The following is a 57,548-nucleotide window of genomic DNA, read 5'->3' as shown; positions in this document are numbered from 1 at the left end:
TGGCGTTCACCGCCCTGATCGCGCTCGGCCAGTGCGCCGGGCCCGCGCTGCCCGGCGACCGCGAACCCGCGCCGGTGGCCACCGCCGTCGCCCTCGCGTACGCGCTGCTCGGGCCGCTGCACGGACTGCCCACCGGGCACGGGGTGTCGCAGACCGCCGCCGTCACCGCGGTCGGCACCGCTGCGGGCCTCGCCGCGCAGCTCGCGGGCCGGGCCGCGCTGGCCGCCGTCCGCCGCCGGCCGCGCGGCCCGCTGGGCGGACTGGACGCCGCCGCCCGCCGGGTGGTCACTGTCTCCTTCGCGGCGCTGCTGTTCCAGCCGCTGTACGAGTCCGGCGCCACCGACCGGCTGCCCGGCCCCGCGTACGGGGCGCTGCTGGCGGCCGTCGCCGCGCTGGCCGCGCTCGGCGACGCGGTGCTGGCCGCCGGGCAGCAGCGGGCCCGCACCGGGCTGCGGTACAGCGCCGCGCTCGACGACCAGCTGCACGCGCTGCTCGGCATCGGTTCCGCGCAGGTCGCCACCGGGCTGCTGCTCAGCCTGCTGGCGGGCGAGGCCGGGCTGTGGGCGCTGCCGGTATTCTGCGTGCCGCTGCTGCTCGCGCAGGCCTCGTTCCGGCGGGCCGTCGAGGTGCGGGCCACCACCGGGCAGACCATCGAGACGCTCGCCCGGGCCACCGAGATCGCCGGCTACACCACCCCCGGGCACGCCCGCCGGGTGGCCGACACCGCGTGCGCGCTGGGGCGCGAACTGGGGCTCGGGAGCCGCGAGTTGACACTGCTGGAATATGCCGCGCTGATGCACGACATTGGTCAGCTGTCGCTGGTCGAGCCGGTGCCCGGCGGGGCGACCGCGCTGCTGGCCGACGACGAGCAGCAGCGGATCGCCCGGCTCGGCAGCGAGGTGATCCGGCGCACCGGCGTGCCCAAGCAGGTGTGGCAGCAGGTCGCCCGGCTCGCCGACCCGTGCCGGCTCGACGACGGCCGGCACGACCCCACCCTGCCGCTGGCCTCCCGGATCATCCGGGTCGCCAACGCGCACGACGACCTGCGCACCGCCGCCGGCGACCGCCCCCGGGCCGGCGTCCTCGATCCGCTCGAGCACCTGAGGCTGGACGGCGGCCGCGGCTACGACCCGGTGGTGCTGGACGCGCTCGCCCGGCTCGGCCGCCGCGGCCACCGCGCGGCCCGCTGCCGGTTCGCGGCCTGAATGGCCGCGCGGGGCGCGCCGCCCACGGCGGGCGTGGTTGGATGCGGTCGTGGCGGGAAGACCCGGAGGCGGGGCGACCCGGTGACGACCGACGGCAAGGGACCAACGTGAGGATCTTCCACCGCGCACGGCACCGTCCGTCGGCGACCTGGCGGCAGACCACCGACCGTGCGTTCACGCTGATCGGCGACGGCCGGTACGAGGACGCCGGGGCGCTGCTGGTGATGGCGGCCGACCTGGAGCCGTCGCTCTCCGACTCCTGGTTCAACCTGGCCCTGCTGCACAAGTTCCGCCGCGACTGGGAGCAGGCCCGCAGCGCCGGCCTGCGCGCGGTCGCGCTGCTGGACCGCCAGCACGGCGCCCCGGACTGGTGGAACCTCGGCATCACCGCCACCGCCCTGCAGGACTGGCCGCTGGCCCGTCGCGCCTGGCAGGCGTACGGGCTGCGGCTGCCCGGCGGGCCGGGCACGGACGGGCCGATCGAGCTCGACCTCGGCACCACGCCGGTGCGGCTGTCCCCGGACGGCGAGTCGGAGGTGGTGTGGGGCCGCCGGCTCGACCCGGCGCGGATCGAGGTGCTGTCCATCCCGCTGCCGTCCTCCGGCCGCCGCTGGGGCGAGGTGGTGCTGCACGACGGCTCCCCGCACGGCGAGCGGGTCGCCGACGGCGTCGCCTACCCGGTGTTCGACGAGATCGAGCTGTGGGCGCCGTCCCCGGTGCCGACCTGGGTGGTGCTGCTGCAGGCCGCCACCGCCGCCGACCGGGACGCGCTGGAGAAGACCGTCGCCGACGCCGGGTACGCCGCCGAGGACTGGACGTCCTCGGTGCGACTGCTGTGCCGTACCTGCTCAGAGTCCCGGATGGCCATCGACGACGGCCACACCGCGCACCACGACCCGCACGACGACGGCGACCCGCTGCACCCCGGCCACCTCAGCCACCTCAGCCAGGGTTCGGCCGGCGGCCCCTGGCAGATCGAACGCGAATGCGGCATCGCCGCGCCCGCCGGGCTGGTCCGCACCCTGCTGGAGCGCTGGGCCGCCGCCTCCCCGGCCACCCGCGCCTACCGGGACCTCGAAGAGGTGTGCTGATCCGCTGCTGACCGCCCCCAGCCCCAAGGGGGGCTGGGAGGTACCCCCACGCGCCACCGCGCCCCGTACTCTGGACCGGTACACCAGCCGGACGCGGACGGAGCGGAAGCAAGCGATGGCCGAGCACCACGACCACGAGCACGACGACGAGCAGCAGGAGACCGAGGTCCGGCTGGTCGGCGAGCTGCCCGACCCGAACAAGGGCACCGCCCGCCCGATCACCGTGGTCGGCAACCCGGTGCTGCACCGCGAGACGCAGACCGTCACCGCCTTCGACGACGACCTCGCCGCGCTCATCGACGACATGTTCCAGTCGATGTACGCCGCCGAGGGCGTCGGCCTGGCCGCCAACCAGATCGGCGTCGACCTGAAGGTCTTCGTCTACGACTGCCCCGACGACGAGGGTGTCCGCCACATCGGACACGTCGTCAACCCGGTGCTGGAGGAGCTCCCGGCCGGCCGCCGCAGCCTCGACGACGGCCAGGAGGGCTGCCTGTCGGTGCCCACCGCGTACCAGGAGCTCGCCCGCCCCGGCTACGCCGCCGTCAACGGCCAGGACAAGCACGGCAACCCGGTCCGGGTCGAGGGCACCGGCTTCTTCGCCCGCTGCCTCCAGCACGAGACCGACCACCTGTACGGCTACCTGTACATCGACCGGCTCTCCAAGCGCGACCGCAAGGACGCCCTGCGGCAGATGGCCGAGGGCACCCCCAAGTACGCCACCGTGCCGAACGCCTGACGTACTCCCGCCTCCGGAAGGGGGGTCGCGCCCACCGGCGCGGCCCCCCTTCCGGTATGTCCGGGTTCGGGCAGGTGTGTCGGGCCGGAGTGGCGCGGAAGCGGCGGCTAGTGTCCGCGACCAGACGCGACGGAACTCGGACGAGAGGCTGGCCGATGGGCAGGCTGCGGCGGACGGCGGCACACGCCGGAATGGTCTTACTGGTGGTGGCGGGGACCGGCGGGGGCTGGTCGGCCGGGGCCGGTCAGCAGAAACGTTTTGCCTATGAGGGAGTACCGGTCCGGCCACCCGCCGACCGGCCCCCGCCGCTGCTGGACCTGGCACCCGCCCCCCATGGCTGCCTGCGCCAGGACGTCAGCGCGGTCGACCCGGCGGCGCCGGACGGGGACCAGGACTGCCGCACACCACCGGTGCCGGGCCCGGCCCACGGGCTGCTGACCGAACCCGCCCGCCCCGCGCCCGTCCCCCCGTCCCCGCCGCGGCCGGCGCAGGACGCCGTCGCCCCCCATCAGGCCCCCGCGGCGACCGACAGCCAGAACGGCGCCCCGGACAACGCCCGCGACGGCGACGAGGACGACGGCCCGCGCACCGACGTCGTCGGCTACGCCTTCGACCGCTGCTCCGCACCACCGGACAGCGCGATGCAGACCTGGGCGGAGTCCTCCCCCTACCGCGCCGTCGGGGTGTACATCGGCGGGCCCTCGCAGGCCTGCGCCTCACCCGACCGCGACTGGGTGGACGCCCGGGCCACCGAAGGCTGGGGCTTCCTGCCGATCTACGTCGGCCACCAGGCCGCCCGCGGCCGCCTGCTGGTCGACGCCGACCAGGAAACCGCCCGCCAACAGGGCTCCGACGCCGCCGACGACGCCGTGCAGAAGGCCGAAGGACTGGGCTTCCAGCCCGGCGCGGTCCTCTACAGCGACATGGAGAACTACGAGTCCTCCGTCTACCGCGACCGCGTCCTCGCCTACCTGGCCGGCTGGACCGACCAGCTGCACGCCCACGGCTACCGCTCCGGCGTCTACACCGGCGCCGCCAGCGGCGTGCGGGACCTCGCCGGACGCTGGGACGACGACTCCTACCCGGAGCCCGACGTCCTCTGGGCCGCCGCCTGGAACTCCCACCACGACGTCACCGACGACGGCATGGGCCTGCCCGACGAAGGCCGGTTCACCGGCGGCCGGCGCGCCCACCAGTACCTGGGCGACACCACCGAGGAGTACGGCGGCGTCAGCATGGGCATCGACGCCAGCTACCTGGACGTCACCTCACCCGCCGGCGACGACGGCCGGCTGCGCCCCGGCGAGCGGCTCGCCGCCGGACGCAGCGCCGGCAACGACGAGGTGGAACTGACCATGCAGGACGACGGCGACCTCACCGTCCGGATGCGCGGCGACGGCCGGCTGCTGTGGTCGGCCGGCACCGGCGGCCACCCGGGCGCGTACGCCGTGCAGCAGGACGACGGCAACCTGGTGCTCTACGCCCCCGACGGCGGCCCCGGGGTGGGCGGCGCGCTGTGGGCCACCGGCACCTGGAACTGCCCGGGGGCATTCGCGACGCTGCAGGACGACGGCAACTTCGTGCTGTACCGGCGCGGAGGCGGCCCGGAGACCGGAGGCGCCGTGTGGGCCACCGCCACCTGGGGATTCTCCCCGCACTGAGCAGGGCCGCCCGCCCGAGGGCGGACAAAGGGCCTGGACGAGTGGTCACCTCCATCCACTACAGTCCCTGACGTCACATCAGGTCGGATACGACTCAGGGGTGGGAACCACATGAAGCGTCGTACAGCAGCACGGGCCGCGGCCGTCGTGCTCGCCGTCTCGGGACTGGCCACGGCCGTCCCCAACGCGTGGGCTGCGGACACGGCGGGCGCGGGGGCGGGCACCGGCGGGCAGGCCACCAAGCGGATCGACTACCAGGGTTTCCACGCCCAGGTGCCCGCCGACTGGCCGGTCGTCGACCTCGCCGCCGCGCCCGGCACCTGCGTCCGGCTCGACGTCAGCGCCGTCTACCTGGGCACCCCGAGCGGGGACCAGAACTGCCCGGCGCACCTCGCGCCCGGCCACGCCGACGGCCTGCTGATCCAGCCGGTGGAGAGCGGACGCGTCCAGGGCACCGTGGTGCCCGGGCAGCCGGTCGCGGCGGGCGTGCTGAAGGAGGCCGAGGCCGGCCACCAGATCCAGGCCAAGCTCGGCACCAGCGGGCTGCAGGTGACGGCCAGTTACGCCACCTCGGCCGACCGGGTCCGGCAGATCCTGGAGACCGCGAGCGTCGACGCCGGGGCCCGCGCGACCGCCGCGCCGTCCACCGCCAAGCCCGCCCTGGCCGGCACCGCCCCGCGCACCGACGTCGCCGGGTACGCCTTCGACCGCTGCGCCGCGCCGTCCGACACCACCATGTCGACCTGGGCCGCGAACTCCCCGTACCGGGCCGTCGGCGTGTACATCGGCGGGCCCTCGCAGGCCTGCGCCTCGCCGGTGAAGAGCTGGGTGGACGCCCGGAACGCCGAGGGCTGGGGCTTCCTGCCGATCTACGTCGGCCGCCAGGCCGCCCGCGGCAACCTGCTCGTCGACCCCGATGTGGCCGTCGCCCGCCAGCAGGGCTCCGACGCCGCCGACGACGCGATCGCCAAGGCCAACGGCCTCGGCTTCCAGCCCGGCGCGGTGCTCTACAACGACATGGAGAACTACGACTCCAGCGTCTACCGCGACCGGGTGGTCTCCTTCCTGGCCGGCTGGACGGCGCAGCTGCACAACAAGGGCTACCGCTCCGGCGTCTACGCCAGCGCCTCCAGCGGCGTCAAGGACCTCGCCGCCCGCTACACCGACAGCTCCTACCCGGAGCCCGACGTGCTGTGGGCCGCCGCCTGGAACTCGCACCACGACGTGACCGACGCCGGCATGGGCCTGACCACCCCCGGCCAGTGGATGCCCGGCCGCCGCGCCCACCAGTACGCCGGCGACGTCACCGAGACGTACGGCGGCATCGCCTTGGGCATCGACGCCAACTACCTGGACGTCACCTCGCCCGCCTCCGGCAACTCCCTGCAGCCCGGCCAGCGCCTCGCCCCCGGCCAGAGCATCAGCAGCAACGCGGTCACCCTGACCATGCAGACCGACGGCAACCTGGTCGCCAACCTGAACGTCGGCGGCGGCCGCCCGCTGTGGAGCAGCAACACCTACAGCAACGCCGGCGCGTACGCCGTCATGCAGGACGACGGCAACCTGGTCGTCTACCGCAGCAACGGCGGCCCCGGCAACGACGGCGCCCTGTGGGCCACCGGCACCTCGAGCGCTGGCGCGTACGCCACCGTGCAGGACGACGGCAACGTGGTGGTCTACCGCCGCGGCGGCGGTTCGGGCGCCGGCGGCGCGCTGTGGGCCACCGGCACCTCGGCGTTCGCGCCGAAGATCGGCTCCGGGCAGCGCCTGTACAGCAACCAGTGGACCCAGTCGGCGACCGTCCGGCTGGTCATGCAGGACGACGGCAACCTGGTGATGTACCGCCGCAGCGACAACGCCGCGATCTGGTCCACCAACACCTGGGGCAACGCCGGCGCGTACCTCTCCATGCAGCCCGACGGCAACATGGTGATCTACAAGGCGGGCAGCACCACCGCCGCCCTGTGGAGCACCAACTCCTACGGCAACACCGGGGCGTACGCCCTGCTCCAGGACGACGCCAACTTCGTGGTCTACACCCAGAACGGCAGCCCGAGCGCCGGCGGCGCGGTCTGGGCCAGCGGCACCTCGGGCCGCGGCTGACCCGCCGAGGTTTCTGAGAACGGCCGAGGGCCGCACCCCGTGGAAACGGGGTGCGGCCCTCGGCCGTGTACGGGGTGCGGCCCGGTTCCGGCCTAGAAGTCGTCGTCGAAGGAGACCGAGCCCTCGACGGCGACCTGGTACGCGGAGACCCGGCGCTCGAAGAAGTTGGTCAGCTCCTGGACGTTCTGCAGCTCCATGAACCCGAACGGGTTGGTCGAGCCGTAGCGGATCGGCAGGCCGAGGCGGGCCAGGCGCTGGTCGGCGACGGCCTCCAGGTACTGGCGCATCGAGGCGGTGTTCATGCCGGGCAGGCCGTCACCGCACAGGTCCTGGGCGAACTGGAGCTCGGCCTCGACGGCCTCCTCCAGCATCTCGGTGACCTGCTTGGCCATCTCGTCGTCGAAGAGGTCGGGCTCCTCCTCGCGGACGGTGTCGACCACCGAGAACGCGAAGTCCATGTGCATCGACTCGTCGCGGAACACCCAGTTGGTGCCGGTCGCCAGGCCGTGCAGCAGGCCGCGGCTGCGGAACCAGTACACGTAGGCGAACGCGCCGTAGAAGAACAGGCCCTCGACGCACGCCGCGAAGCAGATCAGGTTCAGCAGGAAGGCCCGCCGGTCGTCCTTGCTCTGCAGCGAGTCGATGTGGTCGACCGCGTTCATGTACTTGAAGCAGAACTGCGCCTTCTGCGCGATGGAGGGGATGTTCTCCACCGCGGCGAAGGCCGCGTTGCGGTCCTCCGGGTCGGGCAGGTAGGTGTCCAGCAGCGTCAAGTAGAACTGGACGTGCACGGCCTCCTCGAACAGCTGCCGCGACAGGTAGAGCCGCGCCTCCGGCGAGTTGATGTGCTTGTAGAGGCTCAGCACCACGTTGTTCGAGACGATCGAGTCACCGGTGGCGAAGAACGCGACCAGCCGGCCGATCATGTGCCGCTCGCCCTCGGAGAGCTTGGCGAGGTCGGCGACGTCGGAGTGCAGGTCCACCTCCTCGACGGTCCAGGTGTTCTTGATCGCGTCCCGGTACCGGTCGTAGAACGACGGGTAGCGCATCGGACGCAGCGTCAGCTCGAAGCCCGGGTCGAGCAGCATCTTCTTCTGGTCTTCGGAGCTCATTACTGGCACGCCTCGCAGGACTCGGGGTTCTCCAGGGAGCAGGCGATGGCGTCCTGCTCGGCCTGGCTGAGGGTCGGGGTCTGCACCGGCACGGGCGCGGCGGTGCGGGCGGCGCCCGACGCGGCCTGGGCGATCCGGGTCGCGGGGCGGGAGCGCAGGTAGTAGGTGGTCTTCAGACCGACCTTCCAGGCGTACGCGTACATCGAGGACAGCTTGCCGATGGTCGGCGCCGCCATGAACAGGTTCAGCGACTGGCTCTGGTCGATGTACGGCTGCCGGGCGGCGGCCAGGTCGATCAGCGCGCGCTGCGGCAGCTCCCACGCGGTGCGGTACAGCGAACGGACGTTCTCCGGCAGCCACTTGAAGTCCTGCACGGAGCCGTTGGCCTCGCGCAGCTCGTCCCGGGTCTGCTGGTCCCAGACGCCGAGCTCCTTCAGTTCGCGCACCAGGTACGGGTTGACCTGGAGGAACTCGCCGGACAGCGTCTCGCGCTTGAACAGGTTGGACACCTGCGGCTCGATGCACTCGTAGACGCCGGCGATGGACGCGATGGTCGCGGTCGGGGCGATCGCCAGCAGCAGCGAGTTGCGCAGACCGGTCTCGGCGATCCGGGCGCGCAGCGCGTCCCAGCGCTCGGTCCACTGCGGGGTGGCACCACCGCTGTGCTGGTCTTTAAAGAAATGGTCGATGTGCAGCTGGCCGCGGGCCGCGCGGGTCTCGCCGTACGCCTCGTGGCGGCCGAACTGCTCGGCCAGGTCCGCGGAGCGCTCGTACGCGGTGAGCATGATGCGCTCGGAGATCAGCGTGGAGAGCGCCTTCGCCTCGGCGGAGTCGAAGTCCAGCCGGAGCTTGAAGAAGACGTCCTGCAGGCCCATCACGCCCAGGCCGACCGGGCGCCAGCGGGAGTTGGACGTCCCGGCCTCGGTGGTCGGGTAGAAGTTGATGTCGATCACGCGGTCGAGGAAGGTGACCGCGGTGCGCACGGTGGCGTCCAGGCGGTCCCAGTCCATCGCGTTGATCAGGTCGTCCGCCGAGGCGCCTGGGGCGACGTGCGCGCCCAGGTTGACCGAGCCCAGGTTGCAGACTGCGGTCTCGGAGTCGTCGGTGACCTCCAGGATCTCGGTGCACAGGTTCGAGGAGTGCACCGTGCGGCCCGGCAGCGCGGTCTGGTTGGCGGCGCGGTTGGAGGCGTCCTTGAAGGTCATCCAGCCGTTGCCGGTCTGCGCCAGGGTGCGCATCATCCGGGCGTACAGGGTCTGCGCCGGGATGGTGCGGACGGCCTTGCCGGCCAGCTCGGCCTTGCGGTAGGCCTCGTCGAAGTCGGCGCCCCACAGGTCGACCAGCTCGGGGACGTCCGCCGGGGAGAACAGCGACCAGTCCTCGTTGGCGTTCACGCGGCGCATGAACTCGTCCGGGATCCAGTGCGCCAGGTTCAGGTTGTGGGTGCGGCGGGCCTCTTCGCCGGTGTTGTCGCGGAGCTCCAGGAACTCCTCGATGTCGGCGTGCCAGGTCTCCAGGTACACGCAGGCCGCGCCCTTGCGCCGTCCGCCCTGGTTGACCGCCGCCACGGAGGAGTCCAGGGTGCGCAGGAACGGGACGATGCCGTTCGACTTGCCGTTGGTGCCGCGGATCAGCGAGCCGCGGGAGCGGATCCGGGAGTAGGACAGGCCGATGCCGCCGGCGTGCTTGGACAGCCGGGCGATCTGCGCGTAGCGGTTGTAGATCGAGTCCAGGTTGTCCAGCGGCGAGTCCAGCAGGTAGCAGGAGGACATCTGCGGGTGCCGGGTGCCGGAGTTGAACAGCGTCGGGGAGCTGGTCAGGTACTCCAGGCGGCTCATCAGCTTGTAGAGCTCGGCCACCTCCAGCACCGACTGCTCGGAGTTGCCGACCGCCAGGCCCGCCGCCACGCGCAGCAGGAAGTGCTGCGGGGTCTCGACCACCTTGCGGGTGATCGGGTGGCGCAGCAGGTAGCGGGACTGCACGGTGCGCAGGCCGAAGTACTCGAAGCGGTCGTCGCCGGCGGCGTCGATCAGCGAGTCGAACAGCGCGGTGTGGGCGGCGACGAACTCGGCGGTCGCGTCGCCGATCAGGCCCTCGGCGTGGCCGACGGCGATCGAGGCGGAGAACGAGGTGACGCCCTGGGTGGCGGCCTCGTCGGCGATCTCCATCGCCAGCAGGCGGGCGGCCAGCTTCGAGTACTGCGGGTCCTCGGCGATCATCGACGCGGCGGCCTCCACGGCCAGCCCGCGCAGCTCGGCGAAGTCCGAGCCGGCGTGGCGGCCGCGCAGCGCGGCGGCGGCGACGTGGCCGGGGTCCACCTGGGGGAGGTCGGTGCTGCGGTCGGTGAGCAGCCGAAGCAGTGCCGCACCGGGGTCGGTGAAGGCGTCGGCGGAAGCCTGGGACGGCAGGGTGACTGAGGCGGCGACGGTCAAGGCGCACTCTCTCCTGTGGCGGCGGCGGACGTGGCTCAAGGTGTCCGGTGGCGCGCGTGCGGCAGGGGAGGACGGCACGCCGAAAACGCTCGATCGGCGCGCGAAAGACCCACCCCCGGCCCGCCCGCGAGGCCGGACGGCAAAACAGTGCTGCATGGCGTCTGCGGGGATGCCGTGTCGCACACCGTCGGTCAGGTCCTCGGACTGCGCGGGCGTTGCTACAGCCCGCTCACCGTTGCGGGGCAGTCCCGGATTCGCACCGGGTTCCCCTGCTTCGACAGCGAGGTCGAGCATACATGTTGTGGCGGCTGGAGCTGGCGGCACCAGATGTAGTAGCGCGTGTCGCGTTGGAGGTGCCGCGCGTAGACAACGGAAACCGCGCCGGAGCCGCCTCGGAACGGCCGCAGAACCGCCGCAGAACCGCCTCAGAACCGCATCGTGTAGACCATCAGGTCCACGCCCGGGGCCGCCTCCCAGTCCCGTCCGGGGGTGCGGAGGAAGCCCAGAGCATCGTAGATCCGGTGCGCCGCGGTCATCTCCGGCCGGGTGGAGAACGCCATCCCGGCCAGTCCGAGTTCCCGGCTGCGGTCCATCGCCGCGCGGACCAGCGCCCGTCCGACGCCGCGCCCGCGGGCGGCCGCGCCGACCGCCAGCATCCGGATCTCGCCCTCGTCCGGGAGCGCGACGTCCGCCCAGGGGGTGCCGCCTGCGGCGAACGTCACGCAGCCGAGGACCGTCCCGTCGCCGTCGACGGCGACCAGCAGCTCGGCCTCCCGGTTGCGGCGTGCGGTGTCCCTCAGCAGTTCGACGTAGCCGGACGCGGGGTCGGTGTGGCCGTCGCCGACGAAGGCTTCGATGCTGACCTCCCCGGCTCCGGCGAGGTCGTGGTCGAGGGCGCGGCGGACGATCGGGGAGTGCATCCGGACAGTGTGCCGGACCGCGTCCGGCGCGGGTCGGCCAGGTCCGGGTCGAAGGGGTAGCCGGTCGGGCGGTGCCGTTCGGGCCGGCCCGGGCGGCCGTTGCGGTTCAGGTCGCGGCCGACCAGAACGCCGAGGAGTCCGAAGCTGCCGATGAGGCCCAGCAGGGCGAGCGCGGAGGTCATGGCCCCACTCTCCGCGCCGCGGCACCCCGTCACGAGTGGCAGGAACGCAGCATTGCCACGAAATCCTGCCACTGCCATGCTGGACGGATGCTGAGGAACGTCGCGGTGATCGTGCTGGAGGAGATCCACCCCTTCGAACTGGGCGTGGCCTGCGAGGTGTTCGGCCTGGACCGCAGCGACACCGGCCTGCCGGTGTACGAGTTCGGCCTGGTCGGCGACCGGCCCGGCCCGATGCGCACCCACGCCGGCTTCGACGTCCACGTGCCGTACGGCCCGGAGCGGCTCGCCGAGGCGGACCTGGTGATCGCCACCGCCACCGGCATCCGCGACCACTACCCCGAGGCGCTCTGCGAGGCCCTGCGGGCCGCCCACGCGCGCGGCGCCCATACGCTGTCGATCTGCTCCGGCAGCTTCCTGCTCGGCGCCGCCGGCCTGCTCGACGGCCGCCGCAGCACCACCCACTGGCGGTACGCCGACGTGCTGGCCGAGCGCTTCCCGCTGACCACCGTCGAACCCGACGTGCTGTACGTGGACGACGACCCGGTGATCACCTCGGCCGGCACCGCCGCCGGCATCGACGCCTGCCTGCACCTGGTGCGCAAGGTGCAGGGCGCCGAGGTGGCCCGGGAGATCGCCCGCCGGATGGTGGTCGCCCCGCACCGCGACGGCGGGCAGGCGCAGTTCGTCACCCGCCCGCTGCCCGAGGGCGACGGCGAGTCACTGGCCGGGACGCTGGAGTGGATGCGCCACCGCCTCGACCGGGAGACCAGCGTGGACGACCTCGCCCGGCACGCCCACATGTCCCCGCGCACCTTCGCCCGGCGCTTCCAGCAGGAGACCGGCACCACTCCGCACCGCTGGCTGACCGGCCAGCGGGTGCTGTTCGCGCAGCGCCTGCTGGAGTCCACCGACGAGAGCGTGGACGCGGTCGCCGCCCGCTGCGGCTTCGGTAACGCCGCCACCCTGCGGCACCACTTCGGCCGCCGCCTCGGCACCACCCCGCAGGCCTACCGGCGGGCCTTCGGCGGGCCCGGCGGCCTCGGGCGGGCTGCCGAGCGGCAGCCCGCCTGACGGCCGCTCAGGACAGGTGCGAGGTCTGGTTCCAGCCGGACGGCCGCAGCCGGCCCTCGCGGGCCCGCCACAGGCTGGTCGAGCAGTTGCCCACCGGCGGCAGCGCCAGCAGCTCCTCCTCGCCCAGCCGGTCCAGCACGTGACGCAGCATCAGCACCGTGCAGTCGTGGGCGACCAGCAGCACCGGCCGGCCGGCCTCCTCCTCGTTCAGGTCGCGCAGCAGGCCGCGCACCCGCAGCGCCACGTCCAGCCAGGACTCGCCGCCGGGCGGCCGGTAGTACAGCTCGCCCATCCGCCGTCGGCGCTCCGCCTCGGCGGGGTGGTCGCGTTCGATGGCGGCCTTGGTGAGCATCTCCAGCACGCCCAGCTCGCGGTCGCGCAGCCGCTCGTCGTAGCGGATCGGCAGGCCCACCGGGACGGCGCCCAGCCCGGACGCCTGGGCGAGGGCGATTCTCGCGGTCTCCGCGGTGCGCACGTACGGGGAGCACCACACCGAGCGGGGGCGGTCGGCGGGCGGCAGGGCGGCCCACCAGCGGCCCAGGTCCTGGGCCTGGGCCTGGCCGCGCAGGGAGAGCGGGATGTCGGCGTCGCGGCAAGTGATCGGGACGGTCAGGGCACCGGTGGAGTCCGCGTGCCGGAACTCCACGTTGGCGGTGGACTCGCCGTGCCGGGTGGCGATCAGGACCGACGGCAGCCGCCGTCCGCCGTCGGCCTGGGTGCGGTGCCCGTTGCGTACCGTGGTGAGGTCGGTCATGGCGGTGGCTCCCCGTTGTCGGTGCTGCCTCGGTGGTGCTCGTCTCTCCCGTGTCTCTCCCGAAAAGGGCGGTCATAACAGATGATCGCGCCGTCACCCCAGTGTCGATCGAGGCAACGGCGCGACCCAAGGGCGCAAACGGGGGCGGGTTGCGCCCCCGCACGCGTCAGTGCGCCAGCGTGGGCTGCGGGGCACGCTCCACAGCCTCGTCACCGGCCTCCGCGGAGTAGTCGGCCTTCGAGGTCTCGTCGACGCCCTCCGGGGCCTTCAGGGCCCGCAGCACCAGCGTCAGCACCACCGCGACGAGCAGGTTCAGCACGAACCCGGTCAGGCCGATGTAGCCGATCTCGCCGATCACCGGGATCTTCGCGGCCGACCCGCCGAAGTGCTTGGTGGCCGGCGAGGACACCCCGTACGCCCGCCAGGTGCCGTAGATCATGCCGGTCGCCCAGCCCGCCAGCAGCGCCCAGCGGTGGAACCACCGGGTGAACAGGCCCGCCACCAGCGCCACGGCGGTCTGCAGGATCCACACGCCGCCCAGCAGCTGCATGTTGATCGCCGCCTGCTTGTCCATCACCAGCACGAACGCCAGCGCGCCGACCTTCACCAGCAGCGAGGCGATCTTCGCCACCCGGGTCTCGTCGGCCGGCGTCGCGTCCGGCTTCAGGAACTCCTTGTAGACGTTGCGGGTGAACAGGTTCGCCGCCGCGATCGACATGATCGCGGCGGGCACCAGCGCGCCCACCCCGATCGCCGCGAACGCCACCCCGGTGAACCAGCTCGGGAACATGTCCGCGAACAGCTGCGGAACGGCCAGCTGGGCGTTGAAGTGCTTGTCGCCCTTGCTCACCCCCGCGGCGATCGCCATGAAGCCCAGCAGCGCCAGCAGACCCAGCATCAGCGAGTACGTCGGCAGGATCGCCATGTTGCGGCGCACCGTGTTGCGGGACTTCGCCGCCAGCACGCCCGTCACCGAGTGCGGGTACATGAACAGCGCCAGCGCCGACCCGAACGCCAGCGTCGCGTACGACCACTGCCCGGCCGGCCCGACGAGCATCGACCCCGGGGCCTTGCCGGTCACCGGATCGGGCTGGAACTTGTGCGCCGCCGCGTCGAAGATGTGCCCGTAGCCGCCCAGCCGCATCGGAATGTAGATCACCGCGACCAGGATCACCACGTACACCAGGGTGTCCTTGACGAAGGCGATCAGCGCCGGCGCCCGCAGGCCCGACGAGTACGTGTACGCCGCCAGCACGCCGAACGCCAGGAACAGCGGCAGGTCCTTCAGGAACCAGTTCCCGGTGCCGCCCACGCCCAGCACGTCCAGTACGGCCTGGATGCCCACCAGCTGCAGCGCCACGTACGGCATGGTCGCCAGGATGCCGGTCAGCGCCACCGCCGCCGACAGCCCGCGCGACCCGTACCGTCCGCGCACGAAGTCCGCCGGCGTCACATAGCCGTGCACCCGCGACACCGACCACAGCCGGGGCAGGATCAGGAACACCAGCGGGTACGCGATGATCGTGTACGGCACCGCGAAGAAGCCCGCCGCGCCCGCGCTGTAGACCAGGGCCGGCACCGCGATGAACGTGTACGCGGTGTACAGGTCGCCGCCCAGCAGGAACCAGGTGATCCAGGTGCCGAAACTGCGGCCGCCCAGACCCCACTCGTGCAGGTGCTCCGCGTTGTCCGCCCGGCGCCAGCGCGCGGCCAGGAAGCCCATCACGGTGACCGCGGCGAAGAACAGCAGGAAGACCGTCATCGCGGTCCAGTCCACGTGCTTCACAGCTGCTCACCCCCGTCCGGCTGGGCGGGCACGGGGAGCGGCCCGGCCGAGGCGGCGGCCTTGCGGGCCGCCTCGTCACGGCGCAGCAGCAGGTACGCGGAGGTGGTGAACACCGCCGACAGCGGCACCCACATCAGCTGGTACCAGTAGAAGAACGGCATACCGCCGAGCGCCGGGTCGGTCTTGCTGTACGACGGCACCCACAGCACCACCACGATCGGCACCAGCAGGCACAGGCCGGCCAGCACCCGGGCGGGGGAAACCGCGGGCAGTGCGCCCGCGGATGGCGTTTGAGACGACACGAGCGGCTCCCGGATGACGAGGAGTCACCTCACTGGCACCGCACCGCACATTGCTGTACGTCCGCCGGGCAGCACCTTCGGTGATCGAAAGGTCTCCGCGAGAGTAGGGCAGGGGAGTGACTTGTGTCACTACCCTGTCAACTTCGTGTTACGCCGCGCCTATGCGGGCCGCTGCAGCCTGGTCGTGAACTTGTACCGGTCCCCGCGGTAGATCGACCGCACCCACTCCACCGGCGCGCCGTCCGCGTCGAAGGAGTGCCGGGACAGCTGGAGCATCGGCAGGCCCAGGTCGGAGCCGAGCAGGCCGGCCTCGCGCGGGTTGGCGAGGGTGGTCTCGATGGTCTCCTCGGCCTCGGCGACCGTCACCCCGTAGACCTCGCGCAGCGCGGTGTAGAGCGAGTTGTGCTTGGCGAGGTTGCGGCGGAGCGCGGGGAAGCGCTTGGCCGACAGGTGCGCCACCTCGATCGCCATCGGGTCGCCGTTCGCGAGCCGGAGGCGCTCGATCCGCAGGACGCGCCCGCCGGGCTTGATGTCCAGCAGCGGGGCGAGCCGCTCGTCCGCGGAGATGTACGCGACCTCGACCAGGCGGGAGGTCGGCTCCATGCCCTGGGCGCGCATGTCCTCGGTGTAGGAGGTCAGTTGCAGCGCCTGCGCGACCTTCGGCTTGGCGACGAAGGTGCCCTTGCCCTGGATGCGCTCCAGCCGGCCCTCGACCACGAGTTCCTGCAGTGCCTGCCGGACGGTGGTGCGGGAGGTGTCGAACTGGGCGGCCAGTGCCCGCTCCGGGGGCACCGGGGTGCCGGCCGGCTGGGTCTCGGTCAGCTGCAGCAGGTGCCGCTTCAGGCCGTAGTACTTCGGTACCCGGGCCGTGGTGGTGGCAGGGCCGGTCTGGATCGGCACCGTGGAGCCCTCGGCGAGCGCCGAATCCCTGTCGCCACTCATGGCAGCTCTCACTCCTCGTTGGAGACGGGTCCTTAAGGGACCCCTAAGTCCTATGTAACAGCACATGTTTGCACGCACGGGTGAGCAAGCGGGAGCACCTGCGGGCAAACCGGCATGCGACGGGCCCGGAACGGAGCGACTGGCGTCCGGCCCGGGCCCGTACCCGAGTGTCTCAGCCCGCGGTCGCCGCGGTCACCGCGAGTCCGGCCAGCGCCTCGGCCGCGGCTGTCCCGCCGACCCGCGAACCGCCGTACGTGGCAAGGGTGGTGACGCCGAGCGGGGCGAACAGCCCGGACAGCCCGTGGGCGGTGCCGATCTCCACCACGACCGCGTCGGGGCGGTGCTCCACCAGGGCGAGCGCGGCCCGGCGCATCCAGGAGTGACGGTGCACGTCGCGCACCACCAGCACCAGCGGACGGCCGATCGCGGCGCCGAGCAGCGGGGCGGTGTCGATCTCGGCGTCCTCGGCGGCGACCGCCACGTGCAGCAGGCCGGAGCCCTCGGTGACGGTGGCCGGCGGGGAGACCCGGCTGGAGGTGGTGCCGGGGATCAGCTCGGTCAGCGGACCGGCCACGCCCCACGGGGTGTCCTCGCCGGCCGCGATGTTCGCGCCGGGGGAGAACTCGACCACGTGCGGCACGCCGTTCAGCGGGCGGAGTTCGCCCGTGATCCGCAGCGCTCGGCGGGCGGCGGCCAGGCCGACGCCGGCCTCGCCCCGCTGTCCGAGCTGCGAGGCCCGCAGGGCGGCGGACCAGCGGGCCACCGCGCGGTTGCGCTCGGCGGCCTCGTGCAGCCGTTCGGCCGGCAGCCGGCCCTCGCGGACCGCCCACACCAGCGCGTCGCGCAGGTACACGAAGGCGTCCTCGTCGTGCAGGCCGCCGCCGACGCAGATGGTGTCGGCACCGGCCGCGACGGCCCGCACCGAGCCGGCCGCGACGCCGTGGGTGCCGGAGATGGCGCCCATCTCGATGCCGTCGGTGACGATCAGTCCGTCGAAGCCCAGCTCCTCGCGGAGCAGCCCGGTGAGGATGCGCTGCGACATGGTGGCGGGCAGCTGGGCGTCGTAGGCGTCGAACAGGATGTGCGCGGTCATGATGCTCTTCACGCCGGCCGCGATGGCGGCCTTGAAGGGCAGCAGGTGCTGGCCGAACTGCTCGGCGGCCAGGTCGATCCGGGGCAGTCCGAGGTGCGAGTCGCCGGCCGTGTCGCCGTGGCCGGGGAAGTGCTTGGCGCAGGCCGCGACGCCGGCGGACTGCAGGCCGCGGACGTACGCGGCGGTGTGACGGGCCGCCAGTTCGCCGTCGCCGCCGAAGGACCGGACGCCGATGACCGGGTTGTCCGGGTTGGAGTTGACGTCCGCGTCGGGCGCGTAGTTGAGGTTGACGCCGACGCCGGCCAGGTCGAACCCGATGGAGCGGGCGACCCGCTCGGTGAGGTCGGTGTCGTCGACCTCACCGAGCGCCAGGTTGCCGGGGTAGGAGGACCCGCTGGTCACTTCGAGGCGGGTGACGTCGCCGCCCTCCTCGTCGGTGGCGATCAGCAGGTCGCCGTTGAGCGCGTACATCTCACCGGTCAGCGCGGCGACCTGCTGCGGGGTGCGGATGTTGCGGCCGAACAGGGCGACGCCGCCGAGTTCGCCGTCGCCCAGTCTGCGGCGCAGCCACTCGGGTGCGGTCAGACCGGCGAAGCCGGGCTGCAGGACCGCTCCGGCGTCGCGCAGGAGTTCGGCGCTTTCCGTACCGGGCATCGCCATGGTTCCTTCCCTGGGGGTGGAGGTGCTTCAGGTGCGATTGGGGTGAGGAAGGGACCTTAGCCCTTGACCGCACCGGCGGTGAGACCCGCCGACACCTTCTTCTGGAAGAACACGAACAGGATGATGACGGGCAGCGAGACCAGCAGACCGCCGGCCATCTGCGCGCCGTAGTCCGCACCCCGGGTGGGGGTGGTGGAGTAGAAGGTCAGCCACATCATCGAGGTGTGAGCCTTGCTGCTGCCCAGCAGCACGTTGGCGACGATGAACTCGTTCCACGCCTGGATCCAGCTGTAGACACCGGTGGTGATCAGGCCGGGCAGGGTGAGCGGCAGGATGATGCGGAAGAACGCGCCCCACTGGGTGCAGCCGTCGACCATGGCGGCCTCGTCCAGCTCCGCCGGGATGTTCACGATGAACGAGCGCAGCGTCCAGACCACGTACGGCACGGTGAAGACCAGGTACGCGATGATCACACCGAACAGGGCGTTGGTCAGCCCGGCGTTGTTCATCACCACGAACAGCGGAATGATGATCGCCAGCAGCGGCACCATCTGGACGACCAGCATGGTGATGATGAAGAAGTTGCGGCCGCGGAAGTTGAACCGGGCCACGGCGACGGCGGCGAGGAAGCCGACCACCACGCCGAGCGCCACCGCGCCGAGGGTGAGGATCAGGGTGTTCTGCAGCGACGGCAGGAACTCGGGGTCGTCGAAGATCGTCTTGTAGCTCTCGAACGAGAAGGTCGAGGGCCAGAAGGTCGGGTCCTGGGCGATCAGGTCCTTGTTCGTCTTGAACGTGGTGATGATCATCCAGTAGATCGGGAAGGCCATCACCACGGCGACGCCGATGGCGAGGATGTTCCAGAACCAGGTCATCACCGGGCTGCGGCCGACGGTGCGGGCCTTGACCTTCTTCTTCGGCTTGGCGGCCTCGGGCGCCAGCGGCGGCCCGGACGGGTGCGTCGTCGTCGCGGTCATCGCTCGTTGGCTCCGATCTTGAGCATCTGGCGGATGTAGAACACGAGTACCGCCAGCATCATGACGATCATGATGATCGAGATCACCGAGCTCTCGCTGTAGCGCGAGCGGACGATGCCGTTCATGTACAGGTAGATGCCGATGGTCCAGTAGCCGGGCTCGGGCGAGGAGTTGCGCAGCGCGAAGATCTGCGCGAAGACCTGGAAGTCCCAGATGAAGCTGAGCGCGGCGGAGATCATCAGGAACGGCTTGATGACCGGGAGGGTCACGTGCCGGAAGACCTGGAGGTTGTTGGCGCCGTCCAGCCGGGCGGCTTCGGTCAGCTCCGGCGGCACCTGGGTGAGCGCGGCGTACAGGCCGAGGACCAGGAACGGCAGCGCGCCCCAGATGATGACCGCGGCGCCGACCACGAACAGGCCGACGGTCGGGTCGGCGAACCAGTCGTAGTGCTTCCAGGACTCGTCACCGGTGACCAGGAAGGCCAGGTAGTCGACCACACCGCCGTTGGCGGAGAACAGCCAGCGGAACACCTGGCCGTTGACCAGCGCCGGGATCGCCCAGACGAACATCATCACGGTGATGACGGTGACCCGGACCCAGTTGGACACCCGGTTCAGGAGCAGCGCGATCGCCATGCCCAGCACCAGCGAGAGGATGACCAGCTCGGCGGTGAAGTAGATCGAGCGGAGCACGACCTCCCAGAACTGGTCGTCCCCGAGGATCTTGCTGAAGCCCTCGAAGCCGATGTACTTCGCCATCTCGGGGTGCGCCAGCAGCGCGTACCGGTTGACGTTCTGGAACGACAGGTCGAACAGTCTGAACAGCGGATACGCCAGAACGCCCACCAGTACGACGACGGCGGGCAGCAGAAGCGTGTAGGGGATGTACTGGCCGGCCGCGAAGAATCCGCGGCGCTGCGGCTTCCCCGCCGGGGCAGGTCCCGACTTTTCGGACCGGGTCACGGTCTCGTTGGTGGTCACACTCATCAGGGTCCTTCCCGGGCCCGCGGGTTCTGGTCGGTCCTGGCGCACGGGTGGGCAGTCCGCGTGATTGCGGACTGCCCACCCCCTGGGCCTGTCCGGCCTTCTGGCGCTCAGTGCGGTGGTCCGCCCGGGAGCGGACTCCCGGGCCGACCGCGGATCAGCTGGGTCAGCCGTTCAGGTCCTTGACGATGACGTCCTGGGCCTTCTTGAGCTCGGTGGCCGGGTCGCCACCGGCGGCGATCGCGCTGAACGCGGTCTTCAGCGCGGTCTCGTCGGCGCCGGACCACAGCGGCGAGTTCGGGATGAACCAGGTCGCGCCCTCGGCCGCCTCACCGGTGGCCTTGTTCGCCGGGTCGGCCTGCTTGTAGGCGGCGACCAGGTTCTTGGCGTTCGGGATGGCGTGCTTGGCGAGCAGGGTCTGCTGCGCGGTGTTGGTGTAGATCTGCAGGAAGGTCGCGCCCAGGCCCGGGTTGGCGGCCTTGGACGGGACGGCCAGGTCGGAGCCGCCGAGGAACGCCGGGGTCGGGGTGCCGGCCGCGGTGCCCGGGAGGGCGATGGTGGCGAGCTTGTCCTTCAGGGTCGGGTCGCCGATCTTCGGGTCGGCGACCGAGCCGACCTCCCAGCTGTTGCCGATGATGGCGGCGATGTTGCCCTTGGCCATCATCGCGTCCTGGGTGGCCTCGTCATTGGTGGTGCCGCCGACCGAGAAGTCCTTCTGCAGGTCGCCCCAGGTCTTGACGCCCTCGAGGAACTTCGGGTCGGTCAGGTTGCCGGCCCACTTGTCGCCGTCCTTCTTGGCGATGACACCCTTGACACCGAACTGACCGGCGCCGAAGGCGACCGCGGAGTACCAGTTCTGGCCCGGCATGTAGAGGGCCGAGAAGTTGGCGGTGCCGGCGTTGGCGGCCTTGACCTTGGTCAGGGCGGCCTTCAGCTCGTCGATCGTGGTCGGGGCCTGGGTGACACCGGCGGCGTCGAACAGGTCCTTGCGGTAGATCAGGACGCGGGCACCGGCGTAGTACGGGACGGCGTAGGTCTTGGTGCCGTCGGCCGACTGGCCGGAGGCGGCGACCGAGTCCAGCCACTTGTCCGAGTTGTCGAACTGGCTCTTGACCCCGGTCAGGTCGACGAAGGAGCCGGCCTCGATGTACTTGGCGGCCTGGGTGTTACCGACCTCCAGCGCGTCCGGCGCGTTGCCGGAGAGCAGGGCGGTGTCGAGCTTGGTGGTGTAGTTGTTCCAGGTCTGCCACTGAACGTCGACCTCGGCGCCGGTCTGCTCGGTGAACTCCTTCTTCGCCGCGTCGACGACCTCGGGCCAGCCCTTCTGGGCGTCCTGCATCAGCCAGACGGTGATCTTCTTGCCCTTGCCGTCCTTGCTCAGGGTGGCCTTGTCACCGCCGGAGCTGGACGAAGACGAGGAGCAAGCCGAGGCGACGAGCACGGTGGCGACAGCGGCCACGGCTGCGATCTTGCGGTTCAAACCATCCTCCAGGGATGAGCAAGGTGGGGCACCGGGCCGCCGGGCCATGGGCCCTGAAGCTGCGTCGTGCCGTAAGGGGGAACGTCACCGGGTGACACGGACACGAACTGCCGGGGCAGGCGGGCCGATCCGTGAGGTGGAGTAGACCATTGGTTTAGACCAACGCCTGGAGATTGGCATGGACCAATGACGAGCGTCAAGGGATCGAAGAGCGTCTGCACAAGCCGTTATCAACGCTTGACTAGGTCGTGTTGGACTGGACCAAGCCGGGGGGCGGATCCGGATATGACGGGACGAATCGGCCACACCGGAACGCTCGCCTCCGGTTACTCAATGTGGCCTGAAGTGAACCTTAAGTGAGTCTTAAGGGGCATACCCACCCCGGTATTGACGTGAGCGGGGCGAAATCAGCAACGGATCGACAACAAGCGGGACTTGTAATCATCACGCGCGTTGACGCTGCAAATGGTCTGGGCCAGTATCCGGAAAGCTGGTCTGTACCACTCGCGCAGACCTCCCCCACCTGATTCGGAGGATTTGCGTGAAGCGTCAGGTTCTGGCCACGCTCGGCACCGCCGTTCTGCTGGCCACCGCCGTCGGCTGCTCGTCCGGCGGCTCGGCCGCGTCGCCGGGCGGCGCCGACCCGAAGGACGCGACCGGCAGCGTCACGGTGTGGCTGATGGACGACGCCCAGAAGAGCTGGCCGGAACTGGTGCAGCAGGTCAACGACCAGTTCGCCGCGAAGTACCCCAAGGTGGAGCTGAAGCTCAGCTACCACTCCTGGAAGGACAAGATCGCCGAGCTGGACGCCGCGATCGCCACCAACCAGGCGCCCGACGTCGTCGAACTCGGCAACACCGAGACCACCAAGTACATGGTGAACGGCACGCTGGCCGGACTCGACCGGACCGGATTCGACAACTCCGACAACTGGATCAAGGGTCTCGCCGACACCTGTACGTACAACCAGAAGCTTTACTGCGTTCCTTATTACGCGGGCGCCCGGGTCGGCGTCTACAACGCGAAGATGTTCCAGGACGCCACCGGTTCCGCCGATCTCCCGCAGACCGAGGAAGAACTCACCGCCGCCCTCGACAAGGTGGCCCTGCGCAACAAGAGCACCGCCGGATTCTCCGCGCTCTACCTGCCCGGCCCGTACTGGTACGCCGCGATGTCCTACGTCACCGCGTACGGCGGCTCGATCGCCAAGTTCGACTCCAGCGGCGTCTGGCACGGCACCCTGCACGATCCCAAGTCGCAGGCCGGCCTCCAGCACTTCGTCAACCTGGTGAAGACGTACAACAAGGGCGATCTGAAGGTCAACGAGGCCAAGCAGGCGGGCGTGCTCGGCCACGAGAAGGCCGCGCTGATCTACGCCAACGGCTGGGAGCTGAGCGACGCGGTCGCCCCGATCACCGGCACCCCGGCGCTCAAGAACTCGCTGAAGATCGTCACCATGCCCGGCCCGAACGGCAAGCCGCTGCCCTCCTTCATCGGCGGCTCCGACCTCGCCGTCACCGCCAAGTCGCAGAACGCCGCGATCGCCACCGACTGGGTGCGGATGTTCACCAGCACCAAGTCCGAGCAGGTGCTCGCCGACAAGGACACCCTGCCGAACAACCTGACCCAGCTGGCGCCGCTGAAGAACAAGCCCGCCACCGCCGCGGCCGCCAACGCCGTCCAGGACGCCTGGTTCACCCCGGCCGCCCCCGGCTGGGGCGCGGTCGAGAAGCAGAACGTCCTGGTGAACATGCTGGACTCGATCTTCAAGGGCAAGAGCGTCGACGACGCCACCAAGGAAGCCGACGCGCAGATCGACCAGCTGATCAACAACCCGAGCTGATTCCCGCGGACCGGACGCCGACGCACCGTCACGACGTGTGCAGCGGCGCCCGGTCCACGTAGGATTGGCACAGCACAGTTCCACGCAGCGAGGGTGCGGACTCGCCGCCGTTCCAGAGGTCCCCGTCGGGCATCCCGCCCCACGGGGTAGAACCATCTCTCCACGGAGGCACCCCCGATGTCCGACCCGCAGACTGTTTCCGCACCCGGCAGGATCATGTCGGCGGAGATGGCCGAGCAGCCGGCCGTCCTGCAGCGCATCCTCGACGAGGGTGCGCCCGCGATCCGTGAGATCGCCAAGCAGATCGCCGCCCGCAACCCGCGGTTCGTCCTGCTCACCGCCCGCGGCACCTCCGACAACGCCGCGCTGTACGCCAAGTACCTGATCGAGGTGCTGCTCGGCAAGCCCGCCGGCCTCACCTCGATGTCCACCACCACCGCGTACGGCGCCAAGCCGGACCTCACCGACTGCCTGGTCATCACCGTCAGCCAGTCCGGTGGCTCGCCCGACCTGGTCGCCTCCACCAAGGCGGCCCGCGAGGCCGGCGCGATCACCCTGGCGGTCACCAACAACGCCGGCTCGCCGCTCGCCGAGGTCTCCGAGTTCCACATCGACGTGCTGGCCGGGCCGGAGAAGGCGCTGCCCGCCACCAAGACCTACACCGCCGAGCTGCTCGCGCTGTACCTCTTCATCGAGGGCCTGCGCGGCAACGACGGCGACGCGGCGAAGGTCCTGCCGGAGCTGGCCGCCGGGATCCTGGCCCGCCAGGCCGAGGTCAAGGCGCTCGCCGAGCGGTACCGGTTCGCCCAGCGCCTGGTCATCACCTCGCGCGGCTACGGCTACCCGACCGCCCGCGAGGCGGCGCTGAAGCTGATGGAGACCACCTACATCCCGGCCTCCCCGTTCTCCGGCGCCGACCTGCTGCACGGCCCGCTGGCCATGGTCGACAACGTCTCGCCGGTCATCGCGATCGTCCCCGACGGCCGCGCCGGCGAGGCCCTGCAGCCCGTCCTGGACCGCCTGCGCGGCCGGGGCGCCGACCTGGTCGTCATCGGCCAGCAGGACCAGGTCGACGCCGCCAGCGCCGGCTTCGCCCTGCCGGGTGGGGTGCCGGAGGAGGTCCAGCCGATCCTGGAGATCCTCCCGCTCCAGCTCCTCGCGTACGAGGTCACCATCGCCCGCGGCCAGGACCCGGACGCGCCGCGCGCTCTCGCGAAGGTCACCGAGACTCACTGACGTCGGTCGACACGAAAGGCCGCCCCCACCAGAAGTTCAGTGGGCGCGGCCTTTCGTGGGTGCGAAACCAGGACGTGCACCACCAGGGGCGCGGGGAACTGCGCGACAAGCGCAGACGCAACGGTCAGGTCGCGATCAACGGCAAGTCATTGCCCGCGTTGCGATCTTGCTGTGAGGGCGTTCCCCTTCGCGCAGTTCCCCGCGCCCCTGGTTTCGCACCCGTCTGCTGGCGCGGAGAAACACTACGGGCCACGGCGCCGACACAGGACCCTCAACCTGTGCGGCACCGTAGCCCGGAGCTGTATGTCGGAGGCGGGGACCGTCCGAGAGTTGTGCGGGACCCTCGAACGACGCCTCCGACCGAGGAGCGGCCTCGCGCGGTCAGGGCAGTTGCGCGGGGGGCCTCTCCTTGGTGCACCTTCATTGTGGACTAGACCAATCTGCGTTGTCCAGAGGCCCGGGTCGATTGGTCTGGACAACGTGCCCCGGAGTGGTCGGAGATACCCTCACGGTGTGCCCTCGCTGAACGAACTCGTCCGCCGCCACACCACCCTCACCGGTGCCGACGTGGAGTGGCTGCATCTGCTGGTCTCGGAGTGGCAGCTGCTCTCCGACCTGTCCTTCGCCGACCTGGTGCTGTGGATCCCCACCTGGGACGGCATCCGCTACGTCTCGGTGGCCCAGATGCGGCCCAACACCGGACCGACCTCGTACCAGGACGACATGGTCGGCCACCTGGTGCCCCGGGGCCGCCGGCCGTTGCTGGACGCGGCGTACGACGAGGGGCGGATCGTCCGGGAGGGCGACCCGGAGTGGCGGGAGGAGGTGCCGGTGCGGGTGGAGTCCATCCCGGTGCGACGGGACGGCAAGGTGCTGGGCGTGATCGCCCGGAACACCAACCTGCTGACGGTGCGCACCCCGAGCCGGCTGGAGCTGACCTACCTGCAGAGCGCCAGCGATCTGGCGCAGATGATCGCCGCCGGCACGTTCCCGTTCCCGGGCGCCGAGCAGGCCGACATGGACGCCGCGCCGCGGGTCGGCGACGGCCTGATCCGGCTGGACGCGGAGGGCGTGGTGACGTACGCCAGCCCGAACGCGCTGTCGGCGTACCACCGGCTGGGCCTGACCACCGACCTGGTGGGCAGTCATCTCGGCCAGGCCACCGCCGAGTTGGTGCCACCGAGCCGCGGCAAGGTGCACGAGGCGATGGTGAAGATGGCCAGCGGCTGGGCGCCCCGGCAGACCGAGGTGGAGGCGCAGGGCGGCGTGGTGACCCTGCGGACCATCCCGCTGAAGCCCAAGGGGACGCCCACCGGTTCGCTGGTGCTCTGCCGCGACGTCACCGAACTCCGGCGCCGCGACCGCGAGTTGATGACCAAGGACGCCACCATCCGGGAGATTCACCACCGGGTGAAGAACAATCTGCAGACGGTCGCGGCGCTGCTGCGACTGCAGTCCCGCCGGATGGACTCGGATGCCGGCCGGGCCGCGCTGGACGAGGCGGTGCGCCGGGTCGGTTCGATCGCCATCGTGCACGAGACGCTGTCGCAGGCGCTGGACGAGCAGGTGGCGTTCGACGAGATCGCCGACCGGGTGCTGGCGATGGTGATGGAGCTGTCCCAGGACGGCCGGGTGGCGACCCGCCGCAGCGGCTCGTTCGGCATCCTGTCGGCCGAGGTGGCCACTCCGCTGGCGATGATCCTCACCGAGCTGACCCAGAACGCGCTGGAGCACGCGTTCGGCCCGTCCGCCTCCGGGAAGGTCGAGGTGAGTGCGCTGCGCGGCCGCGCGCCGGTGTCCGGCAAGGGCTGGTCGGACAGCTGGAACAGCGGGGCCCGGCCGGAGGAGTACCTGCTGATCACCGTGCAGGACGACGGCCGCGGCATGCCCGAGGGCTTCGACCCGCAGCAGGCCGGCAACCTCGGCCTGCAGATTGTCCGCACCCTGGCCACCGGTGAGCTCGGCGGCACCTTCGACATGGTGGCCGCGCCGGGCGGCGGCACCAAGGTGGTGCTGGAGATCCCGGTCCGCTGACCGGCGCACCCGCGGCAACGGAAACAGCCCGGGGAAACAGAAACGAGGCCCTGCCGACCGGGGGGGGTGGGTCGGCAGGGCCTCTCAACCCGGTCCGGCCGTCGGGGGGAGTCGGCCGGAACGGGGGCTCTGGGGTGGCGCGACGCTCGCCTCGTGTGTTGCACACGGTGAGCGCCACAGGTCCACGATATTGCTCTAAGTGAACAGTATCAAGTGCCTGGGCGGCTCGCGTCGTCGGCCCCGCAGTTGGAGCGGGGCCCGTGCGGGAAGGCTCGGCCGGCCGAATGCGGCCGAACCCTTGATCGTGGGTTGATCCGTACTGCTTCTGATGCTGCGTCAGGCGGTGCGGGCGCGGTTGCGGGCGGCGCGGCGCTTCATCGCGCGACGCTCGTCCTCGCTCATGCCGCCCCAGACGCCGGCGTCCTGGCCGGTCTCGAGCGCCCACTGCAGGCACTGCTCCATGACGGGGCAACGGCGGCACACGGCCTTGGCTTCCTCGATCTGCAGCAGAGCAGGACCGGTGTTCCCGATCGGGAAGAACAGCTCCGGGTCCTCTTCGCGGCAGACAGCGCGGTGGCGCCAGTCCATGGTCGTCCAACTCCTCCGGTCACGGACGGTGGCCCGTGACTCACTCGTATGGCTTGTGAATGTGAACGCTTTCACGAATCCCGTAACAGCAAAAGGGACCAAAGGCCCACCGGGCCCGGGAGGTCTTTGCTGGAAGGGGTTCGGCGATTCGAGGGACTCTGCCGCGATGTCGTCTGCGGTGTGTCCCGATCGCCATGTAGAGGTTCGCAAACCTCGAAGCCGGATACAACCCCCTTCGGCAAGAAATTTTTGATTCTTCGGTGTCGCCTACCTCACAGGCGGTACTTCTATGGGGTGAAGGGGCTCGAACGTTCGAGTGCAAGGTGAAGACCCCCTTCTGGTCACACAATCACACGCAGTGCCCGTCGTACGCCTGTGAAACTGACGCGACTCCTGTCTCCAAGGTGGTCCCCGTCGACCTGAAACGGCACCGGTTCCTGTGAAACCAAGGTGAAGTGTCTGACGTCGTGATAGGAGACGAGATGCTTTCCGGTCGGGCCGGCAGGGCGTGCGCCGTCCTCTGCCGAGGGCTGCGGGCGCAGGATCTGACGGACCGTCCGGGCGGTGCGGAACGCCGTCATTCGAGTGATGCCGAAGATGTCCAGATCGGTTTCGAACGATGCCGAGGGGGACGGAAAGACCGGACGGGAGCCCAGATAGGTCCACGGAGAGGTGTTGGAGACTATGGCCATCACCATGCCCGGCACCGGTTCCCGGCCGCTGATCTCCAGGGAGATCGGGCCCGAACGGCGGCGCTCACGCTCGGTCACGTAGTGCCGCAGCGCCTCCATGACATAGAGCGCGTGAGTGGATTTGCGCCCCGCCCGGCGCTGACGCTCCACCCGGCCGACCACGCCCGCGTCGAACCCCAGTCCGGCGGTGAAGGTGAACCAGCGGTCCGGCTCGCCGGCGCTCAGCGCCTTGCCCAGACCGATCGCGCGCTCCCGCCGGTGCTCCAATGCGTCCAGGAGTGCGCCGGTGGCCTCCACCGGATCGTTGGGGAGCCCCAGCGCGCGGGCGAACACATTGGTCGACCCGCCCGGCACCACCGCCAGCCGCGGCACCCGCTCGCCCGGACCGTGCGCCAGCAGGCCGTTCACGACCTCGTTCACCGTGCCGTCGCCGCCCAGCGCCACCACCAGGTCCACCGAGCCGTCCTCGGCCGCGTGCCGGGCCAGATCGCCCGCGTGCCCCCGGTACTGGGTCTCCGCGACATCCAGCTTCAGATCGCTGCGCAGGGCATGGATCAGGACGTCCCGGGTCCGGCCACTGGTGGTGGTCGCCTTCGGGTTCACGACCAGGAGAGCGCGCATGGCGATCAGCCTACGACCCGTCCGACGTAAGACGACCGTTACCCTGGCCCGGTGACCGCTGAATCCGCTCCCGCCACCACCACCGCCCCCGACCGGCCCGTCCCGCTGCTCGTCGGCGCGGGCATCACCGCGCTGGAGGGCGCGGCGATGGCGGGTTGGGGAATCTACGACCTGATCTCCGGCTTCCTCGGCTCGGACGCCGCCTTCGGCCGCGCCGAGATGGGTGGCGCCGTGCTCGTGCTGATGGGCCTGCTGCCGCTGCTGGCCGGCCGCGCGCTGCTGCGCGGGCAGAAGTGGGGCCGCAGCCCCGCCGTGCTCACCAACTCGATCTGCCTGCCGGTCGCGTACTACATGTGGCAGTCCGGCGGCGGCATGGTCGCCGTCGGCGCCGCGGTCGCGGTGATCGGCCTGGCCGGCATCGTCGCGCTGCTCAACCCGCGGGTCACCGCGGTGCTCTACGGCGAGCAGTAGCCGCCCCCTACGCACGGAACAGGGCCCGCCCCCGGGATCGGGGACGGGCCCTGCGGCGTACGAACGAGGGGTGGCTACTCCTCGACCAGCAGCTTTTCGCGCAGCTGCGCCAGGGTGCGGGCCAGCAGCCGGGAGACGTGCATCTGGGAGATGCCGACCTCGGCCGCGATCTGCGACTGCGTCATGTTCCGGAAGAACCGCAGCACCAGGATCTTCTGCTCCCGGGGCGGGAGTTGGGCCAGCAGCGGCTTCAGCGACTCGCGGTACTCGACGCCCTCCAGGGCCTCGTCCGTGGCGCCCAGGGTGTCCGCGACGGCCGGCGACTCGTCGTCGCTGTCCGGCACGTCCAGGGACAGCGTGGAGTACGCGTTGGCGGACTCCAGGCCCTCCAGCACGTCCTCCTCGGAGATGCCCAGGTGTTCGGCCAGCTCGTGCACCGTGGGGGAGCGGCCGTGCCGCTGGGACAGCTCGCTGGTCGCCGTGGTCAGCGACAGCCGCAGCTCCTGCAGCCGGCGCGGCACCCGCACCGCCCAGCCCTTGTCGCGGAAGTGGCGCTTGATCTCGCCGACGATGGTGGGCGTCGCGTAGGTGGAGAACTCGACGCCGCGCTCGTGGTCGAAGCGGTCCACCGACTTGATCAGGCCGATGGTGGCGACCTGGGTCAGGTCGTCCAGCGGCTCGCCGCGATTGCGGAACCGGCGGGCCAGGTGCTCGACCAGCGGGATGTGCATCCGGACCAGCTGGTTGCGGATCTCCACCCGCTCCGCCGACCCCTCCGGCAGCTCGGACAGCCGCACGAACAGGGCCCGGGCCGCCTCGCGGTCGGGCGCGCCGCTGCGGTGCCCCTGTGCCGGGACGGTCGAGCGGACGGCCTCGGCGGCGGCCGCCGGGCCGCCCTCCTCGGGCTCGGCCGCGGGCCGCTCGGGCTTCGGGTCGGTCGGCTGGCTCATCCGGCTGGGGTCCTTCGGGAGGGCTTCGTCAGGGGTGGCGGTGCGGGCAACGCTGGCCTGCGGAGGTACGACGGCAACTGTGCGGTCCAGATCACTCACGGCGATCACCCGTTCCGTTCCGAGAACACGTCACTACCTACGGCTGGCCCGGCGACCCGCCGCGCTTCTTGTGCAGGCTGATGGAGACGGTGTTGTCCGCGGCCACCGTGGAGTCCACCTCGCCGGCCAGTGCGGAGAGCACCGTCCAGGCGAAGGTGTCCCGTTCCGGGGCCCGCCCGTCGGTGGTCGGGGCGGACACGGTGACCCGCAGCGCGTCCCCGACCAGGCGGAACTCGCAGCTCAGGATCGAGCCAGGAACGGCCTGTTGGAGCAGGATCGCGCACGCCTCGTCCACCGCGATGCGGAGATCCTCGATCTCGTCCAGGGTGAAGTCCAGCCGGGCCGCGAGGCCGGCCGTGGCCGTCCGCAGCACCGAGAGGTAGGCGCCCGCCGCGGGCAGGCGGACCTCGACGAAGTCCTTCACTCCGGGCTCGCTGTCGATCTGGGACACCCTCACCTCCTGGGCAACGCTCGGTGCTTGGGGGTCCGGAGACCCCGGCACCACCACTGGCAATGGTTCAACTGCCTTGTGCCCCGAGACGTTACCGCGCCCGGGGCCGGTCTGTCGTGATCTCCGTCCACCGTCACGGGAACGAGGGACCGGTGTTCGAAATGCGCCGCGCTCAGCGGGGCGTGGAGCCGAGCTCGGCGAGCGCGTCGTCGGTGAGCCGGAAGACCGTCCACTCGTCCATCGGGACGGCGCCCAGCGACTTGTAGAAGCCGATCGACGGCTCGTTCCAGTCCAGCACCGACCACTCCAGCCGGTGATAGCCGCGCTCCACGCAGATCCGGGCCAATTCGGTGAGCAGCGCCTTGCCGTGGCCCCCACCGCGCTTGTCGGGGGAGACGTACAGGTCTTCCAGGTAAATGCCATGAGTGCCGCGCCAGGTCGAGAAGTTGCGGAACCACAGCGCGAAACCGGCCGGCACGCCCGACTCGTCCTCGGCGATCAGGCCGAACAGGGCGGGGTGCTCGCCGAACAGCGCGTCGTGCAGCTGCTCCTCGGTGGCCCGGGCCTCGTGCAGGGCCTTCTCGTAGTCGGCGAGCTCGCGGATCATGGCGTGGATGACGGGAACGTCGGCGGGAGTCGCGGTGCGGATCATACGATCGAGCGTACTCATCTCCCCCCTCCTTCCGGAAAGCCCCAGAGGCCGGGAAATTGCTGTATGCCCGGGAGGAACCTGGGAAAACCCCGGGCCGGGCCGGGGCAGGGTCGGGGCCCGGAAATGCGGAACCCGACCGCCGGGGCCCCGGGGCGAGGGCGGTGGCGGCCGGGTTCCGGCAGACGCAACTGGCGTGGCGTCAGGCCTTCTTGGTCTCCCAGAAGATCGCGTCGATCTCGGCGATCAGGTCCAGCAGGGCCTGGCCGGTCGCCGGGTCGGTGGACGCCTTGGCGGCCGAAGCGGCCTTGCCGGCACGGTTGAACAGGTCGTGCAGGCCCGGGTAGGCCTCGAAGTGCGGGGCCTTGAAGTAGTCGGTGTGCAGCACCGAGAGGTGGTGCTTGACCAGCTCGGCGCGCTCCTCCTTGATGACGATCGCACGAGCGCGGAACTCGGCGTCCTCGTTGGCCTGGTACTTCTCCTGAGTGGCCTTCACCGACTCGGCCTCGATGCGGGCCTGGGCGGGGTCGTACACGCCGCAGGGCAGGTCACAGTGCGCGTGGGCGGTGACCCGCGGAGCAAACAGACGAGAGAACATGGGGGTCCTTCCTTAGATCGTCTTCCCGGGCCCGACATTACCCTCACGGCGAGCCGAATTCGCCGTCGCCCCGGGGGCCTAGGGCAAAAGAAGGAGTCATAAATCGTGCGATATGGGACACCGTTCGGCGTCGCCGACATCGCCGGACCGTCGATGCGCCGGCTGCTGTCCGACGGGGACCGGGTGCTGGTGCGCTACGGCGCCCCGCTGCGGCCGGGCGCGATCGCGCTGTTCAGGCACCCACTGCAGCAGAATCTGCTGGTGGTGAAGCGGGTCGCGGGCCGCCGGCCGGGCGGCTGGTGGATGCTCTCCGACAATCCGCTGGTGCACACCGACAGCCGCGAATACGGCGCGGTGCCGGACGAGTTGGTGCTCGGCCGGGTGCTGCTCCGGCTGGCGCCCCGGCCGGCCTGGCTGGCGCCGGGGCGCGGCCTGGAGCGCGCGCTGCGCGGCCGCCCGGCATGGCTGGCCGAGCGGCTGGGCGTCAGCGCGCCGGTGGAGACGGAGCTCTGATGCTGCCTCAGGCCTGGGCGGCGGCCAGTGCGCGCTGCGCCTCCTGGCGCTTGCGGGCCCGGTAGGCGGCCACGTTGGCGCGGGTGGCGCAGCGGTCCGAGCAGTAGCGGCGGGAGCGGTTGGTGGAGGTGTCCAGGTAGGCGTTGCGGCAGGGCGAGGCCTGGCAGATGCCGAGCCGGTCGACGCCGAGTTCGGTGAGGTGGATGGCCAGCCCCATGCAGGCGACGGCGGCGTAGTTGGCGGCCGCGGTGGGCGCGTTGTCGGCCAGGTGCAGGTGCCAGTTGGGGCGGCCGGTGTCGTCCAGGTCGTCGTGGCCGGAGACCAGCGGGCTGACGGGGTACTCCACCATCAGGCTGTTCAGCAGGTTGACGGCGCGGAAGTCCTCGCCCTCGGCGGCGGCCTCGAAGACGCCGCGCAGCCGGGTGCGGACGCCGCGCAGCCTGGGGAGGTCGGACTCGTCGGCGAGCGCGGAGGCCCGGGCGGAGGTGCTGCCGAACAGGGCCCGGACGGCGTCCACCGAGGTGAGGCCGTCGGTGCCGCGGTCCGGCTCCTCGCTGTTGACCAGCCGGACGGCGAAGTCGGCGTACGAGGCGAGATCCACGGGGGTCCTTCCGAGGCGGGATGTAACGGGTCTACTGGCTCCAGGGTATTACAGGCCGGTGGGCGGACATGCCGGTGCCCGCCGCATGTGGGGCGTGCGGCGGGCACCGGGGGAGTGCGGCGGGGTCAGAGCACCTTGGACAGGAACGCCCGGGTGCGCTCGTGCTGCGGGTTGGTGAGCACCTCGCGCGGGTGGCCGGACTCGACCACCACACCGCCGTCCATGAACACCAGGGCGTCGCCGACCTCGCGGGCGAAGCCCATCTCGTGGGTGACCACGATCATCGTCATGCCCTCCTCGGCCAGGCCGCGCATGACGTCCAGCACCTCGCCGACCAGTTCGGGGTCGAGCGCCGAGGTGGGCTCGTCGAACAGCATCAGCTTGGGCTGCATGGCCAGCGCCCGGGCGATCGCCACCCGCTGCTGCTGACCGCCGGAGAGCTGGGTGGGGTAGTTGCCGGCCTTGCTGGCCAGCCCGACCCGCTCCAGCAGGACCATGGCCCGCTCCTTGGCGGCCGCCCGGTTCTCCTTCTTGACCTGCACCGGCGCCTCTATGACGTTCTCCAGCGCGGTCATGTGCGGGAACAGGTTGAACCGCTGGAACACCATGCCGATGTCCTGGCGCTTCAGCGCGACCTCGCGGTCCTTCAGCTCGTACAGCCGGTCGCCGCGCTGCCGGTAGCCGACCAGTTCGCCGTCGACGTACAGCCGGCCGGCGTTGATCTGCTCCAGGTGGTTGATGCAGCGAAGGAAGGTGGACTTGCCGGAGCCGGACGGGCCGACCAGGCAGAACACCTCGTTCTGCTTCACCTCCAGGTCGATGCCCTTGAGCACCTCGACCTGGCCGTACGACTTGTGCACGCCCTCGGCCTTGACCATCGGCTGGTCGGTGGCCTGCGGCTTGGTCAGGTCGGTCATGCGTGGCTCCCTCCGCCCGGCACCTCGGTGTCAGCGGGGGCGGCCTTCGGGGCGGACTTGCCCGCGAACATGGCCTGCACGCGCTGGATCGGGGTGGGCGGCAGCGTCCGGTTGGCGCCCCGGGCGTAGTGCCGCTCGATGTAGTACTGGATGACCGTCAGGATCGAGGTCATCAGCAGGTAGTACATGGAGACGGCGATCAGCACCGGGATGGTCTGGAAGGTGCGGGCGTAGATGTCGTGGCCGGCGGTGAACAGCTCGACCAGCGCGATCACCTGGACCAGCGAGGTGGTCTTCAGCATCGAGATGGTCTCGTTGCCGGTCGGCGGGATGATCACCCGCATCGCCTGCGGCAGCACGATCCGGCGCATGGTGGCCAGCTTGGACATGCCGAGCGCGTGCGCCGCCTCGGTCTGTCCCTCGTCCACCGACTGGATGCCGGCCCGGACGATCTCCGCCATGTACGCGGCCTCGTTCAGGCCGAGGCCGAGCAGCGCGGCGGTGAACACCGGGATCAGGGTGTTGGAGCTCTCGGACCAGAACGACGGGCCGAACGGGATGCCGATCGACAGCGTCGGCCAGAGCGCGCCGATGCTGTTCCAGAACACCAGCTGCACCAGCACGGGAGTGCCGCGGAAGATCCAGATGTACACCCAGGCGGTCCCGGAGAGCACCGGGTTCGAGGAGAGCCGCATGACGGCCAGCAGCACACCGCCGACCACGCCCATCAGCATGGACAGGACGGTCAGCTCCAGGGTCACCCAGATGCCGTGGACGACGGTGGGATCAGTGAGGGTCGCGCGGACGATGTCCCACTTGATCGCCTCGTTGGTGAGGAGGGCGTGGAGCAGCATGGCCGCGAGAACGGCGATGACGGCTACTCCGACCCAGCGTCCGGGGTGGCGGACCGGGACGGCCTTGATGGCCTGGTGCTGTCCCGATGTCACCGACCCCTGGTCGGTCTTGTTCACGTGTACCTCGTCAGGGGTTCGGGCGGGCGGAGGGTCAGCTCTTCGCGGCGTTGATCTCGGAGGTGGTGACGGCGCCGGCGGCGACACCCCACTTGTCGAGGACGGCCTTGTAGGTGCCGTCGGCGATGAGCGCGGTGATCGCGCCCTGGACGGCCTTGGTCAGCTCGGTGCCCTTGTTGACGATCACGCCGTACGGGGCGGAGTCGTAGGTGTCGCCGACCTTCTCCAGCTGGCCGCCGGTCTGCTTCAGCGCGTAGTCGACGACCGGGGAGTCGGCCAGCATGACCTGGTCGCGGCCGGCCATCAGGGACTGGGTGACGTCCGTCTGGAGGACGAACTTGTCGCCGTCGTTCGGGATGGCGGGCTTGCCGGCCTTGGCGCACGCCGGGTTCAGGGTGTCCTTGACCTCGTCGGCCTGGGTGGTGCCGGTCTGCACGGCGACCTTCTTGCCGCACAGGTCCTTCGGGTCGATCTTGTTCGGGTTGCCCTTCTTCACGGCGGCGGCGGAGCCGGCGGTGAAGTAGGTGACCATGTCGACGGTCTTCTCGCGCTCCTTCGTGTCGGTGAAGGAGCTCATGCCGAGCTGGTACTTGTTCGAGGAGATGCCCGGGATGATCGCGGTGAACTCGGCGTTCTGGACGTCCGCGGTGAGGCCGAGCTTCTGGGCGATGGCGACCCCGAGGTCGATGTCCATGCCGACGATGTTGCCCTTGTCGTCCTTGAACTCGTTGGGCGCGTAGGAGGCGTCCGCGGCGATCACGAGCTTGCCGGAGGCCTTGACGTCGGCCGGGAGGAGGGCGGCCAGCGCCGGGTCGGCGGAGGCGGCCGGGATGACCTGGGTCGGTATGGCCGCGGCGCCCGCGCCACCGCCGGAGCCGGAGTTGCTGGTGGTGCTCCCGCAGGCGGTGAGGAGCAGGGAACCGGTGGCGAGGACGGCGGCCGCGGCGATCAGCCGGGTGCGCGGGGTACGGGTCATGAGGGGATCCTCCTGGGGAGTCGGACGGGGTCAGCGCCGCTTGGGGGGAACGGTGCGGGGATACAGCGGGGTCGGTGCTCGCCACCCTCCGCCGAGGTGACACGTGGATCCGATGTGTGGGAATCCTGCCACCGTGAAGGCCTGATCAGGCGCCGGATCAGATCAAAATCGGATAACAGGACCACCATGTGTCCGCTATTCGGACTATTCGCCTGGCCATGTCACATTGTGCATAAGTATGCACCCATGGGCTGCCGGGGCCCAGGACCGCCACCGGCCCCGGGCCCCGTCCCACACGAGGCCCTAGAAGCCGCCGTTCACCACCGCGTTCTGCGCCGCACCCGCGGTCAGACCCCACTTCGAAAGGATCTTTTCGTACTCACCACTGCGGATCACCCGGTCGAGTGCCTTCGCCAAGGTGTCCCGCAGCGCGGTGTCCTCCTTGGACAGCACGATCCCGTACGGACCCGGCTGCATCTGCTCGCCCACCACCTGGAACTGCGCACCCGCGCGCCCCTGCTGCGCCGCGTACGCCGCCGCGGGCGTGTCACTCAGGTCGGCGACCGCCTTGCCCTGCGCCACCAGCGCGAGCGCCTGGTCGTCGGTGTCGGTCTGCTGCACCGTCAGCTTCTTGCGGGTCTTCTCGCACACCGGGACCTGACGCTCGGCCAGCGCCGCCTGCACAGTGCTGCGCTGGAGAGCCACCGTCCGCCCGCACAGGTCGTCCAGGGTGGCGATCTTCTGCGGGTTGCCCTTGGCCACCACGATCGAGGTGCCGGTGACGAAGTAGTCGATGAAGTCCACGCCGGAGTTCATCTTCATGCCCTTGGCGTCGGTGCCGTCCCGGCGCTGCAGGTTGTCGGTCATCCCCGACATCACCACGTCGAACTCGCGGCCCTGCAGCCCCAGGAACAGCCGGTCGAACGGTGTCTGGCTGAACTCCACCCGCACGCCCAGCGCGCGGCCCAGCGCGTTCGCCAGATCGACGTCCAGGCCGTCCGGCTTGCCCTCGGCGTTCTTGAACCCGATCGGCGCGTAGCCCAGGTCGGTGCCGACCCGCAGCACCCCCGCACTGCGCACCGGGTCGGGCAGCTGCCCGTGCAGGTCGGGGGCCGCGGAATCCCCCGAGGAGGACGTGCTGGTGCAGGCCGCCAGCAGCAGTGAACCGGCCACCGCGGCGAGGCCGAGCCGCTGACCTGCACGCGGTCTCGCGTGCGGTCCTTCCTGCGGTCTCGCCGAGGGAGTAGAGGGGTGGGTGGCGAACGACATGAGGGATCCTCCTGTGGAGAGGTGGCGCGGGCCGGCGCCGGTGCGCGGGTGTGCGCGACCGGGCGCGGGGGCGGGCCTCCGGACGCGGAGCGGAAAGGCGTGGGAACGTCCGGACAACGGTGGTCGAACTCCGGATACTGCCATCCCACCCGGACGACCCCGGTGGCGGGTGTGTCAGAATCTGCTATCGGGTGACCCCCGACGCAGAACTCAGACCGCCGGTTCGCCACAGGGCCGGGGGTGCGCAGGAACGGAAGCCGTCACCGGCTCCGTATCCGAGGCACCAGCTCCCTTGCGTGTCTGCGTTCACTCCTGCGAGTGCCTGCGGACCCCTCGCTATCGGGGGCCACGCGGAACAAGACGGACCCGGTACATGTTGCGAAGCCGGTGTCCCGACGAAAGCGCAGAACACCGAAAACCCTCACCCGAGGGCGCCCGCCCGACGGCAGCGCCCCGACCCGGCCACGGGTACGCCACCGACGGCGTGCCCGTCTTCGCGCATCGGCGCGCGAACGGGTCGAAGTCCGTCGGAAACGCGCCTTCGCTGATATGACGAAGAGGTCATTGTGGCAGCGGAGATCATCACCGACACCCAGAGCACGGACGACCCGGTCGACGCCGTCTTCGCGCTGCACCGCGGCGGCAAGATGGAGATCCGGGCCACCGTCCCGGTGCGCGACGCGGACGACCTGTCCCTCGCCTACACCCCCGGCGTCGCCCGCGTCTGCACCGCGATCGCGGAGAAGCCCGAGCTGGTCAACGACTACACCTGGAAGGCCAACACCGTCGCCGTCGTCACCGACGGCACCGCGGTGCTCGGCCTCGGCGACATCGGCCCCGAGGCCTCGCTGCCCGTCATGGAGGGCAAGGCCATCCTGTTCAAGCAGTTCGGCGGCGTCGACGCGGTGCCGATCGCGCTCGCCTGCACCGAGGTCGACGAGATCGTCGAGACCGTGGTCCGGATGGCCCCGTCCTTCGGCGGCATCAACCTGGAGGACATCTCCGCCCCCCGCTGCTTCGAGATCGAGAAGCAGCTCCAGGAGCGGCTCGACATCCCGGTCTTCCACGACGACCAGCACGGCACCGCGATCGTCAGCACCGCCGCCCTGTGGAACGCCGCCAAGGTCACCGGCCGCGAGATCGGCGACCTGCGGGCCGTCATCTCCGGCGCCGGCGCCGCCGGCATCGCGATCGCCAAGATGCTGGTCGCCGCCGGCATCGGCGACGTCGCCGTCTGCGACCGCCGCGGCGTGGTCCACGAGGGCCGCGGCGACCTGACCGACGCCAAGGCGGAGATCGCCGCGCTCACCAACCGCACCGGCCTGAAGGGCAGCCTCGTGGACGCCCTGAACGGTGCGGACGTCTTCATCGGCGTCTCCGGCGGCACCGTCCCCGAGGAGGCCGTCGCCACCATGGCGCCCGGCTGCTTCATCTTCGCGATGGCCAACCCCACCCCGGAGATCCACCCCGAGGTCGCGCACCGCTACGCGGCGGTCGTCGCCACCGGGCGCTCCGACTTCCCGAACCAGATCAACAACGTGCTCGCCTTCCCCGGCATCTTCGCCGGCGCGCTGTCGGTCCGGGCCAGCCGGATCTCCGAGGGCATGAAGCTCGCCGCCGCGAAGGCCCTGGCGGGCGTCGTCGCCGACGAGCTGACCCCGCAGAAGGTCATCCCGTCCCCCTTCGACGAGCGCGTCGCCCCGGCGGTCACCCGCGCGGTCGCGGAGGCGGCGAAGGCGGAGGGTCTCGCGCGCATCTAGTACCACGAGGGGGTGGGGAGACCTGCGCGAGCGGATGGGCGCGAAGTCAGGGGCGCGGGGAACTGCGCGACAAGCGCACGTCACGTCCGCAAGGTCGCGATCAAGTGCAAGCCATTGCCCTGCGTCGCGACCTTGCGGACGTGGTGCGTTCCCCTCCGCACAGTTCCCCGCGCCCCTGGCGGTGCTCACCCTGGTTTCGCACCCTTTGGGCCTGTATGGTCCGGGCCATGTTTGCTGCCTATGCCGCCCGTATCAGTCCTGACGATCCGTTGAGCGCGCTGGAGCTGGGGGAGTTGCCCGAGCCCGAGGTGCGGCCGGGGTGGAGCGTGGTGACGGTGAAGGCCGCCACGTTGAACCACCATGACCTGTGGTCGTTGCGGGGGGTGGGGCTGCCGGCCGAGCGGCTTCCGATGATCCTGGGGTGCGACGCCTCGGGCGTCGATGAGCACGGCAACGAGGTGGTGATCCACTCGGTGATCGGACAGAGCGGTCACGGGGTGGGGCCGGACGAGCCGCGGTCGATTCTCACCGAGCGGTACCAGGGGACGTTCGCGCAGCGCGTCGCGGTGCCGACGTGGAACCTGCTGCCGAAGCCGAAGGGGCTGAGCTTCGAGCAGGCGGCGTGCCTGCCGACGGCGTGGCTGACGGCGTACCGGATGCTGTTCACCAATGCGGGCGTGAAGCCGGGTGACACGGTGCTGGTGCAGGGGGCCGGTGGCGGGGTGTCGACGGCGCTGGTGGTGCTGGCGAAGGCGGCGGGGCTGCGGGTCTGGGTGACCGGGCGGGACGAGGCCAAGCGGGCCCGGGCGGTCGAGTTGGGCGCGGATGCCGCGTTCGAGAGCGGTGCCCGGCTGCCGGAGCGGGTGGACGCGGTGATGGAGACGGTGGGCGCGGCGACCTGGTCGCACTCGGTGAAGTCGTTGCGTCCGGGCGGCACCATCGTGATCTCGGGGGCGACCAGCGGGCCGAGCCCGAAGGCGGCCGAGCTGAACCGGATCTTCTTCCTGGAGCTGAGGGTGGTCGGTTCGACCATGGGGTCCAAGGAGGAGCTGGCCGGCCTGCTGGCGCTGTGCGCGAACTCCGGGGTGCGTCCGGTGATCGACTCGGTGCGGCCGTTGGCGGAGGCCCGGGAGGCGTTCGAGCAGCTGGAGCGCGGGCAGGTGTTCGGCAAGCTGGTGCTGACCCCCTGACAGCCTGACCCCCTGAGCAGGCGAAGAGCCCCTGACCTTCCTTCAGGTCAGGGGCTCTTTGGGCTCATCGGCGCTCGTGCAGGGCGCGGGCCGCGGCGGCCAGGGCCTGTTGGGCGCGGGCCAGGCCGGCGGCGTCCACACCGCGGTCGCGGGCGGTGTCGCGGACGTGGTCGCGGAAGCGGTCGAGCAGGCGCTCCAGTTCGCGGGCCGGGTCGCCGGCCGGGTCGGTGCGGGCCCAGTCCGGCAGCTCGGTGTCGGACTTGTCGAGGTCGATCCGGACGGGCTCTTCCGGGGCCGGCGTCTCGGTGGCCGGTGTCTCGTGGGAGCCCCAGCGGGCGGCGTCGGCGAGTGAGCCGAGGCCGCGGGTGAGTTCGGCGAGGCCCTCGGCGAGGCCGGTGGACCAGTCGCCGTGCGAGGTGTGCTCGCGGACCTGTTCCTCGATCCGGCGCTTGAGCCGCAGCGCTTCCTGCTGGGCGGCGGCGCGGGCGGCCTTGGACTGCTCGCGCAGCCGCTTGGCCTCGGCCTCGGCGGCCTTGGCCTGCTGCCGGGCCGCCTTCTCCTGCTCCTTGGCGCGCCGGGCCTGTTCCTTGGCCTCGGCCTTGAGCTGGGCGAACTGTTCCTTGGCGCGCTGCCAGGACTCCTTGTCCCGCCAGGGTGCGGCGAACGGGTCGCCGCCGGCGGCGGGGGTCTGTTCGGCCTGCTGCCAGAGTTCGGCGCGCAGGTCCTTGGCGCTGTCCCGGACGTCCTGCCGGATGGCGCCGGCCAGCTGGCCGACGGAGTCGTGGATCTCGGCCTCCAGGGACGTCAACTCGTCCTGGCGGGAGGCGAGTTCGGTGCGCCCGGTGTCCGTCAGCCGGTAGACCTTGCGGCCGCCCTCGGTGGTGTGGCTGACCAGTCCCTCGGCCTCCAGCTTGGCGAGCCGGGGGTAGACGGTGCCCGCGGAGGGCGCGTACAGGCCGTGGAAGCGCTCCTCCAGCAGGCGGATCACCTCGTACCCGTGCCGGGGGCTCTCGTCGAGCAGCTTCAGCAGGTACAGGCGAAGCCGGCCGTGGCCGAACACCGGGGTCATTTCAGGCCTCCTTGGTCAGGTCGAGCGGGCCGGAGGTCAGTTCCTTGGCCGGCCGGTCCTCCTCGGCGTCGGGACGGCGCTGGACGGTGACCGCGCCGGTGACGGTGGTCACCTGGAGGCGGCCGGCGCCGGAGCCGAGCTGGCCGGAGAGCTTCTTGGATCCCCAGCCGCCGCCGACGGCGAGTTCGGCGAAGGCGCTGGAGAGGGTGCCGCTGGTGGTGCCGGCCTCGACCTTGGCGTCGGCGAACGAGGGCAGCCGGACGCCGACCGCGCCGGAGACGGTGGTCACGCCGATGTCGGTGGGGGTGGCGGCGTCCAGGTCGAGGGTGACCGCGCCGGACACCGAGTGGGCGCGGATCCGGGTGGCGCTGCCGGCCACCAGGGTGACCGCGCCGGAGACCGTGTTGACCTTCAGCTCACCGGACAGGCCCTCGGCGTCCACGTCGCCGGAGACGGTGTTGGCGGAGACCGGGCCGGTCAGCCCGGCCAGCGTGGTGTCGCCGCTGGCGCCGTTCACCGCGACCTCGCCGGTGATGCCGGAGACGGTGGCGTGCGCGGAGACCGTGCCGACCTTGACCGCGGCGGCGGCCGGGACGGCCACCGTGATCTCGGCCCGGCGCTTGCGGCGCAGGCCGGAGAAGTACGACTTGACGGTCTCCACGGACTTCACGGCCACGCCGACCTCGGCCCAGCTGAGGTCCTTGTAGCTGACGGTGAGTACGCCGTCGATCAGGGTCACCTCGAGCGGTTCGCCCTCCAGGGCGGCGACTTCGAGGCGGGCCGGTCCCTCGGTGGGGACCACGTTCACGGTGCCGTCGACGATCCGGACGTGCAGGATGTGCGCGGCCTCGTCGAAGGTGATGGTCTCGGTGCTGTCTACCGTCTGCTGGAACATGTCCGGCTCCCCGTCCTCCCATACGCGATGTATCGCGTTCTCTTTAATATTTACGATATATCGCGTCGGGCGGAAGTCAAGGAGATCCGACCCCGATCCGGACCCGGAGCGCACCCCGGCCGACCCCGACCCCACCCTGAAGGGCGACCCCGGGACCGCCCGGAAAAGCCGGCGGCCCGGGAGGCGAGAACGCCTGCCGGGCCGCGCTGCTGAGGGCTTGTCAGTCCTCGTCGTCCTCGTCGTCCAGCCGGGCCAGCCAGGTGGCCAGCCGCTCCACCGGCACCTCGAAGTCCGGGTTCAGGTCGACGAACTCGCGCAGGCGCTCGGCCAGCCACTCGAAAGTGACCTCCTCCTCGCCACGCCGGCTGTCCAGCTCCTCGATGCCGCGGTCGGTGAAGTACACGGTTACTCGCTCCGGTGGGTGGTTCTGGTACGCCGCCGCCCAGGATAGTGCGCCGCCCGGGAACGGGTGCGGCCCCCGCCCCCGGAGACCGGGGACGGGGGCCGACAGGGCCGGGCGGGCGTCAGCGCGTCAGAGCGCGAACACCTCGTCGACCAGGGCCGCCTGCTCGGCGGCGTGCCGCTTGGCCGAGCCGACCGCGGGGGCCGAGGAGGCCGTGCGGGCGACGCGGCGCAGGCGGGCGCCACCGTTGGCGGAGCGGCCGATGACGACCTGCAGGTGGTCGACCAGGTTCATCGCGATGAACGGCCAGGCACCCTGGTTGGCCGGCTCCTCCTGCGCCCAGACGAACTGGACACCCTCGCCGTAGCGGGCCAGCTCCTCCTGGAGCTCCGCGATCGGCAGCGGGTACAGGCGCTCGACGCGGACGATCGCGGTGTCGGTGACGCCACGCTCGGTCCGGGCCGCCTCCAGGTCGTAGTAGAACTTGCCGGAGGTGATGACCACCTTGCGGACCTGCGCCGGGTCCACCGTGCTGTCGCCGATCACCGGGCGGAACGAGCCGCTCATGAACTCGGACGACGAGGACGCCGCGGCCTTCAGACGCAGCATCGACTTCGGGGTGAAGACGACCAGCGGCTTGTGGTGCGGGTTGTGCGCCTGCCAGCGCAGCAGGTGGAAGTAGTTCGACGGCAGGGTCGGCATGGCGACCGTCATGTTGTCCTGCGCGCACAGCGCCAGGAAGCGCTCCGGGCGGGCGGACGAGTGGTCCGGGCCCTGGCCCTCCATGCCGTGCGGCAGCAGCAGGGTGACGCCGGAGTGCTGGCCCCACTTCTGCTCGGCGGACGCGATGTACTCGTCGACCATGGTCTGCGCGCCGTTGACGAAGTCGCCGAACTGCGCCTCCCACATGACCAGCGCGTTCGGGCGGGTCAGCGAGTAGCCGTACTCGAAGCCCATCGCCGCGTACTCGCTGAGCAGCGAGTCGTAGACGGTGAAGCGGGCCTGGTCCTCGGTCAGGTACATCAGCGGGGTGTAGTCCTCGCCGGTGTTCCGGTCGATCAGCACCGCGTGGCGTTGGCCGAAGGTGCCGCGGCGGGAGTCCTGGCCGGCCAGCCGGACCGGGTGGCCCTCCATCAGCAGCGAGCCGATGGCGAGCGCCTCGCCGGTCGCCCAGTCGATGGTGTTGTCCTCGATCGAGGCGGCGCGGCGCTGGAGCTGCGGCAGCAGACGCGGGTGCACGGTCAGCCAGTCCGGCAGGTTGACCTGCGAGGCGGCGATCCGCTTGATCATCTCGGCGGAGATGCCGGTCTGGATGGACACCGGGAAGTCCGCGACCGGGCGGCCGGTCTCGGCCGGCGCCGGGGCGGCGGTGGCCTCGCGGACCTCCGCGAACACCTTCTCCAGCTGTCCCTGGAAGTCCTGGAGCGCCTGCTCCGCCTCTTCCATGGTGATGTCGCCGCGACCGATCAGCGCCTCGGTGTACAGCTTGCGCACCGAACGCTTCTTGTCGATCAGGTCGTACATCAGCGGCTGGGTGAACGACGGGTTGTCGGCCTCGTTGTGACCGCGGCGGCGGTAGCAGATGAGGTCGATCACGACGTCCTTGTGGAACTGCTGACGGAACTCGAAGGCCAGCCGCGCGACGCGGACCACGGCCTCCGGGTCGTCGCCGTTCACGTGGAAGATCGGCGCCTCGATCATCCGGGCGACGTCGGTGCAGTACATCGACGAGCGCGAGGAGGTCGGGGCGGCGGTGAAGCCGACCTGGTTGTTGACCACGATGTGCACGGTGCCGCCGGTGCGGTAGCCGCGCAGCTGCGACATGTTCAGGGTCTCCGCGACCACGCCCTGGCCCGCGAAGGCCGCGTCGCCGTGGATCTGGATCGGCAGCACCGGGAAGGTCGTGCCGCCGAAGTCCAGGATGTCCTGCTTGGCGCGGGCGATGCCCTCGACGACCGGGTCGACCGTCTCCAGGTGGGACGGGTTCGCGGCCAGCGACACCTTGATGGTCTCGCCGTCCAGGCCGGTGAAGGTGCCCTCGGAGCCCAGGTGGTACTTCACGTCGCCCGAGCCGTGCATCGACTTCGGGTCGAGGTTGCCCTCGAACTCGCCGAAGATCTTGCCGAACGGCTTGCCGACGATGTTCGCCAGCACGTTCAGGCGGCCGCGGTGCGCCATGCCGATGACGGCCTCGTCGAGGCGGTGCTCGGCGGCGGCGTCGATGGTGGCGTCCAGCAGCGGGATGAGCGACTCGCCGCCCTCCAGCGAGAAACGCTTCTGCCCGACGTACTTGGTCTGCAGGAAGGTCTCGAACGCCTCGGCCGAGTTCAGCCGGCGCAGGACGCGCAGCTGCTCCTCGCGCTCCGGCTTGGTGTACGGCTTCTCCAGGCGCTCCTGCAGCCACTTGCGCTGCGCCGGGTCCTGGATGTGCATGTACTCGATGCCGACGGTGCGGCAGTACGTGTTGCGCAGCAGGCCGAGGATGTCGCGGAGCTTCATCATCTTCTGGCCGCCGAAGCCGCCGACCGCGAACTCGCGCTCCAGGTCCCACAGGGTGAGGCCGTGCGTGGTGACGTCCAGGTCGGGGTGCTTGCGCTGCATGTACTCCAGCGGGTCGGTGTCGGCCATCAGGTGACCGCGGACCCGGTAGGAGTGGATGAGCTCCATGACGCGCGCGGTCTTGTTGACCTCGTCGTCGTGCGTGGTCGCCACGTCGGTGGCCCAGCGCACCGGCTCGTACGGGATCCGCAGAGCCTCGAACACCTCGTCGTAGAAGTTGTTCGCGCCCAGCAGCAGCTGGTGGATCGAGCGGAGGAACTCGCCAGAGGCCGCGCCCTGGATGACCCGGTGGTCGTAGGTCGAGGTGAGCGTCATGATCTTGGAGACGCCCAGGCGGGCCAGGGTCTCCGGGGAGGAGCCCTGGAACTCGGCCGGGTACTCCATCGCGCCGACGCCGACGATGGTGCCCTGGTTCTGCATCAGGCGCGGCACGGAGTGCACGGTGCCGATGCCGCCCGGGTTGGTCAGCGAGACCGTGACGCCGGTGAAGTCGTCCATGGTCAGCTTGTTGGCGCGGGCCCGGCGGACGATGTCCTCGTAGGCCTGCCAGAAGCCGAAGAAGTCGAGCGTCTCGGCCTTCTTGATGGCCGCGACGACCAGCTGGCGGTCGCCGTTCGGCTTGACCAGGTCGATGGCGAGGCCCAGGTTCACGTGCTCGGGCTTCACCAGGTAGGACTTGCCGTCCTCCACCTTGTAGCTGTAGTTCATGCCCGGGTTGGCCTTCACGGCCTGAACCAGCGCGTAGCCGATCAGGTGGGTGAAGGAGACCTTGCCGCCGCGGGCGCGCTGCAGGTGGTTGTTGATGACGATGCGGTTGTCGATCAGCAGCTTGGCGGGCACCGCGCGCACCGAGGTGGCGGTCGGAACCTCCAGCGAAGCATCCATGTTCGACGCGACGGCCTTGGACGGGCCACGCAGCTGCACCAGCTCCGGGCCCTCGGTGGCGGCCTTCGCGGCGGCGGCCGGGGCCGGAGCCGGGGTCGCGGCCTTCGGCGCGGGCGGCGCGGCGGGAGCGGCGGCCAGCGGCGCGGGGGCCACCGGCTGCGCGGGCGCCGGGGTGGCGGCCATTGGAGTGGCATCGGCCGGAGAAGTCGCGGCCGGAGCAGCGGCAACAGGAGCGGCAACGGGGGCCGGCTGGGCGCCGACCGGGGTTGCGGCCTGGGTCACGGGAGTCACCTCGGTACCGGGCTTGTAGTCGGCGAAAAAGTCCCACCAGGCACGGTCGACCGAAGCCGGGTCCTGGAGGTACTGCTGGTAGATCTCGTCGACGAGCCACTCATTGGGGCCGAAGCCAGTGGAGCTTGCCGAGCTGGGGGTTTCTTGGTGTGGCGACACGGGGCAACCGCCCTCTTCCGCTTCCTTTTGGGATGGTGGACAGCGGGGATTAAGGCTACGCCTCCGACCAGTGATCGCGCAGTCCCCGATGGTCAGGCGTCGCCCAGATCACATCGGTGGACCGGATTTTGGCTGGAACTGTGCGTTAGAGATGCCGGAAAGCAGGGAACCCGCAGCCGGGGCGATCACTGCCATACCGAGTGAAAATCGGACGAACAGGCGGGCCGGGACGGTCCGTTGACTGTCCCGGCCCGGCCTCGAACGCGGTTTGTACCGGTTCCGCCACAAACTAGACGGCGATCGCGCTTTCACCCGGCAGGGTGACCTCGATCCGGCAGCCCGCGGCGGCCTCCGCCACCCGGATCCGGCCGCCGTGCAGGTCCACCGCCCAGCGGGCGATGGCCAGCCCGAGGCCGGTTCCGCCGTCACTGCCCGGGCCGAGCGCCGTCGGCGAACCGCTGCGGCCGAACCGCTCGAACACCCGCTCCCGGTCGGCGACCGGAATGCCCGGACCCTGGTCCTCCACCTCCAGCAGCAGCCCGCCGCCCTCCGCCGCCCGGGCCCGCACCGTCACGGTGCCGCCGGCCGGCGAGTGCTTGCAGGCGTTGTCCACCAGATTGGCCACCACCTGGTGCAGCCGCTCCGCGTCCGCCACCGCCGACAGCTCGGCCGGCTGTACGTCGACCGCCAGCCGCACGTCCTCGCGCCGGGCGTACGCTCCGCCCGCCGTCGCGCCGTCCACCGTCACGCCCCGCAGCACGCCGTCCAGGAACTCCCGCACCTGGAACGGGCGGCAGTCCAGCGGGACGACGCCGTCGTCCAGCTTCGACAGGTCCAGCAGGTGGGTGACCAGCCGGCCCAGGCGTTCGGTCTGCTCCAGCGCGGTGCCCAGGTTCTTCGGGTCCGGCTTCACCACGCCGTCCACCACGTTCTCCAGCAGGCCGCGCAGCGCCGCGATCGGCGTGCGCAACTCGTGCGAGACATTGGCGATCAGCTCGCGGCGGTGCCGGTCGGCGGCCTCCAGGTCGCCGGCCATCCGGTTGAAGGTGTCGGCCAGCTCGCCGATCTCGTCCCGGGAGGACACGTCCACCCGGGCGGTGTAGTCGCCCTCGGCCATCGACCGGGCCGCCGCCGTCATGTCCCGCAGCGGCGCGGTCAGACCGTTCGCCAGGAACTGCATGAACAGCAGCGAGGCGATCAGCGAGAAGATCATGATGATCCGGATCTGGGTCTCCGACCGGATCGCCACCACCACCATGCCGGTGGCCAGCACCACCGAGACCACCACCAGCATCGCCAGCTTGCCCTTGACCGAGCGCACCGGATCGAACGGGCGGATGTCGGCCCACACCCGGCGCGCGGCGCGCACCGCCAGCGGGGGCTGCGGGGTCGGCTCGGCTTCCCCGTTGCGTTGCTGTGGAAAGGTCATGTGTCCCCAGAACTCGTCCCCCGTGCACGACCGGACCGCCGCGCGGGCCCCCCGGAGGCCCGGACCGGCGGTTCCGGGTCAGGACAGCGGAGCCTCCAGCGCGTAACCCACGCCGTGCACCGTACGGATCCAGCTCGCACCGATCTTCCGGCGCAGCGCCTTCACGTGACTGTCGACCGTGCGGGTGCCGGACGCGTCGGTCCAGTCCCACACCTCGGCCAGCAGCTGCTCGCGGGTCAGCACCGCACGCGGCTGCGCGGCCAGGCAGGCCAGCAGGTCGAACTCGGTCGGCGTCAGGTGCACGTCGCCCGAACCCAGCCGGACCCGGCGCTGCACGTGGTCGATCTCCAGCTCGCCGAAGCGCAGGCTGCCGAGAGCCGGCGTGCGGGCCGCCTGCTGGGCGCGCTCCACCCGGCGCAGCAGCACGTTCACCCGGGCCGCCAGCTCGCGCATCGAGAACGGCTTGGTCATGTAGTCGTCCGCGCCGACGCCCAGACCGACCAGCAGGTCCGTCTCGTCGTCCCGCGCGGTCAGCATCAGCACCGGCACCGGGCGCTGGGCCTGGATCCGGCGGCACACCTCGAGGCCGTCGAAGCCCGGCAGCATGATGTCGAGCACCACCAGGTCGGGCTGCCAGGTGTGGAACCCGTCCACTGCGCCCGGCCCGTCGTGGGCCACCGCCACCTTGAAGCCCTCGGCTCCCAGGCGCGCCGCGATCGACTCCGCGATGGTCGGCTCGTCCTCCACGACGAGCACCCGTCGCTGGGTACCCACCGGGCCACTGCTGATCGTCTCTTGCTGAATCTCTGTCACGGTCACGCCACCGCCCCCAGGGCTGCGGGCCGGCCGTCTGTGGGGACGGCGGGCTCCGCGTCGTAGTCGTCTCAATCCGTCTTGGGCTGTTGCCCCGCCCGCCGGTGCTGCTCCTGGCAGCGTACGGACGCCGTCCCCGCCCGGGTGGGCTGACCGGATGATTCCGGCCGGGACCGTCATGCTTGGCAGGTCCCCGATCGGACGGGCACGGGCCAGTACCTTACCCAAAGCACTTGCGACCTGTAACGGTACGTGTGCGAGCGGCATATGCACGGACAGTGGTCTTCACAGGACTTACCCAGACACCTCTCACCTGCCACCCGTATCGTGGGGCGGACGAAGCGTTCGGGAGGCACGATGACCAGCGCGGAACTGCGACGACGGCTGATCCGGCCGGGCCTGCGGGCCGTCCCCACCCCCCGGGCGAACCCGTTCGCGCTCGGTTACCTCGGCCTGCTGCTCGGCACCACGCTCTACGCCCGCTTCGGCGACCCCGACACCGTGCACCGGCTCCAGTCGGTGTCCTCCACCGACGCGCACAACCTGCTCGTCCACCCCGTGGTCTCCCTCATCGGCAGCGGCCTGTGGGTCGCCGGCTCGGTCTGGGCGCCCTACTTCTGGGCCTTCCTCTGCACCGTCGCACCTCTTGAACGACGGGCGGGGGGAGTCCGTGCCCTCGGCGTCTTCGGGGCCGGGCACATCGGCGCGACGCTGCTCTCGCAGGGGGTGGCCGTGGCGAGTGTGGCCGGCGGGGCGGCCGGGCCTGATGTGCTGGACGCGATGGACATCGGCGTCAGTTACGGGGTGCTGGCCTCGCTCGGCGGGCTGGCCGGACTGCTGCCGCGGCCCGGGCGGGCCGTTGCGCTGGGCGCGGGGCTGGCGTTGATCGGGCACCAGTTGTTCTCCGACCCCGATCTGGTGACTTCGGTCGGGCACCCGGCGGCGTTGCTGTTGGGTGTGGCGATGTGGCCGTGGCTGAGGCGCGGCAGGGGGCCGCGCGGGCCGGAGCGGGTGTGGGCGTGGAAGCGCTCGACGGCCGTCGCGGAGGGCTGAGACGTCCACCCTGAGTCCCCTTCGCTCAGGGTGAACACCCGGAGGGGAACAACCGAGGCGTGCCAAACCTTAGTCAGGTCAGCTCAACTTCACTGACTGGGGAGAGATCATGGCATCGACGTCCATTCCGCTCACTCTGCCCGTGCTGCCCCTCGACGACGAGGTGGTGCTCCCTGGCATGGTGGTTCCGCTGGAGCTTTCGGATCCGGAGGTGAGGGCTGCCGTGGAGGCGGCCAGGGCGGGGAGCAACGGGGGGAAGCCGCAGGTGCTGCTGGTGCCGCGGCTCGACGGGTCGTACGCGGCGGTGGGTGCGCTGGCGACGGTCGAGCAGGTCGGGCGGCTGGCGGACGGCGACCCGGCGGCGCTGGTACGCGCGGTGCGCCGGGTGCGGATCGGCAAGGGGACGACCGGGCCGGGGGCGGCGCTGTGGGTGGAGACCACGCCGTTCCAGGAGTCGGACGCCGGGCTGCCGGTGGCAGGTCGGGCGGCCGAGCTGGCCAAGGAGTACAAGGCGCTGTCCACCAAGTGGCTGCGCAAGCGCGGGGCATGGCAGATCGTGGACCGGGTGGCCGCGATCGAGGACATCGGCGAGCTCGCGGACAACATCGGGTACGCGCCGTTCGCCACCGCCGAGCAGAAGCTGAAGGTGCTGCTGGAGGCCGACCGCCAGGCCCGGCTGGAGTACGCGCTGGGCCTGCTGCGCGAGCACCTCGCGGAGGAGGAGGTCAACGACACCATCCGCAAGGACGTCGAGGAGGGCGTCGCCAAGCAGCAGAAGGAGTTCCTGCTGCGCCGCCAGCTGGAGGCCGTCCGCAAGGAGCTGGCCGAGCTGAACGGTGAGGCGGGTACTGAGGAGGATGACTACCGGGCGCGGGTGGAGGCGGCCGAGCTGCCCGAGAAGGTCCGGGAGGCGGCGCTCAAGGAGGTCGACAAGCTGGAGCGTTCCAGTGATCAGTCGCCCGAGGGCTCGTGGATCCGCACCTGGCTGGACACCGTGCTGGAGCTGCCGTGGAACGAGCGCTCCGAGGATTCGTACGACATCGCCGCCGCGCGTGCCGTGCTGGACGCCGACCACACCGGCCTGGCGGACGTGAAGGACCGGATCGTCGAGTACCTGGCGGTCCGCAAGCGCCGGGCCGACCAGGGGCTCGGCCAGATCGGCGGCCGGCGCGGAGGTGCGGTGCTGGCGCTGGTCGGCCCGCCCGGTGTCGGCAAGACCTCGCTGGGCGAGTCGGTGGCCCGCGCGATGGGCCGGTCGTTCGTCCGGGTGGCGCTGGGTGGCGTCCGGGACGAGGCGGAGATCCGCGGCCACCGGCGGACGTACGTGGGTTCGATCCCCGGCCGGATCGTCCGGGCGATCAAGGAGGCCGGGACGATGAACCCGGTGGTGCTGCTGGACGAGATCGACAAGGTCGGCTCGGACTACCGGGGCGACCCGGCGGCGGCGCTGCTCGAGGTGCTGGACCCGGCACAGAACCACACCTTCCGGGACCACTACTTGGAGGTCGAGCTCGACCTGTCCGACGTGGTGTTCCTGGCCACCGCCAATGTGCTGGAGGCCATCCCGGAGCCGCTGCTGGACCGGATGGACCTGGTCCGGCTGGACGGCTACACCGAGGACGAGAAGGTCTCCATCGCCCGCGACCACCTGCTGCCCCGCCAGCTCGCCAAGGCGGGCCTCGCCGCGGAGCAGCTGACGGTGGACGAGGAGGCGCTGCGCCGGCTCGCCGCCGAGTACACCCGGGAGGCGGGCGTCCGGAACCTGGAGCGGTCGATCGCGCGGATCCTGCGCAAGGTCGCCGCGCAGACCGAGCTGGGCGAGCGCGAGCTGCCGGCCGCGATCGGCCCGGACGACCTGCGCGCGCTGCTGGGCCGGCCGCACCACGTGCCGGAGTCGGCGCAGGAGCCGACCGAGCGCCGCACCGCGGTGCCCGGGGTGGCGACCGGCCTGGCGGTCACCGGGGCCGGTGGTGACGTCCTCTACATCGAGGCGTCGCTGGCGGACGCGGAGACCGGCTCGACCGGGCTGACGCTGACCGGGCAGCTGGGCGACGTGATGAAGGAGTCGGCGCACATCGCGCTCTCCTACCTGCGTTCGCGCGGCGCCGAGCTGGAGCTGCCGGTGACGGGCCTGCGCGAGCGGGGCATCCACCTGCACGTGCCGGCCGGCGCGGTGCCGAAGGACGGCCCGAGCGCGGGCATCACGATGACCACGGCGCTGGCCTCGCTGCTGTCGGGGCGCAAGGTGCGCACCGACGTGGCGATGACCGGCGAGGTGTCGCTGACCGGCCGGGTGCTGCCGATCGGTGGGGTCAAGCAGAAGCTGCTGGCCGCGGACCGGGCCGGGGTCACCACGGTGATCATCCCGAAGCGCAACGAGGCGGACCTGGACGACGTCCCCGCCGAGGTGCTGGAGCGGCTCACGGTGCACGCCGTGTCCGACGTCCGGGAGGTGCTGCGGCTGGCGCTGGAGCCGGCGGAAGTGCTGGTCGCGGCGGCCTGATGACGGCCGAGGGGCCGGGGAGTGTCCACTCCCCGGCCCCTGGTGGTTGCCGATTGTGGCCCATGGCAGACTTCCGGCATGCCGTCCCCTACGCAGCGCGCGCTGACCGCAATGCCGGAGAACTTCCGTCCGTTCCTGGTCAAGCACCGCAAGTTGGTGAAGTTCCTCGTGGTCGGAGGAACCTGCTTCGTGCTCACCATGTTGATCAACTTCGCTCTGAAGATGACCGTCTTCGAGGCCAAGCCGCTCGTCGCCCTGACCGTCGCGACCGTGATCGCCACCGGCGTCTCGTACGTGCTGAACCGGCAGTGGTCCTTCCGGGCCGCCGGCAAGCATCGCGAGGCCGTCCTGTTCGTCGTGGTCAGCGCTCTCGCGGTCGGTGTCAACGACCTTCCGCTGGCGGCCTCGCGCTACCTGTTCGACCTGCGGGAACCGCACGTCACCCACATGACCCAGGAGGTCGCCGACTTCCTCAGCGGCATGATCCTGGGCACCCTGCTGGCGATGGTGTTCCGCTACTGGGCGATGAACCGGTACGTGTTCACCCGGTTGTCGGACCGGGTGAACGAGGAGCAGGGGCGGGCGACCGAGCGGGTCTGACCCCGCCCCTTTCCGTGACGGCCGCTCACGCCTCCGCGGAGGCGGGGCGGCCGACGAGCGGACGGCGGGCCGCCGCGACGAAGGTCACCGCGACACCGATCGCGGCCCAGACCGCCAGCACCGTCAGCGGCATCGCCATCGCGGACGAGCCCAGGTAGGCGATGGAGCGGGTGGCCGAGGTGCCGGCGCCGTTCGGGATCCACTCGCCGATCGCCCGCCAGAACGTCGGCAGCAGCGGCGGCGGGTAGACGCCGCCCGCGCTGGGGTTGCCCAGCACCACGAACACCAGCACGGCCACGCCGATGCCGATGATGTCGAACAGGCACTGCAGCGCCATGGTGAACGCGCCGACCGAGAACACCACGAGCGCGCCGATCGCGGACAGCGCCAGGATCGAGCCGGGCAGCGCGTCCAGGATCGGGCCGGTGATCAGCGTGCCGCCGAAGCCCGCGGCGATCGAGTAAAGCGCCAGGGTGCCCAGGCGCACCGCGGCCCGGTTGGCGTTGGCGGGGCGGGCACCGGCGCTGACGCCGAGGATCGAGGCGACCAGGTAGCCGCCGACGCACCAGCCGACCACCAGGTAGAAGCTGGACAGGCCCTTGCCGTCGCCGGAGGCCAGCGGAATGGTGTCCTGCACCTCGACGGTGCGGTGCTGGGCGGCCGCGACCTTGGTGACGATCAGCTCGGCGGCGCCGGAGGCGGCCGGGCCGCGGGCCTCGGCGACCAGCAGGGTGTCCTGGGTGCCGGCCGGGTCGAACACCCAGGCCGCGTAGATCTTCTGGTCCTTGATCCGGGCCTTCGCGGTCTCCGCGTCGGGCACGACGGACGCGCGCACCGCGTCGTCCGGGACGGACTCCAGGGCGGCGGTCAGCTTCGGAGCGACCTCGGGCGGGGCAACCACTGCGATGGACAGCTGGTGCGGCTTCGGCTGGTGGAGAGCACCCACGTACGAGGTGATGAAGCCGAGCTGGAGCAGCAGGACGGCGACAACCAGGAGGAACGCGCGTGGTGTCACCGCGTCCTTGAGGTCGGCGACGAATCCCTTTGCAGGCTCTGCCATGGGCGGGCATCTCCCTATCAATCCGGTACCAGTACACAAATCGGATACTTAATATCATGAAACAGTTGCGCCCCGGAGAACGTGCAGGCTGCGCGATACTGAGCGCCATGAACGACCCCGTGGCAGAGTCGAACGCCGCCGAACTGGCATTTCTCGCGGTCGAGCGCGAGGTGGCGACGCTGTTCCGGCGCAGCAGGGCCCGGGCCGCCGAGGTTTCCCGGCAGGTGCACCCCAAGCTGGAGGCCGGGGCGTACGTCCTGCTCTCCTTCATTCGGGAGTCCGGGCAGGCGCGGGTGACCGACATCGGGCTGCACTTCGGCGTGGGCAAGGCCACGGTGAGCCGGCAGATCCGGGCGATCGAGGAGCTGGGGCTGCTGCGGCGGGAGACCGACCCGCTGGACCGGCGGGCCTCGCTGGTGTCGCTGACCGAGGAGGGCGAGCGGCGGTTCGCGGCCGCCCGGGAGGCGCGGATGGCGCGCTTCCGGGCCTCGCTGGAGGCGTGGGAGGTGGGCGAGCTGGAGCAGTTCGCGCGCCTGCTGGAGCGGTTCAACGAGCTGACCGAAGGGGTCTGACCCGTTCTGACCTGGGCCTTTGAGGGGGCCCTTTACTTTGACTTGAATAAAGTTGTCTTAGTCAACTATCGGCGTATAGTTGCTTGAGGCAACGAATTTTTAGTCGAAGGAAACGCATGTCGACGACCCCCCAGACACTCCCGCAGGCCCAGCTGTCCCACCGCCAAGTGCTCGAAGCCCTCTCGGGCCTGCTGCTCGGCCTGTTCGTGGCCGTGCTGTCCTCCACGGTCGTCTCCAACGCGCTCCCGCGGATCCTCCACGACCTGCACGGTGGCGAGTCCGCCTACACCTGGGTGGTCACCGCCGCCCTGCTCTCGATCACCGCCGCCACCCCGCTCTGGGGCAAGCTCTCCGACCTGGTCAGCAAGAAGCTGCTGGTCCAGATCGCCATGGTGATCTACGTGCTCTCCTCGGCACTGGCCGGTCTGTCGCAGAGCATCGGCATGCTGATCTTCTGCCGCGTGCTGCAGGGCATCGGCGCCGGCGGTGTGATCGCGCTCGGCCAGATCTGCCTGGCCGCGATGGTCCCGCCGCGCGAGCGCGGCCGGTACAGCGGCTACTTCGGCGCGGTGTTCGCACTCGCCACCCTCGGCGGCCCGCTGATCGGCGGCGTCATCGTGGACACCTCCTGGCTCGGCTGGCGCTGGTGCTTCTACGTCGGCGTCCCGTTCGCCCTGCTCGCCATCCTGGTGCTGCAGCGCACCCTGAAGCTCCCCGAGCAGACCGTCCGCAAGCCGAAGATCGACTACCTGGGCGCGGTGCTGATCACTGCCGCCGTCAGCCTGCTGATGATCTGGATCTCGCTGGCCGGCAAGAACTACGACTGGGTGTCCTGGCAGACCGCGGTGATGGTGCTCGGCGGCCTGGCACTGGCCGGACTGTTCGTCGCCGTCGAGAAGCGCGCCGCCGAGCCGCTGATCCCGCTCGACCTGTTCCGCCACCGCACCGTCGCGCTCGCCTCGGTGGCCTCCGCCTTCGTCGGCGTCGGCATGTACGGCACCACCACCTTCCTCGGCCAGTACTTCCAGCTCGCCAAGGAGAAGACCCCCACCCAGGCCGGTCTGCTCACCCTGCCGATGATCCTCGGCCTCGCGGTGTCCTCCACGGTGGCCGGAAAGCTCATCACCAAGTACGGCAAGTGGAAGGGCTACCTGGTGGGCGGCACCGTGATGCTCGCCGTCGGACTCGGCCTGATGGGCACCGCCCGGGCCGGCACCTCGTACGGGCTGCTCGCGCTCTACATGGCGGTGGCCGGCATCGGCCTCGGCCTGACCAGCCAGAACCTGGTCCTCGCGGTGCAGAACACCGTCCCGCGCCACGAACTGGGCGCGGCCAGCTCGGTGGTCACCTTCTTCCGCACCATGGGCGGCGCGATGGGCGTCTCCGCGCTCGGCGCGCTGCTGGGGCACAAGGTCGCCTCGTACATGGCGGAGAACTTCGTCAAGGCCGGTCTGCCCGCCCCCGCGGGCGGCGGCGACGGCATCCCGGACCTGCACGCGCTGCCCGCCCGGATCGTCCCGCTGGTCACCGACGCGTTCGGGCACGGCGTCGGCACCGTGTTCCTGGTCGCCGCCCCGTTCGCGGTGGTCGGCTTCCTGCTGGTGCTGTTCATCCGCGAGGTGCCGCTGCGCACCGCCGACGACGACCGGGCCGCCGCCCCGGCCGCCAAGGCCGCGGAGCTGGTCACCGACTGATCGCTGCCGACATGCGTGAAGGGCCCCGCGGGAATCCGGCGGGGCCCTTCGTCGTGTCTGCTCGCGTTACTTGGCGGCGATCAGCGAGATGCCGTACGCGACCACCGCGGCGCAGGCGGTGAAGCACACGACCGCGGCGGCCAGTGCCGGGACGCCCTTGCCGGTGCCGGCCTCGACGGCCGCCTCGCGGCGGGTCAGCGCCAGGTTGCCCAGCGCGAAGACGGTGACGACGGCGAGGGTGACGGCCAGGCTGACGCCCGCGGTCTCGGCCAGAGCGGCCCACTTGATGTGCATGATTCGTAGTCCTTTCAGGCCGCGATGGTGGTCTGGCCGGTCGGGCTGCCGGTGACCGGCAGGTCCACCGTCTCGCTGTCGTGCACGTTGCCGGCGTGCACCGGCTGGCGGCGGGAGATCAGCCACATCGAGCCGGCGCCGAGCACCAGCGCCACGCCGACCACGGCCACGCCCCAGTCGCCCTGGTTCGCGATCAGGGCGGCCAGGCCGGACACCGCGGCGGCGGCCGGCAGGGTCAGGCCCCAGGTGTAGACCATGCGGCGGACCATGCCCCAGCGCAGCTTGCCCGACGGGCCGCCGAGGCCCGCGCCCATGATGCCGCCGGAGCAGACCTGGGTGGTGGACAGGCCGTAGCCCATGTGCGAGGAGGTCAGGATTACGGTCGCGGCGGCGGTCTCCGAGGCGAAGCCCTGCGGCGGCCGGATGTCGGCCAGGCCGGAGCCCATCGAGCGGATGATCCGCCAGCCGCCCATGTAGGTGCCCAGCGCGATCGCCAGACCGGCGCTGATGATCACCCAGGTCGGCGGGCCGTCGCCCTTGTGCAGCTGGCCGGCCGAGATCAGGGTCAGCGTGATGATGCCCATGGTCTTCTGCGCGTCGTTGGTGCCGTGCGCCAACGAGATCAGCGAGGAGGAGAAGATCTGGCCCCGCCGGAAGCCCTTCTCGGTGCTCTTCTTCGGGCTGCTGCCGGCGATCAGGTAGGCCAGCTTGGTGGCGCCCCAGGAAGCGACGCCCGCGATGATCGGGGAGGCCACCGCCGGGATCAGGATCTTGGAGACCACCACGCTGAAGTTGACGCCGCCGATGCCGGCGCCGACCACGGTCGCGCCGATCAGGCCGCCGTACAGGGCGTGCGAGGAGGACGAGGGCAGGCCCTTGAGCCAGGTCAGCAGGTTCCACAGGATCGCGCCGACCAGGGCGGCGAAGATGATCGAGGGTTGCAGTCCGGCCTTCTCGTTGACGATGCCACCCGAGATGGTGGTGGCCACCTTGACCGAGAGGAAGGCACCACCGAAGTTCAGCACCGCGGCGATGGCCACGGCGACCTTGGGCTTGAGGGCGCCGGTGGCGATGGAGGTGGCCATCGCGTTGGCGGTGTCGTGGAAGCCGTTCGTGAAGTCGAAGGCGAGCGCCGTGATGATCACAACGGCCACCAGGAACGTGATGTGTTCCATACCCAAACAATCGTCGAAGGTGTCGGACTGACGTTGCTGTCCTCGGTGACCGTAGGAAGCGATGGTGAACGGGAGGTTAACTCGGCACGGAGTTGTGGTTCCTTGGGTGGCGTGGGAGTTGCCGGGGCGTCGGTTTTCCATGGAGATCGCGGAATCCGATGAGAGGGTTGTC

49 protein-coding genes and 1 riboswitch (1 of these 50 only partly in view) are annotated in these 57,548 nt (G+C 70.9%); of the genes, 18 read left to right on the top strand and 31 right to left on the bottom strand.

From position 1 onward, the window contains the following. The 5 genes from ACFYST_RS24885 to ACFYST_RS24865 all read left to right on the top strand — a co-directional run. Positions 1-1,205: the 3' portion of an HD-GYP domain-containing protein gene (locus ACFYST_RS24885; RefSeq protein ID WP_387865550.1), read on the top strand. The gene continues 115 nt to the left of window position 1, outside the view; only the last 1,205 of its 1,320 coding nucleotides appear in the window; its start codon lies off the left edge, out of view; its stop codon occupies positions 1,203-1,205. A gap of 107 nt (positions 1,206-1,312) precedes the next feature. After that, complete coding sequence (locus ACFYST_RS24880; protein WP_387637468.1) at positions 1,313-2,296, top strand: tetratricopeptide repeat protein; 984 nt, start codon at positions 1,313-1,315, stop codon at positions 2,294-2,296. A 115-nt stretch (positions 2,297-2,411) separates the two neighbouring features. Further along, positions 2,412-3,035, top strand: coding sequence for a peptide deformylase (gene def, locus ACFYST_RS24875; protein WP_387637465.1), 624 nt, complete (start codon positions 2,412-2,414; stop codon positions 3,033-3,035). 203 nt (positions 3,036-3,238) lie between these two features. Further along, positions 3,239-4,696: a glycoside hydrolase domain-containing protein gene (locus ACFYST_RS24870; RefSeq protein ID WP_387865548.1), complete on the top strand. Its 1,458-nt coding sequence runs from the start codon at positions 3,239-3,241 to the stop codon at positions 4,694-4,696. A 111-nt stretch (positions 4,697-4,807) separates the two neighbouring features. Further along, entirely contained in the window at positions 4,808-6,799 is a 1,992-nt protein-coding gene (locus tag ACFYST_RS24865) for a glycoside hydrolase domain-containing protein (RefSeq protein WP_387865545.1), read from the top strand. A gap of 92 nt (positions 6,800-6,891) precedes the next feature. Here the strand turns inward: ACFYST_RS24865 and ACFYST_RS24860 are convergent, their stop codons facing one another. The 3 genes from ACFYST_RS24860 to ACFYST_RS24850 all read right to left on the bottom strand — a co-directional run bounded on the left by ACFYST_RS24860 (position 6,892) and on the right by ACFYST_RS24850 (position 11,263). Then, positions 6,892-7,911 (bottom strand): ribonucleotide-diphosphate reductase subunit beta, encoded by a 1,020-nt coding sequence (locus tag ACFYST_RS24860; RefSeq protein ID WP_387637459.1) that lies wholly within the window; start codon positions 7,909-7,911, stop codon positions 6,892-6,894. Then, the gene (locus tag ACFYST_RS24855) at positions 7,911-10,343 is read right to left on the bottom strand and encodes a ribonucleoside-diphosphate reductase subunit alpha (protein ID WP_387865542.1); all 2,433 of its coding nucleotides are present in this window, start codon (positions 10,341-10,343) and stop codon (positions 7,911-7,913) included. Before ACFYST_RS24855 ends, ACFYST_RS24860 begins: the two co-directional genes overlap by 1 nt. Before the next feature lie 172 nt (positions 10,344-10,515). Next, a riboswitch (cobalamin riboswitch) is annotated at positions 10,516-10,648 on the bottom strand. Between the two features lie 120 nt (positions 10,649-10,768). Continuing rightward, on the bottom strand, positions 10,769-11,263 hold the full coding sequence (locus tag ACFYST_RS24850; protein WP_387637454.1) for a GNAT family N-acetyltransferase: 495 nt from the start codon (positions 11,261-11,263) through the stop codon (positions 10,769-10,771). A 269-nt stretch (positions 11,264-11,532) separates the two neighbouring features. Here ACFYST_RS24850 and ACFYST_RS24845 point away from each other — a divergent pair, with 269 nt between their 5' ends. Continuing rightward, the gene (locus ACFYST_RS24845; protein ID WP_387637451.1) at positions 11,533-12,516 is read left to right on the top strand and encodes a helix-turn-helix domain-containing protein; all 984 of its coding nucleotides are present in this window, start codon (positions 11,533-11,535) and stop codon (positions 12,514-12,516) included. A 7-nt stretch (positions 12,517-12,523) separates the two neighbouring features. Here ACFYST_RS24845 and ACFYST_RS24840 read toward each other — a convergent pair whose 3' ends face one another. From ACFYST_RS24840 to ACFYST_RS24805, 8 genes are all read right to left on the bottom strand, one after another. Then, positions 12,524-13,270, bottom strand: coding sequence for a histidine phosphatase family protein (locus ACFYST_RS24840; protein WP_387637448.1), 747 nt, complete (start codon positions 13,268-13,270; stop codon positions 12,524-12,526). Positions 13,271-13,436: 166 nt separating this feature from the next. Beyond that, on the bottom strand, positions 13,437-15,032 hold the full coding sequence (gene mctP / locus ACFYST_RS24835; RefSeq protein WP_387865674.1) for a monocarboxylate uptake permease MctP: 1,596 nt from the start codon (positions 15,030-15,032) through the stop codon (positions 13,437-13,439). Between the two features lie 20 nt (positions 15,033-15,052). Beyond that, positions 15,053-15,358: a DUF3311 domain-containing protein gene (locus ACFYST_RS24830; protein WP_387637446.1), complete on the bottom strand. Its 306-nt coding sequence runs from the start codon at positions 15,356-15,358 to the stop codon at positions 15,053-15,055. A gap of 159 nt (positions 15,359-15,517) precedes the next feature. Next, positions 15,518-16,300 carry a GntR family transcriptional regulator gene (locus ACFYST_RS24825; protein WP_387637443.1) on the bottom strand — a complete coding sequence of 261 codons (783 nt, stop codon included), beginning with the start codon at positions 16,298-16,300 and terminating at the stop codon, positions 15,518-15,520. A gap of 172 nt (positions 16,301-16,472) precedes the next feature. Then, positions 16,473-18,047 carry a glycoside hydrolase family 3 protein gene (locus ACFYST_RS24820; RefSeq protein ID WP_387865539.1) on the bottom strand — a complete coding sequence of 525 codons (1,575 nt, stop codon included), beginning with the start codon at positions 18,045-18,047 and terminating at the stop codon, positions 16,473-16,475. A gap of 62 nt (positions 18,048-18,109) precedes the next feature. Next, positions 18,110-19,030: a carbohydrate ABC transporter permease gene (locus ACFYST_RS24815; protein WP_387637438.1), complete on the bottom strand. Its 921-nt coding sequence runs from the start codon at positions 19,028-19,030 to the stop codon at positions 18,110-18,112. Continuing rightward, the gene (locus ACFYST_RS24810; RefSeq protein WP_387637432.1) at positions 19,027-20,016 is read right to left on the bottom strand and encodes a carbohydrate ABC transporter permease; all 990 of its coding nucleotides are present in this window, start codon (positions 20,014-20,016) and stop codon (positions 19,027-19,029) included. The genes ACFYST_RS24815 and ACFYST_RS24810 overlap by 4 nt, the downstream gene beginning before the upstream one ends. A 163-nt stretch (positions 20,017-20,179) precedes the next feature. Further along, positions 20,180-21,493 (bottom strand): extracellular solute-binding protein, encoded by a 1,314-nt coding sequence (locus ACFYST_RS24805; protein WP_387865537.1) that lies wholly within the window; start codon positions 21,491-21,493, stop codon positions 20,180-20,182. 541 nt (positions 21,494-22,034) lie between these two features. Between ACFYST_RS24805 and ACFYST_RS24800 the strand changes: the two genes are divergently transcribed. From ACFYST_RS24800 to ACFYST_RS24790, 3 genes are all read left to right on the top strand, one after another. Continuing rightward, positions 22,035-23,336: a sugar transporter gene (locus ACFYST_RS24800; RefSeq protein WP_387865534.1), complete on the top strand. Its 1,302-nt coding sequence runs from the start codon at positions 22,035-22,037 to the stop codon at positions 23,334-23,336. Between the two features lie 177 nt (positions 23,337-23,513). Then, positions 23,514-24,572 carry an SIS domain-containing protein gene (locus ACFYST_RS24795; RefSeq protein ID WP_387637424.1) on the top strand — a complete coding sequence of 353 codons (1,059 nt, stop codon included), beginning with the start codon at positions 23,514-23,516 and terminating at the stop codon, positions 24,570-24,572. Positions 24,573-25,085: 513 nt separating this feature from the next. Then, entirely contained in the window at positions 25,086-26,606 is a 1,521-nt protein-coding gene (locus tag ACFYST_RS24790; protein ID WP_387637421.1) for a sensor histidine kinase, read from the top strand. Between the two features lie 336 nt (positions 26,607-26,942). On the opposite strand, the gene ACFYST_RS24785 is transcribed toward ACFYST_RS24790, so the two are convergent. After that, entirely contained in the window at positions 26,943-27,194 is a 252-nt protein-coding gene (locus ACFYST_RS24785; RefSeq protein ID WP_014138019.1) for a WhiB family transcriptional regulator, read from the bottom strand. A 341-nt stretch (positions 27,195-27,535) separates the two neighbouring features. Continuing rightward, complete coding sequence (locus ACFYST_RS24780; protein ID WP_387637417.1) at positions 27,536-28,507, bottom strand: diacylglycerol/lipid kinase family protein; 972 nt, start codon at positions 28,505-28,507, stop codon at positions 27,536-27,538. 51 nt (positions 28,508-28,558) lie between these two features. On the opposite strand from ACFYST_RS24780, the gene ACFYST_RS24775 reads away from it, so the two are divergent. After that, positions 28,559-28,978 carry a hypothetical protein gene (locus ACFYST_RS24775; protein ID WP_387865531.1) on the top strand — a complete coding sequence of 140 codons (420 nt, stop codon included), beginning with the start codon at positions 28,559-28,561 and terminating at the stop codon, positions 28,976-28,978. 74 nt (positions 28,979-29,052) lie between these two features. On the opposite strand, the gene ACFYST_RS24770 is transcribed toward ACFYST_RS24775, so the two are convergent. The 4 genes from ACFYST_RS24770 to sodN form a co-directional block, all read right to left on the bottom strand. Continuing rightward, positions 29,053-30,027 (bottom strand): RNA polymerase sigma factor SigF, encoded by a 975-nt coding sequence (locus tag ACFYST_RS24770; RefSeq protein WP_387637411.1) that lies wholly within the window; start codon positions 30,025-30,027, stop codon positions 29,053-29,055. A 37-nt stretch (positions 30,028-30,064) separates the two neighbouring features. After that, positions 30,065-30,478, bottom strand: coding sequence for an anti-sigma regulatory factor (locus tag ACFYST_RS24765; RefSeq protein ID WP_387637409.1), 414 nt, complete (start codon positions 30,476-30,478; stop codon positions 30,065-30,067). A gap of 172 nt (positions 30,479-30,650) precedes the next feature. Further along, the gene (locus ACFYST_RS24760) at positions 30,651-31,130 is read right to left on the bottom strand and encodes a GNAT family N-acetyltransferase (RefSeq protein WP_387865671.1); all 480 of its coding nucleotides are present in this window, start codon (positions 31,128-31,130) and stop codon (positions 30,651-30,653) included. A gap of 199 nt (positions 31,131-31,329) precedes the next feature. Further along, entirely contained in the window at positions 31,330-31,725 is a 396-nt protein-coding gene (gene sodN / locus ACFYST_RS24755) for a superoxide dismutase, Ni (protein WP_030457790.1), read from the bottom strand. A 105-nt stretch (positions 31,726-31,830) separates the two neighbouring features. Here sodN and sodX point away from each other — a divergent pair, with 105 nt between their 5' ends. Next, positions 31,831-32,238: a nickel-type superoxide dismutase maturation protease gene (gene sodX, locus ACFYST_RS24750; protein WP_387865528.1), complete on the top strand. Its 408-nt coding sequence runs from the start codon at positions 31,831-31,833 to the stop codon at positions 32,236-32,238. Between the two features lie 7 nt (positions 32,239-32,245). Here sodX and ACFYST_RS24745 read toward each other — a convergent pair whose 3' ends face one another. From ACFYST_RS24745 to ACFYST_RS24725, 5 genes are all read right to left on the bottom strand, one after another. After that, entirely contained in the window at positions 32,246-32,839 is a 594-nt protein-coding gene (locus tag ACFYST_RS24745) for a CGNR zinc finger domain-containing protein (RefSeq protein ID WP_387637404.1), read from the bottom strand. A gap of 125 nt (positions 32,840-32,964) precedes the next feature. Continuing rightward, a complete protein-coding gene (locus ACFYST_RS24740) occupies positions 32,965-33,717 on the bottom strand; it encodes an amino acid ABC transporter ATP-binding protein (protein WP_387865668.1) in 753 nt (250 codons plus the stop codon). A 35-nt stretch (positions 33,718-33,752) separates the two neighbouring features. Further along, a complete protein-coding gene (locus ACFYST_RS24735; RefSeq protein ID WP_387637401.1) occupies positions 33,753-34,727 on the bottom strand; it encodes an amino acid ABC transporter permease in 975 nt (324 codons plus the stop codon). Between the two features lie 34 nt (positions 34,728-34,761). Beyond that, the gene (locus ACFYST_RS24730) at positions 34,762-35,703 is read right to left on the bottom strand and encodes an ABC transporter substrate-binding protein (RefSeq protein ID WP_387637399.1); all 942 of its coding nucleotides are present in this window, start codon (positions 35,701-35,703) and stop codon (positions 34,762-34,764) included. Positions 35,704-36,006: 303 nt separating this feature from the next. Beyond that, positions 36,007-36,876, bottom strand: a complete 870-nt coding sequence (locus ACFYST_RS24725) for an ABC transporter substrate-binding protein (RefSeq protein ID WP_387865525.1) — start codon at positions 36,874-36,876, stop codon at positions 36,007-36,009. 662 nt (positions 36,877-37,538) lie between these two features. On the opposite strand from ACFYST_RS24725, the gene ACFYST_RS24720 reads away from it, so the two are divergent. Then, positions 37,539-38,732 (top strand): NADP-dependent malic enzyme, encoded by a 1,194-nt coding sequence (locus ACFYST_RS24720; RefSeq protein ID WP_387865522.1) that lies wholly within the window; start codon positions 37,539-37,541, stop codon positions 38,730-38,732. Between the two features lie 227 nt (positions 38,733-38,959). Next, positions 38,960-39,922, top strand: coding sequence for a zinc-binding dehydrogenase (locus tag ACFYST_RS24715; protein WP_387865519.1), 963 nt, complete (start codon positions 38,960-38,962; stop codon positions 39,920-39,922). 64 nt (positions 39,923-39,986) lie between these two features. On the opposite strand, the gene ACFYST_RS24710 is transcribed toward ACFYST_RS24715, so the two are convergent. From ACFYST_RS24710 to ACFYST_RS24685, 6 genes are all read right to left on the bottom strand, one after another. Continuing rightward, a complete protein-coding gene (locus ACFYST_RS24710; protein WP_387865516.1) occupies positions 39,987-40,991 on the bottom strand; it encodes a PadR family transcriptional regulator in 1,005 nt (334 codons plus the stop codon). A gap of 1 nt (position 40,992) precedes the next feature. Beyond that, positions 40,993-41,886, bottom strand: coding sequence for a DUF4097 domain-containing protein (locus tag ACFYST_RS24705; protein ID WP_387865513.1), 894 nt, complete (start codon positions 41,884-41,886; stop codon positions 40,993-40,995). A gap of 220 nt (positions 41,887-42,106) precedes the next feature. Continuing rightward, positions 42,107-42,289 (bottom strand): DUF6104 family protein, encoded by a 183-nt coding sequence (locus tag ACFYST_RS24700; protein WP_387637385.1) that lies wholly within the window; start codon positions 42,287-42,289, stop codon positions 42,107-42,109. 129 nt (positions 42,290-42,418) lie between these two features. Continuing rightward, positions 42,419-46,183, bottom strand: a complete 3,765-nt coding sequence (locus tag ACFYST_RS24695; RefSeq protein ID WP_387637383.1) for a multifunctional oxoglutarate decarboxylase/oxoglutarate dehydrogenase thiamine pyrophosphate-binding subunit/dihydrolipoyllysine-residue succinyltransferase subunit — start codon at positions 46,181-46,183, stop codon at positions 42,419-42,421. A gap of 289 nt (positions 46,184-46,472) precedes the next feature. After that, on the bottom strand, positions 46,473-47,612 hold the full coding sequence (locus ACFYST_RS24690) for an ATP-binding protein (RefSeq protein WP_387637380.1): 1,140 nt from the start codon (positions 47,610-47,612) through the stop codon (positions 46,473-46,475). 78 nt (positions 47,613-47,690) lie between these two features. After that, a complete protein-coding gene (locus ACFYST_RS24685; protein ID WP_014138042.1) occupies positions 47,691-48,425 on the bottom strand; it encodes a response regulator transcription factor in 735 nt (244 codons plus the stop codon). Positions 48,426-48,782: 357 nt separating this feature from the next. Between ACFYST_RS24685 and ACFYST_RS24680 the strand changes: the two genes are divergently transcribed. From ACFYST_RS24680 to ACFYST_RS24670, 3 genes are all read left to right on the top strand, one after another. Beyond that, positions 48,783-49,478: a rhomboid-like protein gene (locus tag ACFYST_RS24680; protein ID WP_387637377.1), complete on the top strand. Its 696-nt coding sequence runs from the start codon at positions 48,783-48,785 to the stop codon at positions 49,476-49,478. 109 nt (positions 49,479-49,587) lie between these two features. Next, entirely contained in the window at positions 49,588-51,981 is a 2,394-nt protein-coding gene (gene lon, locus ACFYST_RS24675; RefSeq protein ID WP_387865510.1) for an endopeptidase La, read from the top strand. A gap of 78 nt (positions 51,982-52,059) precedes the next feature. Further along, positions 52,060-52,581, top strand: coding sequence for a GtrA family protein (locus ACFYST_RS24670; protein WP_387637372.1), 522 nt, complete (start codon positions 52,060-52,062; stop codon positions 52,579-52,581). A gap of 25 nt (positions 52,582-52,606) precedes the next feature. Here ACFYST_RS24670 and ACFYST_RS24665 read toward each other — a convergent pair whose 3' ends face one another. After that, positions 52,607-53,641, bottom strand: a complete 1,035-nt coding sequence (locus ACFYST_RS24665; RefSeq protein ID WP_387637369.1) for a DUF3533 domain-containing protein — start codon at positions 53,639-53,641, stop codon at positions 52,607-52,609. A gap of 107 nt (positions 53,642-53,748) precedes the next feature. On the opposite strand from ACFYST_RS24665, the gene ACFYST_RS24660 reads away from it, so the two are divergent. Both ACFYST_RS24660 and ACFYST_RS24655 read left to right on the top strand, forming a co-directional pair. After that, on the top strand, positions 53,749-54,213 hold the full coding sequence (locus ACFYST_RS24660) for a MarR family winged helix-turn-helix transcriptional regulator (protein WP_387865507.1): 465 nt from the start codon (positions 53,749-53,751) through the stop codon (positions 54,211-54,213). 116 nt (positions 54,214-54,329) lie between these two features. After that, entirely contained in the window at positions 54,330-55,907 is a 1,578-nt protein-coding gene (locus ACFYST_RS24655) for an MDR family MFS transporter (RefSeq protein WP_387865504.1), read from the top strand. 66 nt (positions 55,908-55,973) lie between these two features. Here ACFYST_RS24655 and ACFYST_RS24650 read toward each other — a convergent pair whose 3' ends face one another. After that, positions 55,974-56,201 (bottom strand): hypothetical protein, encoded by a 228-nt coding sequence (locus ACFYST_RS24650; protein WP_387865501.1) that lies wholly within the window; start codon positions 56,199-56,201, stop codon positions 55,974-55,976. 14 nt (positions 56,202-56,215) lie between these two features. Next, a complete protein-coding gene (locus ACFYST_RS24645) occupies positions 56,216-57,376 on the bottom strand; it encodes an anion permease (RefSeq protein WP_387637359.1) in 1,161 nt (386 codons plus the stop codon). Positions 57,377-57,548 lie beyond the last annotated feature (172 nt).

It is taken from the genome of Kitasatospora sp. NPDC004614, from assembly GCF_042873675.1.
Taxonomy (GTDB): domain Bacteria; phylum Actinomycetota; class Actinomycetes; order Streptomycetales; family Streptomycetaceae; genus Kitasatospora.
This window is presented reverse-complemented; position numbering and strand designations above follow the sequence as displayed.

Coding starts and splice junctions, on each gene's coding strand:
- def (WP_387637465.1), top strand. CDS start 2,412: ATGGCCGAGCACCACGACCACGAGCACGACGACGAGCAGCAGGAGACC.
- ACFYST_RS24865 (WP_387865545.1), top strand. CDS start 4,808: ATGAAGCGTCGTACAGCAGCACGGGCCGCGGCCGTCGTGCTCGCCGTC.
- ACFYST_RS24860 (WP_387637459.1), bottom strand. CDS start 7,911: ATGAGCTCCGAAGACCAGAAGAAGATGCTGCTCGACCCGGGCTTCGAG.
- ACFYST_RS24850 (WP_387637454.1), bottom strand. CDS start 11,263: ATGCACTCCCCGATCGTCCGCCGCGCCCTCGACCACGACCTCGCCGGA.
- ACFYST_RS24845 (WP_387637451.1), top strand. CDS start 11,533: ATGCTGAGGAACGTCGCGGTGATCGTGCTGGAGGAGATCCACCCCTTC.
- ACFYST_RS24840 (WP_387637448.1), bottom strand. CDS start 13,270: ATGACCGACCTCACCACGGTACGCAACGGGCACCGCACCCAGGCCGAC.
- mctP (WP_387865674.1), bottom strand. CDS start 15,032: ATGACGGTCTTCCTGCTGTTCTTCGCCGCGGTCACCGTGATGGGCTTC.
- ACFYST_RS24825 (WP_387637443.1), bottom strand. CDS start 16,300: ATGAGTGGCGACAGGGATTCGGCGCTCGCCGAGGGCTCCACGGTGCCG.
- ACFYST_RS24820 (WP_387865539.1), bottom strand. CDS start 18,047: ATGCCCGGTACGGAAAGCGCCGAACTCCTGCGCGACGCCGGAGCGGTC.
- ACFYST_RS24815 (WP_387637438.1), bottom strand. CDS start 19,030: ATGACCGCGACGACGACGCACCCGTCCGGGCCGCCGCTGGCGCCCGAG.
- ACFYST_RS24810 (WP_387637432.1), bottom strand. CDS start 20,016: ATGAGTGTGACCACCAACGAGACCGTGACCCGGTCCGAAAAGTCGGGA.
- ACFYST_RS24795 (WP_387637424.1), top strand. CDS start 23,514: ATGTCCGACCCGCAGACTGTTTCCGCACCCGGCAGGATCATGTCGGCG.
- ACFYST_RS24785 (WP_014138019.1), bottom strand. CDS start 27,194: ATGGACTGGCGCCACCGCGCTGTCTGCCGCGAAGAGGACCCGGAGCTG.
- ACFYST_RS24780 (WP_387637417.1), bottom strand. CDS start 28,507: ATGCGCGCTCTCCTGGTCGTGAACCCGAAGGCGACCACCACCAGTGGC.
- ACFYST_RS24760 (WP_387865671.1), bottom strand. CDS start 31,130: ATGATCCGCACCGCGACTCCCGCCGACGTTCCCGTCATCCACGCCATG.
- sodN (WP_030457790.1), bottom strand. CDS start 31,725: ATGTTCTCTCGTCTGTTTGCTCCGCGGGTCACCGCCCACGCGCACTGT.
- ACFYST_RS24740 (WP_387865668.1), bottom strand. CDS start 33,717: ATGGTCAAGGCCGAGGGCGTGCACAAGTCGTACGGCCAGGTCGAGGTG.
- ACFYST_RS24730 (WP_387637399.1), bottom strand. CDS start 35,703: ATGACCCGTACCCCGCGCACCCGGCTGATCGCCGCGGCCGCCGTCCTC.
- ACFYST_RS24715 (WP_387865519.1), top strand. CDS start 38,960: ATGTTTGCTGCCTATGCCGCCCGTATCAGTCCTGACGATCCGTTGAGC.
- ACFYST_RS24710 (WP_387865516.1), bottom strand. CDS start 40,991: ATGACCCCGGTGTTCGGCCACGGCCGGCTTCGCCTGTACCTGCTGAAG.
- ACFYST_RS24705 (WP_387865513.1), bottom strand. CDS start 41,886: ATGTTCCAGCAGACGGTAGACAGCACCGAGACCATCACCTTCGACGAG.
- ACFYST_RS24690 (WP_387637380.1), bottom strand. CDS start 47,612: ATGACCTTTCCACAGCAACGCAACGGGGAAGCCGAGCCGACCCCGCAG.
- ACFYST_RS24680 (WP_387637377.1), top strand. CDS start 48,783: ATGACCAGCGCGGAACTGCGACGACGGCTGATCCGGCCGGGCCTGCGG.
- lon (WP_387865510.1), top strand. CDS start 49,588: ATGGCATCGACGTCCATTCCGCTCACTCTGCCCGTGCTGCCCCTCGAC.
- ACFYST_RS24670 (WP_387637372.1), top strand. CDS start 52,060: ATGCCGTCCCCTACGCAGCGCGCGCTGACCGCAATGCCGGAGAACTTC.
- ACFYST_RS24665 (WP_387637369.1), bottom strand. CDS start 53,641: ATGGCAGAGCCTGCAAAGGGATTCGTCGCCGACCTCAAGGACGCGGTG.
- ACFYST_RS24660 (WP_387865507.1), top strand. CDS start 53,749: ATGAACGACCCCGTGGCAGAGTCGAACGCCGCCGAACTGGCATTTCTC.
- ACFYST_RS24655 (WP_387865504.1), top strand. CDS start 54,330: ATGTCGACGACCCCCCAGACACTCCCGCAGGCCCAGCTGTCCCACCGC.
- ACFYST_RS24650 (WP_387865501.1), bottom strand. CDS start 56,201: ATGCACATCAAGTGGGCCGCTCTGGCCGAGACCGCGGGCGTCAGCCTG.
- ACFYST_RS24645 (WP_387637359.1), bottom strand. CDS start 57,376: ATGGAACACATCACGTTCCTGGTGGCCGTTGTGATCATCACGGCGCTC.